Annotated in this window: 48 protein-coding genes and 1 pseudogene (2 of these 49 only partly in view); 33 read left to right on the top strand and 16 right to left on the bottom strand. The window is 63.3% G+C overall.

The genetic code is table 11. The features are described 5' to 3' along the window. Window positions 1–509: the 3' portion of an ATP-dependent Clp protease proteolytic subunit gene (locus tag ACSW29_RS28520; RefSeq protein ID WP_296555113.1), read on the top strand. The gene continues 154 nt to the left of window position 1, outside the view; only the last 509 of its 663 coding nucleotides appear in the window; the start codon falls outside the window, past its left edge; the stop codon is at window positions 507–509. Window positions 510–853: 344 nt separating this feature from the next. Then, entirely contained in the window at window positions 854–2,134 is a 1,281-nt protein-coding gene (gene clpX / locus ACSW29_RS28515) for an ATP-dependent Clp protease ATP-binding subunit ClpX (RefSeq protein ID WP_003944582.1), read from the top strand. A gap of 100 nt (window positions 2,135–2,234) precedes the next feature. On the opposite strand, the gene ACSW29_RS28510 is transcribed toward clpX, so the two are convergent. The 3 genes from ACSW29_RS28510 to ACSW29_RS28500 all read right to left on the bottom strand — a co-directional run bounded on the left by ACSW29_RS28510 (window position 2,235) and on the right by ACSW29_RS28500 (window position 6,731). Beyond that, window positions 2,235–3,572, bottom strand: a complete 1,338-nt coding sequence (locus ACSW29_RS28510; RefSeq protein ID WP_230814005.1) for an MFS transporter — start codon at window positions 3,570–3,572, stop codon at window positions 2,235–2,237. 190 nt (window positions 3,573–3,762) lie between these two features. After that, a complete protein-coding gene (locus ACSW29_RS28505; protein ID WP_448278897.1) occupies window positions 3,763–5,985 on the bottom strand; it encodes a glycoside hydrolase family 3 C-terminal domain-containing protein in 2,223 nt (740 codons plus the stop codon). Between the two features lie 71 nt (window positions 5,986–6,056). Beyond that, entirely contained in the window at window positions 6,057–6,731 is a 675-nt protein-coding gene (locus ACSW29_RS28500; protein WP_448278896.1) for a TetR/AcrR family transcriptional regulator, read from the bottom strand. A 126-nt stretch (window positions 6,732–6,857) separates the two neighbouring features. Between ACSW29_RS28500 and aroQ the strand changes: the two genes are divergently transcribed. Genes aroQ through ACSW29_RS28485 form a run of 3 tightly spaced genes read left to right on the top strand, consistent with a single transcriptional unit; the run spans window position 6,858 to window position 10,095 of the window. After that, a complete protein-coding gene (gene aroQ, locus ACSW29_RS28495) occupies window positions 6,858–7,307 on the top strand; it encodes a type II 3-dehydroquinate dehydratase (protein WP_230813998.1) in 450 nt (149 codons plus the stop codon). Then, the gene (locus ACSW29_RS28490; protein WP_448278895.1) at window positions 7,307–8,185 is read left to right on the top strand and encodes a shikimate dehydrogenase; all 879 of its coding nucleotides are present in this window, start codon (window positions 7,307–7,309) and stop codon (window positions 8,183–8,185) included. The genes aroQ and ACSW29_RS28490 overlap by 1 nt, the downstream gene beginning before the upstream one ends. Next, window positions 8,182–10,095, top strand: coding sequence for a TIM barrel protein (locus ACSW29_RS28485; RefSeq protein WP_448278894.1), 1,914 nt, complete (start codon window positions 8,182–8,184; stop codon window positions 10,093–10,095). Before ACSW29_RS28490 ends, ACSW29_RS28485 begins: the two co-directional genes overlap by 4 nt. On the opposite strand, the gene fdhD is transcribed toward ACSW29_RS28485, so the two are convergent. After that, window positions 10,046–10,915: a formate dehydrogenase accessory sulfurtransferase FdhD gene (fdhD, locus tag ACSW29_RS28480; protein WP_448278893.1), complete on the bottom strand. Its 870-nt coding sequence runs from the start codon at window positions 10,913–10,915 to the stop codon at window positions 10,046–10,048. The two genes, ACSW29_RS28485 and fdhD, sit on opposite strands and share 50 nt — an antisense overlap. Before the next feature lies 1 nt (window position 10,916). After that, window positions 10,917–13,226, bottom strand: a complete 2,310-nt coding sequence (locus tag ACSW29_RS28475; RefSeq protein WP_448278892.1) for an FdhF/YdeP family oxidoreductase — start codon at window positions 13,224–13,226, stop codon at window positions 10,917–10,919. A 120-nt stretch (window positions 13,227–13,346) separates the two neighbouring features. On the opposite strand from ACSW29_RS28475, the gene ACSW29_RS28470 reads away from it, so the two are divergent. The 13 genes from ACSW29_RS28470 to proB all read left to right on the top strand — a co-directional run bounded on the left by ACSW29_RS28470 (window position 13,347) and on the right by proB (window position 30,289). Further along, window positions 13,347–14,354: an iron-siderophore ABC transporter substrate-binding protein gene (locus ACSW29_RS28470; RefSeq protein ID WP_317826169.1), complete on the top strand. Its 1,008-nt coding sequence runs from the start codon at window positions 13,347–13,349 to the stop codon at window positions 14,352–14,354. Window positions 14,355–14,449: 95 nt separating this feature from the next. Further along, window positions 14,450–15,064 carry a GNAT family N-acetyltransferase gene (locus ACSW29_RS28465; protein ID WP_317826170.1) on the top strand — a complete coding sequence of 205 codons (615 nt, stop codon included), beginning with the start codon at window positions 14,450–14,452 and terminating at the stop codon, window positions 15,062–15,064. A gap of 12 nt (window positions 15,065–15,076) precedes the next feature. Then, window positions 15,077–17,110: a S9 family peptidase gene (locus ACSW29_RS28460; protein ID WP_317826171.1), complete on the top strand. Its 2,034-nt coding sequence runs from the start codon at window positions 15,077–15,079 to the stop codon at window positions 17,108–17,110. Window positions 17,111–17,470: 360 nt separating this feature from the next. Further along, the gene (locus ACSW29_RS28455) at window positions 17,471–17,737 is read left to right on the top strand and encodes a hypothetical protein (RefSeq protein ID WP_448278891.1); all 267 of its coding nucleotides are present in this window, start codon (window positions 17,471–17,473) and stop codon (window positions 17,735–17,737) included. Window positions 17,738–17,826: 89 nt separating this feature from the next. Then, window positions 17,827–20,508: a valine--tRNA ligase gene (locus ACSW29_RS28450; RefSeq protein ID WP_448278890.1), complete on the top strand. Its 2,682-nt coding sequence runs from the start codon at window positions 17,827–17,829 to the stop codon at window positions 20,506–20,508. Next, window positions 20,505–21,944, top strand: a complete 1,440-nt coding sequence (gene folC / locus ACSW29_RS28445) for a bifunctional tetrahydrofolate synthase/dihydrofolate synthase (protein WP_347874102.1) — start codon at window positions 20,505–20,507, stop codon at window positions 21,942–21,944. The genes ACSW29_RS28450 and folC overlap by 4 nt, the downstream gene beginning before the upstream one ends. Continuing rightward, window positions 21,941–22,366, top strand: a complete 426-nt coding sequence (locus ACSW29_RS28440; protein WP_230813980.1) for a DUF4233 domain-containing protein — start codon at window positions 21,941–21,943, stop codon at window positions 22,364–22,366. Before folC ends, ACSW29_RS28440 begins: the two co-directional genes overlap by 4 nt. 18 nt (window positions 22,367–22,384) lie before the next feature. Next, complete coding sequence (ndk, locus tag ACSW29_RS28435; protein ID WP_019749070.1) at window positions 22,385–22,804, top strand: nucleoside-diphosphate kinase; 420 nt, start codon at window positions 22,385–22,387, stop codon at window positions 22,802–22,804. A 428-nt stretch (window positions 22,805–23,232) separates the two neighbouring features. Next, window positions 23,233–26,517: a translation initiation factor IF-2 N-terminal domain-containing protein gene (locus tag ACSW29_RS28430; RefSeq protein WP_448278889.1), complete on the top strand. Its 3,285-nt coding sequence runs from the start codon at window positions 23,233–23,235 to the stop codon at window positions 26,515–26,517. Window positions 26,518–26,835: 318 nt separating this feature from the next. After that, window positions 26,836–27,147, top strand: coding sequence for a 50S ribosomal protein L21 (rplU, locus tag ACSW29_RS28425; protein WP_230813976.1), 312 nt, complete (start codon window positions 26,836–26,838; stop codon window positions 27,145–27,147). Window positions 27,148–27,189: 42 nt separating this feature from the next. Next, the gene (rpmA, locus tag ACSW29_RS28420; protein WP_003944532.1) at window positions 27,190–27,459 is read left to right on the top strand and encodes a 50S ribosomal protein L27; all 270 of its coding nucleotides are present in this window, start codon (window positions 27,190–27,192) and stop codon (window positions 27,457–27,459) included. A 230-nt stretch (window positions 27,460–27,689) separates the two neighbouring features. Then, window positions 27,690–29,141, top strand: a complete 1,452-nt coding sequence (obgE, locus tag ACSW29_RS28415) for a GTPase ObgE (protein WP_019749068.1) — start codon at window positions 27,690–27,692, stop codon at window positions 29,139–29,141. Between the two features lie 44 nt (window positions 29,142–29,185). Continuing rightward, window positions 29,186–30,289: a glutamate 5-kinase gene (gene proB, locus ACSW29_RS28410; RefSeq protein ID WP_317826176.1), complete on the top strand. Its 1,104-nt coding sequence runs from the start codon at window positions 29,186–29,188 to the stop codon at window positions 30,287–30,289. Here proB and ACSW29_RS28405 read toward each other — a convergent pair. After that, entirely contained in the window at window positions 30,262–31,119 is an 858-nt protein-coding gene (locus tag ACSW29_RS28405) for an NAD-dependent protein deacetylase (protein WP_378447861.1), read from the bottom strand. The two genes, proB and ACSW29_RS28405, sit on opposite strands and share 28 nt — an antisense overlap. A gap of 50 nt (window positions 31,120–31,169) precedes the next feature. On the opposite strand from ACSW29_RS28405, the gene ACSW29_RS28400 reads away from it, so the two are divergent. After that, window positions 31,170–31,691 (top strand): VOC family protein, encoded by a 522-nt coding sequence (locus tag ACSW29_RS28400; RefSeq protein ID WP_448278888.1) that lies wholly within the window; start codon window positions 31,170–31,172, stop codon window positions 31,689–31,691. 44 nt (window positions 31,692–31,735) lie between these two features. On the opposite strand, the pseudogene ACSW29_RS28395 reads toward ACSW29_RS28400, so the two are convergent. The 9 genes and pseudogenes from ACSW29_RS28395 to ACSW29_RS28355 all read right to left on the bottom strand — a co-directional run bounded on the left by ACSW29_RS28395 (window position 31,736) and on the right by ACSW29_RS28355 (window position 41,862). Further along, a pseudogene (locus ACSW29_RS28395) lies at window positions 31,736–32,669 on the bottom strand (D-isomer specific 2-hydroxyacid dehydrogenase family protein). Between the two features lie 9 nt (window positions 32,670–32,678). After that, entirely contained in the window at window positions 32,679–33,077 is a 399-nt protein-coding gene (locus ACSW29_RS28390; protein WP_003944463.1) for an ectoine synthase, read from the bottom strand. 15 nt (window positions 33,078–33,092) lie between these two features. Further along, window positions 33,093–34,355: a diaminobutyrate--2-oxoglutarate transaminase gene (gene ectB, locus ACSW29_RS28385; protein WP_230813966.1), complete on the bottom strand. Its 1,263-nt coding sequence runs from the start codon at window positions 34,353–34,355 to the stop codon at window positions 33,093–33,095. A 48-nt stretch (window positions 34,356–34,403) separates the two neighbouring features. Next, window positions 34,404–34,919, bottom strand: a complete 516-nt coding sequence (gene ectA, locus ACSW29_RS28380; protein WP_230813965.1) for a diaminobutyrate acetyltransferase — start codon at window positions 34,917–34,919, stop codon at window positions 34,404–34,406. A 160-nt stretch (window positions 34,920–35,079) separates the two neighbouring features. Beyond that, the gene (locus ACSW29_RS28375; RefSeq protein ID WP_317826180.1) at window positions 35,080–37,179 is read right to left on the bottom strand and encodes a RecQ family ATP-dependent DNA helicase; all 2,100 of its coding nucleotides are present in this window, start codon (window positions 37,177–37,179) and stop codon (window positions 35,080–35,082) included. Window positions 37,180–37,218: 39 nt separating this feature from the next. Then, window positions 37,219–38,040, bottom strand: a complete 822-nt coding sequence (locus ACSW29_RS28370) for a MerR family transcriptional regulator (protein WP_230813961.1) — start codon at window positions 38,038–38,040, stop codon at window positions 37,219–37,221. A gap of 169 nt (window positions 38,041–38,209) precedes the next feature. After that, window positions 38,210–39,076: a ribokinase gene (locus ACSW29_RS28365; RefSeq protein WP_448278887.1), complete on the bottom strand. Its 867-nt coding sequence runs from the start codon at window positions 39,074–39,076 to the stop codon at window positions 38,210–38,212. Further along, window positions 39,073–40,515: an MFS transporter gene (locus ACSW29_RS28360; RefSeq protein WP_317826183.1), complete on the bottom strand. Its 1,443-nt coding sequence runs from the start codon at window positions 40,513–40,515 to the stop codon at window positions 39,073–39,075. The genes ACSW29_RS28365 and ACSW29_RS28360 overlap by 4 nt, the downstream gene beginning before the upstream one ends. A gap of 243 nt (window positions 40,516–40,758) precedes the next feature. Next, window positions 40,759–41,862, bottom strand: a complete 1,104-nt coding sequence (locus tag ACSW29_RS28355; protein WP_347874097.1) for an NADH:flavin oxidoreductase/NADH oxidase — start codon at window positions 41,860–41,862, stop codon at window positions 40,759–40,761. 195 nt (window positions 41,863–42,057) lie between these two features. Here ACSW29_RS28355 and ACSW29_RS28350 point away from each other — a divergent pair, with 195 nt between their 5' ends. The 11 genes from ACSW29_RS28350 to holA all read left to right on the top strand — a co-directional run bounded on the left by ACSW29_RS28350 (window position 42,058) and on the right by holA (window position 53,595). Continuing rightward, the gene (locus tag ACSW29_RS28350; protein ID WP_448278886.1) at window positions 42,058–43,344 is read left to right on the top strand and encodes a glutamate-5-semialdehyde dehydrogenase; all 1,287 of its coding nucleotides are present in this window, start codon (window positions 42,058–42,060) and stop codon (window positions 43,342–43,344) included. A gap of 39 nt (window positions 43,345–43,383) precedes the next feature. Further along, window positions 43,384–44,265 carry an AAA family ATPase gene (locus tag ACSW29_RS28345; RefSeq protein ID WP_230813952.1) on the top strand — a complete coding sequence of 294 codons (882 nt, stop codon included), beginning with the start codon at window positions 43,384–43,386 and terminating at the stop codon, window positions 44,263–44,265. An 8-nt stretch (window positions 44,266–44,273) separates the two neighbouring features. Beyond that, on the top strand, window positions 44,274–45,737 hold the full coding sequence (locus tag ACSW29_RS28340) for a vWA domain-containing protein (protein WP_317826187.1): 1,464 nt from the start codon (window positions 44,274–44,276) through the stop codon (window positions 45,735–45,737). A gap of 18 nt (window positions 45,738–45,755) precedes the next feature. Further along, complete coding sequence (nadD, locus tag ACSW29_RS28335; protein ID WP_269590744.1) at window positions 45,756–46,475, top strand: nicotinate-nucleotide adenylyltransferase; 720 nt, start codon at window positions 45,756–45,758, stop codon at window positions 46,473–46,475. Between the two features lie 74 nt (window positions 46,476–46,549). Continuing rightward, complete coding sequence (gene rsfS, locus ACSW29_RS28330) at window positions 46,550–46,996, top strand: ribosome silencing factor (RefSeq protein ID WP_003944502.1); 447 nt, start codon at window positions 46,550–46,552, stop codon at window positions 46,994–46,996. Then, window positions 46,993–47,667, top strand: coding sequence for a histidine phosphatase family protein (locus ACSW29_RS28325; protein WP_269590745.1), 675 nt, complete (start codon window positions 46,993–46,995; stop codon window positions 47,665–47,667). The genes rsfS and ACSW29_RS28325 overlap by 4 nt, the downstream gene beginning before the upstream one ends. Then, the gene (gene octT / locus ACSW29_RS28320) at window positions 47,654–48,436 is read left to right on the top strand and encodes a diglucosylglycerate octanoyltransferase (protein ID WP_019749052.1); all 783 of its coding nucleotides are present in this window, start codon (window positions 47,654–47,656) and stop codon (window positions 48,434–48,436) included. The genes ACSW29_RS28325 and octT overlap by 14 nt, the downstream gene beginning before the upstream one ends. Before the next feature lie 4 nt (window positions 48,437–48,440). Continuing rightward, a complete protein-coding gene (locus ACSW29_RS28315) occupies window positions 48,441–49,295 on the top strand; it encodes a DegV family protein (RefSeq protein ID WP_230814123.1) in 855 nt (284 codons plus the stop codon). A gap of 81 nt (window positions 49,296–49,376) precedes the next feature. Next, on the top strand, window positions 49,377–50,264 hold the full coding sequence (locus ACSW29_RS28310) for a ComEA family DNA-binding protein (RefSeq protein WP_347874095.1): 888 nt from the start codon (window positions 49,377–49,379) through the stop codon (window positions 50,262–50,264). Continuing rightward, window positions 50,261–52,621, top strand: a complete 2,361-nt coding sequence (locus tag ACSW29_RS28305) for a ComEC/Rec2 family competence protein (protein ID WP_448278885.1) — start codon at window positions 50,261–50,263, stop codon at window positions 52,619–52,621. Before ACSW29_RS28310 ends, ACSW29_RS28305 begins: the two co-directional genes overlap by 4 nt. Then, window positions 52,618–53,595, top strand: coding sequence for a DNA polymerase III subunit delta (holA, locus tag ACSW29_RS28300; RefSeq protein ID WP_230813940.1), 978 nt, complete (start codon window positions 52,618–52,620; stop codon window positions 53,593–53,595). Before ACSW29_RS28305 ends, holA begins: the two co-directional genes overlap by 4 nt. Window positions 53,596–54,253: 658 nt before the next feature. Here holA and rpsT read toward each other — a convergent pair. Further along, window positions 54,254–54,514, bottom strand: a complete 261-nt coding sequence (rpsT, locus tag ACSW29_RS28295; protein ID WP_003944567.1) for a 30S ribosomal protein S20 — start codon at window positions 54,512–54,514, stop codon at window positions 54,254–54,256. A gap of 197 nt (window positions 54,515–54,711) precedes the next feature. Between rpsT and ACSW29_RS28290 the strand changes: the two genes are divergently transcribed. The 3 genes in view from ACSW29_RS28290 to ACSW29_RS28280 are tightly spaced (at most 56 nt apart) and all read left to right on the top strand, a layout consistent with a single transcriptional unit that may run on beyond the window. Then, the gene (locus tag ACSW29_RS28290) at window positions 54,712–56,334 is read left to right on the top strand and encodes a circularly permuted type 2 ATP-grasp protein (protein ID WP_230813938.1); all 1,623 of its coding nucleotides are present in this window, start codon (window positions 54,712–54,714) and stop codon (window positions 56,332–56,334) included. Window positions 56,335–56,390: 56 nt separating this feature from the next. Further along, a complete protein-coding gene (locus tag ACSW29_RS28285; RefSeq protein WP_019749046.1) occupies window positions 56,391–57,362 on the top strand; it encodes an alpha-E domain-containing protein in 972 nt (323 codons plus the stop codon). A gap of 8 nt (window positions 57,363–57,370) precedes the next feature. Next, window positions 57,371–57,671: the start of a transglutaminase family protein gene (locus ACSW29_RS28280; RefSeq protein ID WP_095969749.1), read on the top strand. It continues 530 nt past the right edge of the window; only the first 301 of its 831 coding nucleotides appear in the window; the start codon lies at window positions 57,371–57,373; the stop codon falls past the right edge of the window.

The following is a 57,671-nucleotide window of genomic DNA, read 5'->3' as shown; positions in this document are numbered from 1 at the left end:
TCGGCTCGCAGGTCGACGACGTCTCCGCCAATGACCTCATGGCGCAGTTGTTGGTTCTCGAATCGCAGGATCCGGACCGCGACATCACCATGTACATCAACTCGCCCGGTGGTTCGTTCACCGCGCTGATGGCGATCTACGACACGATGCAGTACGTCCGTGCCGACATTTCCACCGTTTGCCTCGGTCAGGCTGCTTCGGCAGCTGCCGTGCTTCTCGCCGGTGGTACGCCGGGCAAGCGCTTCGCGCTCCCCAACTCGCGCATTCTGATCCACCAGCCGGCCACGGGCGGCATCCAGGGTCAGGTTTCCGATCTGGAGATCCAGGCTGCGGAGATCGAGCGTATGCGTCGGCTCATGGAGAGCACGCTGTCGCTGCACACGGGCAAGGATCCGGAGACCATCCGAGTCGACACCGATCGCGACAAGATCCTCACGGCCGAGCAGGCCAAGGAGTACGGCATCATCGACGACGTGCTCGCTTACCGGAAGCTCAGCGCACAGAAGTAGTCGATTTCCGCCTCGTGTCGAGGATCTGTATCCCGATTCCCGACACGAGGCGGACACGTCGAGAAGTGCCTGGTGGAGCGCTCGCCAGGCTGAAATCTCGGCTCTTTTCCTTTTTATCCGCAGGCGAAACGCCGAGAACAGGTCGACCCCGTTCGGGATCTGCGGGTACCGTCACTTCACGGGCTGGTTCTCGACCGGCGTTCTGCGATTGTTCGACCAGATTTGTTCGATCAGTTTGTTGATCAGTTTGTCTGATCTGACAACTACCGACGTACTGCGGAGCGTCTCGACCGATCGAGTGGCGGCGAGTGCACGTACATGATGGAAAGTAGGGACCTCACGAGATGGCACGCATCGGCGACGGCGGGGATCTGCTCAAGTGCTCTTTCTGCGGTAAGAGTCAGAAGCAGGTCAAAAAGCTCATTGCAGGACCCGGGGTGTACATCTGCGACGAGTGCATCGACCTCTGCAATGAGATCATCGAAGAGGAATTGGCCGAATCGAGCGAGGTCAAGCTCGACGAGCTTCCCAAGCCTGCGGAGATCCGAGAATTCCTCGAGAACTACGTCATCGGTCAGGACTCCGCGAAGCGGACGTTGGCCGTGGCCGTCTACAACCACTACAAGCGCATTCAGGCCGGCGACAAGGGCCGTGATGCGCGGGGTGAGACGGTTGAGCTCGCAAAATCCAACATCTTGATGCTCGGCCCCACCGGCTGTGGCAAGACGTATCTCGCCCAGACACTCGCGAAGATGCTCAACGTCCCGTTCGCCATCGCCGATGCGACGGCGTTGACCGAGGCCGGCTACGTCGGTGAGGACGTCGAGAACATTCTGCTCAAGCTGATTCAGGCTGCCGACTACGACGTCAAGCGCGCCGAGACCGGAATCATCTACATCGACGAGGTCGACAAGATCGCGCGTAAGAGCGAGAATCCGTCGATCACGCGTGACGTGTCCGGCGAAGGCGTTCAGCAGGCGTTGCTGAAGATCCTCGAAGGCACGCAGGCGAGTGTCCCGCCGCAGGGTGGCCGCAAGCATCCACACCAGGAATTCATCCAGATCGACACCACGAACGTGCTGTTCATCGTCGCGGGCGCGTTCGCAGGTCTCGAGCGGATCGTCTCCGATCGTGTCGGCAAGCGCGGTATCGGTTTCGGTGCCGAGGTTCGGTCGAAGGCCGAACTGGATACGGTCGATCGTTTCGCCGAGGTCATGCCGGAGGATTTGATCAAGTTCGGTCTGATTCCGGAGTTCATCGGCCGACTGCCGATGATCGCGTCGGTGACCAACCTCGACAAGGAATCGCTCGTTCAGATCTTGTCGGAGCCCAAGAACGCTCTCGTCAAGCAGTATCGTCGTCTGTTCGACATGGACGGCGTCGAACTCGAGTTCACCGAAGAAGCGCTCGACGCTATTGCCGATCAGGCGATCTTGCGTGGAACCGGTGCGCGTGGCCTGCGCGCCATCATGGAAGAAGTTCTTCTTCCCGTGATGTACGACATCCCCAGCCGTGACGACGTCGAAAAGGTGGTCGTCACCGCGGAGACCGTCAACGACAACGTACTTCCGACCATCGTTCCGCGTAAGCCGGAACGCGGCGAGCGTCGCGACAAGACGGCGTAGAACTTCAAAACGACTGTGGCCCGGCATCTCTCGCGAGATGCCGGGCCACAGTCGTTCGCGCAACACAGTCGTTCGTGCAGGGTGTCTGTGGGGTGGTCGGCTAGATCGGGTTGCCGAGCTCCTTGAGGGGAGTGCGGAACGTCTCCTTGGCGGTGAACGCCGAGATCGCGCAGATGACGCAGGCCACCGAAGTCAGAATGGCAACGGGCATCCAGTGTGTCTTGTCGCCGCCCATGAGGGCGTTGCCGATGGCGGGGGCAAAGCCTGCGAGGGCGAAGCCGACCTGGGTGCCGATCGCAATGCCCGAGTAGCGGACCTTGGTGTTGAACATCTCGGAGTAGAACGACGGCCAGATGGCATTCGGGGCAGCGTAGAAGACGGACATCAATCCGATTGCGGCGAGGAAGATCAGGGGAACGTTGCCGCTGGCGATTGCGCCGAAGTACACGTAGATGAACACCGCGCTACCGAGGGCGCCACCGATGAACAGCGGCCTGCGACCGATCCGGTCGGAGAGCATCGCCCAGGCAGGCTGACTGAGCAGGGCTACGGCGTTGGCTGCGATGGCAACCCAGAGCATGGTCGACTTCGGAATCCCCACTTCTTCGGTGGTGGCGAAAGCGAGACCGAAGACGGAGAAGATGGTCGAGACGACGGCGATGAAAGCGCAGCAGATCACGCGAATCAGATTTGCGCTGTGGGTGCGAAGAAGATCGGCAACAGGCAATTTGGCGACGGTCTTGGATTCCTGCTGCTCGGTGAACTCTTCGGGTTCTTCGAGCTTGAGACGCATGATGTATGCCGCGACCAGAACGATCAGGCTGCCCCAGAACGGGATTCGCCAGCCCCACGTGTAAAGGATGTCGTCGGGGAGTGCGGCAATGGGCAGGAATACGAGGCTGGCGAGGATGAAGCCGGCCTGGGTGCCGTTGAGGGTCCAACTGCAGAAGAACGCGCGTCGGCCTTCGGGGGCGTGTTCGAGCGTCAGTGAGCTGGCACCGCTCTGTTCACCGGCGGCGGAGATGCCCTGGGCGATTCTCATCAGGACAAGAAGTATCGGTGCAAAAACTCCGATCGAATCGGCGCTGGGAATACATCCGATGAGGAAGGTGGCTGCGCCCATCAGAATGAGCGTGAGCAGCATGATCTTCTTGCGGCCGACGCGGTCACCGAAATGGCCGAGGACTACAGCGCCGAGGGGGCGCGCGACGTACGCGACACCGAAAGTGGCCAGCGAAAGCAGAGCCGCATGTCCGCTGTCCGGGAAGAACACGGTGGGGAAGATGAGCGCAGCGGCAGAGGCGTAGATGTAGAAGTCGTAGTACTCGAGCATGCTGCCGAGAAACGACGACGTTGCGGCGCGCTTGACCTTGGTCGTGTCCGGCCTGGCCAAGGATCCCGCCTCGGGGCCGGACGGTGTAACCGTACTAGCTGACATGCTCATCTCCTGGGTGGAAGCGTCGTGGAGGCTCTACATCCGCTGATTGTGTTCGTATTGAGAACGTCTGTGCGGAGAGCGATACAAGGAATGTAACCGACGCCACAGCAACTACACAAGATTATTAACCAAATAGTTCATAAAAATCTACTGGCGGTCACACCACTCGTCGAAACCGCAGTTCAGTGAGCTAGTAGGCCGGCTGTGCTGCGGCCGCCACCAACTGCTCCACCTGTTCCTCGGTGATGCCGAGGCCGAAGGTGGCGAGTTTTCCGAGCGGCATAGAACCGGCGAGCGCCATCATCTCGGGACTGACCGACTGCGCACCTTCGCCTGCTGCGGCGGACATGGCGGCGCCGAGAACGGCACTACCGACGGGATGGGCGAGCCATTCGCCGATGGTCGACATTGCGTCGAGTGTGCCGACGCCGACGTTCCCGGCCAGGGTGATCGTGTCGGTTCTCGCGATGTCCCGAGACGAGAAACCGACGCGGATCTCGTAGTCGCCAGGTTCGATCGCCCAGTCCTGCGCCGCGACGGACCAATAGGCAAATGCCCTGGTGTCGAGCGTGATGTTCACGGTCGCAGATTCGTCGGGGTGGAGGTGGACCTTGGCAAAGCCCTTCAATTCCTGCACGGGACGGTCGATGCTTTCCGAGGCGTCGTGGACGTAGACCTGAACGACGGTGCTGCCCGATCGGTCGCCGCTGTTGCGCACGGTGACGGTCACTTCGGCGGAATTCTCACCGGCCTCGACAGACGTATCGGTGATGTCGAAGGTGGTGTAGCTCAGCCCGAACCCGAACGGGTACGCCACTTCGCGCAGCACGGAGTCGTAGTAGCGGTATCCCACGTACAGGCCTTCGCCGTAGCGGACGTGCTGCTGGGCTCCCGGGAAATGCAGATACGACGGATTGTCTTGGAGGCGAAGCGGAATGGTCTCCGTCAGACGCCCGGACGGATTCGTGATGCCGAACAGAAGGTCGGCAATCGCCGAGCCGCCGGCCTGGCCGAGTAGCCAACCCTCGAGGATTGCGGCGGCATGATCCTTCCAAGGCTCGATCGAAATCACGCCACCGTTGGAGAGCACGACCACGGTGTTCGGGTTCGCACCGTGCACCGCTTCCAGCAGGGCAATCTGATCGGCGGGCAGATCGATGTGGGTTCGGTCGAACCCTTCGGATTCGGTGGCGGACGGTAGTCCGAGGAAGAGCACAGCGACGTCAGCGCGGCGCGCGGCGTCGACAGCCTCGGTGATCATGTCGTCGTCCGGAGTGCTGTCGAAGGTGAAGCCCGGTGCGAAGGTGACGCGGTCGGCGCCTTCGAGGTCGAGGATCGCGTCCAAGGCATTGTCGAGCTTGGTTGGAACCACCTGTGAACTGCCGGCCCCCTGGTACCGCGGGCTGCACGCGAATTCTCCGATCACCGCGACAGTTTGCCCGCCGGGGGTCAGTGGCAGTAGTTCTCCGTCGTTGGCCAGCAATACAGCGGACTCCGTCGCCGCGATCCGTGCCAGTTCGTGGTGACGCTCGACGTCGTACGTGTGGCCTTCGGTGCGCGCGGCGGCGGTGCGTTTCACCAGCGTCGACAGTCGTTCGGCTGCAGTGTTGAGTACGGATTCGTCAAGGTCTCCGCCGCGCACGGCGTCGACGATCTGGGTGTCGGTTCCGGTCGACGGCATTTCCAGATCGAGGCCGGCGGCGAGTGCCGCCACGCGATCGTTGACCGCTCCCCAGTCCGAAACAACGAGGCCGTCGAAGCCCCACTGCTCGCGGAGTACCTCGGTGAGCAGCCAATGGTTCTGGCTCGAGTAGACACCGTTGATCTTGTTGTACGAGCACATGACCGTCGTCGGGGCCGCGGTCTTGACGGCGTACTCGAATCCGGCCAGATAGATCTCGCGCAGCGTCCGCTCGTCGACGTCGGCGCTGACTCTCATCCGGTCGTGCTCTTGGTTGTTGGCAGCGAAGTGCTTGAGCGAGGTTCCGACGCCGCGAGACTGGATGCCGGTGATCAGTGCTGCCGCGACGCGGCCGGAGAGGAATGGGTCCTCGGAGACGTATTCGAAATTCCGGCCGCACAACGGGGATCGTTTGATGTTGATACCGGGACCGAGGAGAACCGAGACCTGTTCGGCTTTGGCTTCGTCGCCCAGAGCCTCACCGACCTGGCGGATGAGGTCGAGGTTCCACGACGAGCCCAACCCGACTGCCGGCGGAAAACACGTCGCGGGAATGCTGTGGCCGAGTCCGAGTGCGTCGCCACCCTCGGGTTGTTTCCGGACTCCGTGCGGACCGTCGGTCAGCAATATCGATTCGATTCCGGCAACGGACTGGCTGTGCCAGAAATCCGAGCCGGACGTCAACGACGCTTTCTCCTCGAGTGAAAGCCCGTCTACGTAATTCTCGGTCACGTCATTCCTCCCGGTGGCAGCTGTGAGTTCCACTCACCACCGTAGGGGGATTTTTCGGACTTCGGGGTGGGTCAGGACGGCGTCGGTGAGGTCAGGAACGCAACAACCATGTCGCCGAGAATCGTTCGTAGATGTTCGCGATGAGTCGAGTCGGTCAGATCACGGTCGAAGAGCGCTTTGAACGTGTACCGGTTGGCGATGCGGAAGACGCAGTAACTGCTGATCAACATGTGAATATCGAGGGCATCGACGTCGGAGCGGAATACCCCCGCCTGTTGCCCGTCGTGGAGGATCTGCGAGACCAGGTCGGCGGCGGGTGCGCCGAGGCCGCTGAGTAGTTCGGATTTCTCGATGTGCTCGCCGCGGAGCATGTTCTCGTTTGCCACCAGCCGAATGAAGTTCGGGTGCTGTTCGTGGTGGTCGAAGGTCAGTTCGGCCAAGGCGCGCACTGCTGCGGTGGGGTTCAATCCCTCGAGGTCGAGTTCGCGCTCCTGCGCACGAATCACGCTGTACGCGTGTTCGAGGACTGATTTGTACAGCCCTTCCTTGTCGGTGAAGTAGTAGTAGATCATCCGTTTGGTGGTGTGCGTCTTGGTTGCGATCTCGTCCACCCGGGCGCCGGCGAAGCCCTTGTCGGCAAACTCTTCGGTGGCCACGGCGATGATGTTCACCCTGGTCAGGTCACTGTTTCGGCGTCGCTTCTCCGGCTTCGACGCCACAGAGTTCACTGACTGCTCGGAAACCATGTGCTCACTCTATCTGTCAGCAGTTTGTCGACTTTGCTTGTCGAGTTCGCGTCGGGGGAGTAACGTCCAGTGAATTAACTCACTAGTTCGTACATTAACTTCGAACGTCGACACCGAGGTGCCCTGATGACTCCATCTCTACCGGTTCTGGTTCTCAACGGGCCCAACTTGAATTTGTTGGGCCAGCGCCAACCGGAGTTCTACGGGAGAGGCACCCTGGACGACGTCGTTTCCCGCTGCGAAGTTGCGGCCGAGAAGTTCGGAGCGGTGGTCGAAGCAAAGCAGTCGAACCACGAGGGTCAACTGATCGATTGGATCCACGAGGCCAGGGGAAGAGTCGCGGGCATCGTCATCAATCCCGGTGGGTATTCGCATACCTCCGTTGCCTTGCGAGACGCACTGGTCACACTCGACGCCCCCGTGGTGGAGGTGCACATCAGCAACATCCACGGCCGCGAAGAATTCCGTCACCACTCCTACGTGTCCGGGATCGCCGACGCGGTCATCTGCGGGTTAGGGATCGACGGTTACAGCGCCGCAGTCGAATTCGTCTGCATTCGAGAAGGGAAGAACTGATGAGTGATTCGATCCTCTGCGGTCTGATCGGCACCGGCATCGGAGCCTCCTTGACTCCGATCATGCACGAGGAAGAAGGCCGCAGACAGGGCCTGCCGTACGTTTACCGCATCCTCGATCTCGACGCGATGGGGATGGCGCCGTCGGACATCGGTGAACTTCTGACGTATGCACGACGTTTCGGGTTCCGCGGCCTCAACATCACTCACCCGTGCAAGCAGTTGGTGATCGAGCACCTCGACGAGCTCTCGCCCGATGCGAGCCGGCTCGGCGCGGTGAACACGGTCCTCTTCGACTCCGGCAAGGCGATCGGACACAACACCGATTGGTCGGGCTTCGGCCGGAATTTCGACGAGGGGCTACCCGGTGCGCAGCTCGCTCGCGTCGTGCAGCTCGGTGCGGGCGGAGCAGGTGCGGCGGTTGCCTATGCCGCGCTCACCCGCGGCGTCGGGACGCTGACGTTGGTCGATTCGAGCCTGGCTCGCGCGGAAGAACTCGCGCATGCCTTCTCGCGGCAGTTTCCCGCGCAGGTAGTCGAGGCGCGGCACACGAGCGACCTCGCAGAAGCGCTCGGCAACGCGAACGGATTGATCCACGCGACACCGATGGGAATGGCGGCCCATCCCGGAATGGCCTTCTCCCCGGATCTGCTCCGCCCCGATCTGTGGGTGGCGGAAATCGTCTACCGCCCGCTCGAAACGGAACTGTTGCGTCAGGCCAGGTTGATCGGCGCGCCGACGCTCAGCGGAGGCGGAATGACTGTCTTCCAGGCCGTCGACGCGTTCCGGATCTTCACGGGCATCGAGCCCGACAGTAAGCGCATGCTCGCGCACATGACGGAACTTGTACACGGCGAACAGACTGCGGCAGCGCTGTGAGTGCCCCGGTCCGGACGTCGATCGCGACGGTATCGCTGAGCGGCACTCTCGAGGAGAAGCTCGACGCCATCGCTGCTGCCGGCTTCGACGGCTTCGAGGTGTTCGAGCCGGATTTTGTTGCTTCGCCGTGGTCCCCGAAGGAATTACGAACGAGGGCTGCGGATCTGGGCTTGACCCTCGATCTGTATCAGCCGTTCCGTGACTTCGACACGGTGGACGAGGCCCAATTTGCTCGGAATCTTGTTCGAGTGCAACGCAAATTCGAGCTCATGGATCAACTGGGATGCGAGACGCTCCTGGTGTGCTCCTCGCCCCTGCCGACCGCAAGTCACGATGACGGTCAGTTGACGGAGCAGTTCGGAGCTCTCGCCGAACTGGCGTCCGAGCACGGCAAGAAGGTTGCCTATGAGGCGCTCGCGTGGGGTGCCCACGTCAACACGTACGGCCATGCGTGGCAGATCGTCGAGGGCGTCGACCATCCTTCGCTCGGTACCTGTCTGGACAGCTTTCACATCCTCTCGCGCGGTGACGATCCCGCCGGAATTCGCGAGATTCCTGGCGAGAAGATCTTCTTCCTCCAGTTGGCGGACGCTCCGTTCTTGGCGATGGACATCCTCCAGTGGAGCCGGCATCACCGAAACTTCCCGGGGCAGGGCAGCTTCGATCTCAGTGCGTTCGCTCAGCATGTCTACGCCACCGGTTACGACGGACCGTGGTCGCTCGAGATCTTCAACGACGTATTCCGCCGCGCGGACACCCAGCGGACGGCAATCGACGCTCATCGGTCGCTCCTCCATCTGGAAGAACAGGTCGCTGCCGCGAACCCTGCCGCCGGTGGACCCACGCTGTTCACCGCCCCGGAGCGCACCCCGCTCGAAGGGATCGTGTCTCTGCGAATCGCTGCGGGTCCGGCTAAACAGGACCAGGTGCACTCGATGCTCTCTCGCGTCGGTTTTCATCTTCTCGGACGGCACCACGATCACGATTTGCAGTTGTGGCGGCACGGACCGCTCACCGTTGCCGTGGATGCGACTGCGGGCACGGTGTGGACGGCGCCCGGGCTGCCTGCGGATCTACCGGTTCTCACTCAGATCGGCATCAGGGCAACCGAACCCGAGGTGTGGGGAGAGCGCGCTCTGGCTCTCGAAGTGCCGGCGACGCGCGTGCAGTTGCCGGGATCGAGCGACGAGAACTCCGAGGTACCGGACGTCGTACGTCTGAAGGTCACCGACGCGACGTCGATCGATCTGCGGGGCCCCGGCAGTGCTGCGGCCTGGGAATCGGCTTTCGAGATCTATCCGCTACCCGCCGAGCGCAATCGTGAACAGGGCGTAGTGTTCACCGGGATCGACCATGTGGCGCTTGCAGTTCCGGCCGAGAGCTGGGACGGCATCATGCTGCTCCTGCGGTCGGTGTTCGAGATGCAACCGCACGAGGGGCAGGACGTCACCGATTCCGTCGGCCTCATGCGGAGCCAGGCGCTCACGCTCGTTCAAGACGGCGACGGACATGCCCTGCGCATCTCGCTGAACATGGTGGAGGGCAGTCGAAGCGGGCTGCCGACGGTTCGCCGCGGCGGCGTCAGTCACGTCGCCTTCGCGTGTGAGAACATCTTCGGTGCTGCGGCGTCTATGCAGGACTGGGGCTTTGTGCCGCTACCCATTTCCCCGAACTACTACGACGATCTCGACGCGCGTTTCGGACTGAATGCCGAACTGCTCGACCGTATGCGTGGCGCCGGAATCCTTTACGACGCGGATGCTCACGGTGAGTTCTTCCACCTGTTCACCCCGACCGTCGGGGGAGACCTGTTCTTCGAGGTCGTGCAGCGAGTGGGTGGGTACGAGGGTTACGGGGAGGTCAACTCCGCTGTGCGACTGTCGGCTCAGCTGCGTGCGAGTTCGACGTGACCTCGACTCGGTGCGGGTGCGAGTAGACGTTCATTGAATCGCCGCGGATGAAACCGGCGAGAGTCAGCCCGGACTCCTGCGCTAGTTCCACGGACAGGGAGGACGGCGCGGAGACGGCTCCGAGGATCGGAATGCCGGCCATGACGGCCTTCTGGACGAGTTCGAACGATGCCCGTCCACTGACGATCAAGATCGTGTCGTAGAGGGGCACTCGGCCGTCGGTGATTGCCCACCCGATCACCTTGTCGACGGCGTTGTGACGGCCGACGTCCTCGCGCAGTGCCAAGAGTTCGCCGGTGGCAGTGAACAATCCGGCCGCGTGCAGGCCGCCGGTGCGCTCGAAGATCCGTTGGCTCTCCCGCAGTGTGATCGGCATGGCCGCCAGGACGGTTGACGTGACGGAAGTGGTGTCACCGACCAACGGATGACGCGTCGTGGTCCGGACGGCGTCGAGTGAGGTCTTGCCGCACACTCCGCACGCGGAACTGACCACGGTGTTGCGGTCGGTAGTGTGATCGGGCACCGGCACTCCGGGAGCGAGAGCGATGTCGAGGACGTTGTACGTGTTCGCGCCGGTGTCGTCGACGCCGTCGCAGTAGCGGACGACGCTCACGTCGTCGCGGGTGGCGATGACGCCTTCGCTGAGAAGGAATCCGTGTGCGAGGTCAACGTCGTTGCCGGGTGTTCGCATCGTCACGGCCAGCACCTGGCCGCCGACCCTCATTTCGAGTGGTTCCTCGACGGCCAGCGTGTCGGGGCGTGTGACGACCCGATCACCCGAGATTCGAACGACCGGTGTTCGTGCGGTGACTCGTCCCATCTCAGGCGCCTGATGCTTCGAGTCGAACGGTGACCGCCTTCGAGACCGGTGTGTTCGACTTGGCTGCAACGTGTTCGAGGGGAACGAGGGGATTTGTCTCGGGGTAGTAAGCCGCCGCATTACCGCGGGGGGTGTCGTAGGAGACGATGCGGAACTCCGTGACCCGACGCTCTTCGAGAGTGCCGTCTGGGGTTGTCCACTCGGACACGATGTCGACCAGATCGCCGTCGCGGAATCCGAGTGCGGTGATGTCTTCGGCATTGACGAGGATGACTTTGCGTCCACCCTTGATGCCGCGGTATCTGTCGTCGAGGCCGTAGATCGTGGTGTTGTACTGGTCGTGGCTTCGCATGGTCTGCAGAATCAGACGGCCACGGGGAGTGGGTATCCAGTGCAGTTCGTTCACGCCGAAGTTGGCTTTGCCGGTGTGCGTGCGGAACTCACGCGAGTCACGCGGCGGGTGTGGGAGCTGGAATCCATCCGGCTGGCGAACCCGGGTGTTGTAGTTTTCGCATCCGGGCACCACTCGTGAGATGGAGTCGCGAATCAGGTCGTAGTTGCCCTCGAAGGCCGACCAGCGGACGGTGTGATCGCTGCCGAGTAGTTCGCGGGCGAGTTGGCAGATGATGGCGACTTCGCTACGCAGGTAGGGGCTGACCGGCGTGAGGCGTCCGCGCGACAGGTGCACCATGGACATCGAATCCTCCACGGAGACAAGCTGCTTTCCGCCGGCCTGGACGTCGAGGTCGGTGCGTCCGAGGGTGGGGAGGATGATTGCAGTCTGCCCGTGAACGACGTGGCTTCGGTTCAGTTTGGTGGAAACCTGAACGGTGAGTTCGCATTGGCGCAGCGCGGTTTCGGTGGCTGCGGTGTCCGGGCTGGCCTGGATGAAGTTGCCTCCCATCGCCATGAAGAAGCTTGCCTTGCCGGCGTTCATGGCGCGGATCGCGTCGACGGTGTCCCATCCGTGCTTGCGGGGACTCGAGATCGAGAACTCGGTGTCGAGCGCGGCCAGGAACTCTTCCGGCATCTTCTCCCAGATGCCCATCGTGCGGTCACCCTGGACATTGGAGTGTCCTCGCACCGGACAGACCCCGGCACCGGGTTTGCCCATCATTCCACGCATGAGCAGCAGGTTGACCGCTTCTTCGATGGTGGCGACTCCGTGTGTGTGCTGAGTGATGCCCATGGCCCAGCAAGTGACGGTTCGCTCGGATCGGGCAAGCGCGGCAGCCGTTTCCTCGAGCTGCGCCATCGACAGGCCCGTCGCCTCGAGTACAGTGCCGAGATCGACCGCGCGGATGTGCTTCTCGTATTCGTCCCAACCGGCGCAGTACCGGTCGACGAATGCGCGATCGACGACGGTGCCGGGAGCGCGATCTTCCTGTTCGAGCAGCAGCTTCCCCAGGCCCTGGAACAGCGCCATGTCTCCGCCCAGCCGGATCTGCAGGAACTCGTCCGCGATCTCGACTCCCTGCCCGATCACGCCGGACACCTTCTGCGGATCCTTGAACCTTCGCAATCCCGCCTCGGGTAGGGGATTGATGGCAATGATCTTGGCGCCGTTGCCCTTTGCCTTCTCCAGCGTCGAGAGCATTCGAGGGTGGTTGGTGCCGGGATTCTGCCCGGCGATGAGGATGAGATCGGCGTTCTCGAGGTCGGGGACGGTCACCGAGCCTTTGCCGATGCCGATGGATTCGGTCAGTGCGCTCCCGGACGACTCGTGACACATGTTGGAACAGTCGGGCATGTTGTTGGTGCCATAGCTCCGAATCATCAACTGGTAGAGAAAAGCCGCTTCGTTGGACGTGCGACCCGAGGTGTAGAACACCGCTTCGTCCGGCGATGCGAGGCCGTTGAGATGTTCGGCGATCAGAGCGTACGCGCCGTCCCAGTCGATCGGCTGGTAATGGGTTGCTCCCGGGGTCAGGACCATCGGGTGCGTCAGTCGGCCCTGTTGGCCGAGCCAGTAATCGGTCTTGCCTTCGAGGTCGGCGATCGAGTGCTCCGCGAAGAATTCGGGTGTGACCGTGCGAAGCGTTGCTTCCTCGGCAACGGCTTTCGCTCCGTTCTCGCAGAACTCGGCGGGCTTGCGATGTCCGGGAGTCTCCGGCCACGCACACCCCGGGCAGTCGAAGCCGTGACGCTGGTTGAGCCTGGTGAGCGTTCGGGCAGTCCGCAAGGCTCCCATCTGCTCGATTCCTCGTTGCAGCGACACCAGAACGGCCGGCACTCCGGCGGCGTAGTCCTTGGGGTGCGTGACTTCGAGATCCGATTCGTCGATGTCTTTCGAGGGGCCCTGGCGCGTCATGTCTCCATAGTGGCCCGAACGAGCCGGTACTGCCATCGAACGGGCCGGTCGAAGTCGCCGGAATGCGACAATCATCGGCTAGCCTTACCTACCGAACTAGCGGACTTAAGGGGTAAGAACATGGATCGAACGGACGCAGGTCGGCTGACCCGGCGCGGATTTCTGATCGGCACGTCGGGAGCGTTGCTGGCATTCGCCGCAGCCTGCTCCAGTTCGAACGACGAGGACACACCCTCGAGCGGCGACACTGCGGGGTCGATCACCCACAAGTTCGGTACCACCGAACTGCCCAAGGATCCGCAGCGGATCGTCAGTGTCGGGTACAACGATCAGGATGCGATTCTCGCGCTCGGCGGGACCTTGGTCGGAACCTTCGACTGGTACGGCGACTACCCCTCGGGTGTGTGGCCGTGGGCGCAACCCCTGCTGAACGGGTCGACTCCGGAGATCATCGGAACCGCGGGCACCACCATTCAGATCGAGAAGGTCGCCTCCGTGACACCCGACCTCATTGTGGGGACCTACTCCGGGCTCACTCAGGCGCAGTACGACAAACTCAGTGCCATCGCGCCGACAGTGGCACAGCCGAAGGAATTCGCGGATTACGGAATCCCCTGGCAGAACCAGACGACCATCATCGGCGAGGCATTGGGGCAGCAGGGAAAGGCCACCGAACTGATCGCCGGCGTCGAGGAGAAGTTCGCCGACGTGAAGACGGCCAATCCAGCGTTTGCCGGCAAGACTGTTCTGGTCGGCGCGTTGAAGGGGCCGGGGCAGTTCGGGGTCTACGGACCGGAAGACCCCAAGGTGCGGTTCTTCACCGAACTCGGATTCGTGAATCCGCCTGTCACCGATCAGATCACGGGTAACTTCGCCGAGATCAGCACCGAGCAACTCTCTCTTGCCGACGTCGACGTACTCGTCTGGTACGCCGGTGGTGGTTACGGTGACAAGCTTCGCGCGGAATTGGACAAGACCCCGATCTACCAGGAACTCGACGTCGTGAAGGACGGCCGCGCGATCATTCTGGAAGACGCTGCTGCCGAAGCCATGACGTGGAGCACCGTACTGAGCCTGCCGTACGCGCTCGAACAGATTCCGCCGCGGATTGCGGGCTTGCTCGTCTGATCGGTTCACCGACAGGTCGGTTCACGGACAGGTGGGTTCAAGGACAGCGCTGTTCAAGGTCCAAGAATTCGGACAGTCGGCGGTACTCTCGCCTCATGGGTGTACACGTGCGGCCGGCTGTCCGATCCGATGTCCCGGCACTGTCGGCAGTGTTGGCCGAGGCGTTCGAGGACGATCCCTTGATGGCGTGGATGTTGCCGGACGAGGTCACCAGGGCTGATCGCCTGACGAAACTGTTTGCCGCAGAAGCTCGTTACCACCACCTCGCCGGTGGCGGTGTCGAGGTGGCCGCCGATGACTCCGGCGTGATCGGCGGGGCAACTCTGTGGGATCCGCCAGGGCGATGGAAGCAGTCGTGGATCTCCGGGCTCATGAGCCTGCCGGCAATGGTGCGTGTCTTCGGCAGCGGGCTGCGACATGCGGCCGAGGTCAGCTCCGTTCTCGAAGGAGCACATCCGAATTCGCCGCACTGGTATCTCGCGACGGTCGGGACCGGCAGCGCGGCTCGCGGTGGGGGATACGGCAAAGCCCTACTGAACTCCCGGTTGGATCGTTGCGATCGTGAACACGTCGACGCTTACCTCGAGAGCAGCAAGGAATCGAACATCCCGTACTACAACCGCTTCGGTTTCGAAGTGACCCGCGACATCGTCATGCCAGGCGGCGGGCCGACGATCTACGCAATGATGCGTCAACCGCGGGGCGCGTGATACCAACTAGTGGTGACCCAGATTCCCGAGCTCCACGCAGGCACACCGTTCGACGAACTCGACGACTACGTCGCTCTGGCCAGGTTGTCCGGCCTGGTGTTGTCACCCGACGGCTCGCTGCTCATCTGCGCGCGCGCAGTTCTCGACGACAAGAGCGCCGAATACGTGTCTTCGTTGTGGGAGATCGACCCGGAAGGTCGACGTCCTGCGCGTCGGTTGACCTGGGGTTCGACCAGCGAGTCCGGTGCTGCCTTCGCGTTCGACGGCGACGTGCTCTTCACCGCCACGCGAGCGGTGCCGGGCGAGAGTGATCCGCAACCCGCACTGTGGCGTCTACCTGCGGCGGGCGGAGAAGCTCAGCTGCTGATCTCACGTCCCGGTGGCGTCTCGTCGGTATCAGCGGCCAAGGCGGCGCCGACGTTCGTGGCCCAGACGTCGGTCATGGCTTCGGCGATCAGTCTCGACCAGGACGATCAGGTGCGATCGGCGCGCAAGGACAAGAAGGTCACGGCGATGCTGCACACCGGGTATCCGGTGCGGCACTGGGACCACGACCTGGGCCCCGATCATCCGCATCTGGTTGTGGCTGAGACGGATTCGAAGGAACCCGTCGAATTGCGGGACATCACGCCAACTGCAGGCGCGGCGCTGCGAGAAACGTCGACCACGATCTCCGACGACGGTCTCTTCGTAGTGACGACGTGGACTGTCGGCGATCCGAGTGCCGCCCGCCGATCGACGTTGGTTCGGATCGACACGGTGACCGGCGACCGAACCACGCTTGTCGACGAGGCTGACGCGGACGTCTACAACCCGGTGCTCTCGCCGGACGGAACCAAGCTCGCGTTCATCCGGGAGACTCTCACCACGCCGGAGTTCGCGCCGCGAATGACTCTGAAGCTCTACGACTTCGGATCCGGTGCCGTGACCGGCGTCGCCGACGGCTGGGATCGCTGGCCTACCTCCCTGGCCTGGCTACCCGACGGATCCGGGCTGGTGGTCACCGCTGACGACGGCGGCCGGGGTCCGATCTTCACGATCGACCTGTGGGGCCAACCGGTTCGCCTGACAGCCGACGACGCGGCGTACACCGACGTTCGAGTGGCGCCGGACAGCGAGTCGATTTACGCGTTGCGGGCTTCGTACGAAGCGCCCCCGCACGTGGTGCGGGTGGATCTTCGATCAGGTGAGATCACCGCACTTCGTGGACCCGACCCGTTGCCGGAGCTGCCGGGAACGCTGACCGAGATCACCGCGCGCGCCGAGGACGGTTCGACAGTGCGCAGCTGGTTGGCGCTGCCGACCGGCGCCGCGCCGCATGCACCGGTGCCATTGCTTCTCTGGGTCCACGGCGGGCCCCTCGGTTCGTGGAACACCTGGTCCTGGCGGTGGAATCCGTGGCTGCTCGTCGCCAAGGGCTATGCAGTACTGCTGCCTGATCCCGCGCTCTCGACCGGATACGGCCAGGATTTCGTTCAGCGCGGGTGGGGGCAGTGGGGCAAGGCGCCTTTCACCGATCTGATGACGATCACCGATGCTGCCGTCGCGCAGCCCGAGATCGACCCCAAGCGAACGGGCGCGATGGGTGGTTCGTTCGGCGGTTACATGGCCAACTGGATCGCCGGCCATACCAACCGTTTCGACGCGATCGTCACTCACGCAAGTCTCTGGGCACTGGACCAATTCGGCCCGACCACGGACGCTGCCTGGTACTGGCAGCGCGAGATGTCGCCCGAGATGGCCGTCGAGAACTCACCGCATCTGTACGTCGCAGACATCACGACGCCGATGCTGGTGATCCACGGCGACAAGGACTATCGGGTTCCGATCGGTGAGGGCTTGCGGCTCTGGTACGAACTGCTTGCAGAGTCAGGCCTGCCCGCCGACGACGACGGGAAAACAGACCATCGCTTCCTGTACTTCCCGGACGAAAATCACTGGGTGCTCAAGCCTCAGCACACCAAGATCTGGTACGAGGTGGTCACCGCGTTCCTCTCCGAGCACATTCTCGGGGAAGATGTCGCGCTGCCGGAAATTCTGGGCTGAACTGCGCATGCCTCGTTCGGCCGAAATGGCCGAACGAGGCACGATCTTCTTCGCGCGGATCCGGACAGGAATCGGGCGCCGGGGCAGCGAACGGTGTAAGCCCACGCTGTGGTCGGGGCCGGTAACGCGGACCAGGACGGACGAGGCCCCGCCGGCGGGCACGTTGACGACCGCTGAACCGGTTCCCTCGTTGATGTCGTCGCCGATGTATCCGGTGCTGTGGATCAATCGTCCTTCGTAGTACACCTCGATCAGGTCCGGGATGTCCTCGGTCTCGTAGGCGAGTACGAAAGACGTCGGGCCGCCGCGGCCGAGCTCGTGCTTGGTAGGTGATTCCTGCGCCGCCGGAGACCGCCGACGATGTCGCCCACGCTCCCGTTGATCGTGGCGCTGCCGCTGTCGGCGCTTCCCTGCACGCTTCCTTCGATGCCGGGTGCAGCGGACGCAGTCGCCGGAAGCACCAGGGCAACCCCCGCTCCGAACGAAGCGGCAGCCGCCAAGGTTCGAACGCCGGGACGGCGAGAACTCCAGTTGTTCAACATATTTGCTCCACCGGTCGTTAGTCGGTCGTCCTTCAGAGCGATCCTGTCAGCGGAGCGGATCGGTGAATATCGTTTGTTCGGCTGACCCCCGGACTGCGGGGACCGTCGTTCGTGGCCACCGCGACGCCTGACGGGCGAATTCGTTCACGACGGGGGAGTCATTAGGATCAAGTGGTGACCAGTGCAGCTCCAGAGAACCCCCAGACCCCCGCCGACGCCCTACCCAAGAGCTGGGACCCCAGCGCGGTAGAGGCCGATCTGTATCAAGGCTGGGTAGACGCCGGGTACTTCCAGGCCGACGCGACCAGCGACAAGCCCGGCTACTCCATCGTGCTGCCGCCCCCGAACGTAACCGGCAGCCTGCACATGGGTCATGCCCTCGATCACACACTCATGGACGTGCTCAGCCGCCGCAAGCGGATGCAGGGCTACGAGGTTCTGTGGCTGCCGGGCATGGACCACGCCGGAATCGCCACGCAGTCCGTCGTCGAGAAGCAACTTGCTGCCGACGGCAAGACCAAGGAAGATTTCGGCCGCGAGCTGTTCATCGACAAGGTCTGGGACTGGAAGCGCGAATCCGGCGGAACCATCGGTGGCCAGATGCGGCGCATCGGTGACGGCGTCGACTGGAGCCGCGATCGTTTCACGATGGACGAGGGCCTCTCGCGCGCCGTCCAGACCGTCTTCAAGCGCATGTTCGACGAAGGCCTGATCTACCGCGCCGAGCGCCTCGTGAACTGGTCGCCGGTGTTGCAGACCGCGATCTCCGACATCGAGGTGAAGTTCGAGGACGTCGAGGGTGAGCTGGTCTCCCTGCGCTACGGCTCGCTCGACGACAACGAGCCGCACGTCATCGTCGCGACCACCCGTGTCGAGACGATGCTCGGTGATACCGCAGTGGCTGTCCATCCCGGAGACGAGCGCTACAAGCACCTCATCGGCACAACTCTCGATCATCCGTTCACCGGGCGTCAGATCCCGATCATCGCGGACGACTACGTCGATCCCGAGTTCGGAACCGGCGCAGTGAAGATCACGCCGGCCCACGATCCCAACGACTTCGAAATGGGCCTGCGGCACAACCTGCCGATGCCCACCATCATGGACAAGACCGGCAAGATTGCCGATACGGGAACCGAATTCGACGGTATGGACCGCTTCGAGGCTCGCGTCAAGGTTCGCGAAGCCCTCGCCGAGCAGGGACGCGTCGTAGCCGAGAAGCGCCCGTACCTGCACAGCGTCGGACACTCCGAGCGCAGTGGTGAAGCTATCGAGCCGCGCCTGTCGCTGCAGTGGTGGGTCAAGGTCGAAACCCTGGCCAAGGCTGCAGGTGACGCGGTTCGCAACGGCGACACCGTCATTCACCCGGCAAGCCAGGAACCGCGCTGGTTCGACTGGGTCGACAACATGCACGATTGGTGCATTTCCCGTCAGCTCTGGTGGGGACACCGCATCCCGGTCTGGTACGGCCCCGAGGGCGAAGTTGCGTGTTTCGGTCCTGACGAAACGGCACCGGAAGGCTGGGTTCAGGATCCCGACGTCCTCGACACCTGGTTCTCCTCCGGACTGTGGCCCTTCTCGACGATGGGTTGGCCCGACAAGACACCCGAACTCGAAAAGTTCTATCCCACCAGCGTTCTCGTCACCGGCTACGACATCCTGTTCTTCTGGGTCGCCCGCATGATGATGTTCGGCACGTATGTGTCCGAGGACGAGTCGATCACCGCCGGTCCGGGTAAGTCCGGCGCGCAGATGCCGTTCAAGGACGTGTTCCTGCACGGACTGGTTCGCGATCAGTTCGGCAAGAAGATGTCGAAGTCTCGAGGCAACGGTATCGACCCACTCGACTGGGTGGATCGTTTCGGCGCCGACGCTCTGCGATTCACACTCGCTCGCGGGGCCAACCCGGGCAGTGACCTGTCCGTCGGCGAGGATTCGGCGCAGTCCTCACGCAACTTCGCTACCAAGTTGTTCAACGCGACCAAGTTCGCTCTGATGAACGGAGCCGCTCCGGCGCCACTGCCCGCTCGAAGCGAACTTACCGACGCCGACCGCTGGATCCTCGACCGTCTCGACACGGTTCAGGCCGAGGCGGATGCCGCTTTCGAGCGCTACGAGTTCAGCAAGGCATGCGAAGGCCTTTTCCACTTCGCGTGGGACGAGGTCTGTGACTGGTACCTCGAACTCGCCAAGGTGCAGTTCGCCGACGACGAGGCCGTCGCCGCGAACACCCGCGCAGTGCTCGGCAACGTTCTCGATGCACTGCTCCGCCTTCTGCACCCGGTCATCCCGTTCGTGACCGAAACCCTCTGGAAGGTGCTCACCGGAGGCGAATCCGTCGTCGTCGCCGACTGGCCGACGCTGTCCGGCGTTGCAGTCGACACTGCGGCCGCCACCCGGATCGAAGACACCCAGAAACTGATCACCGAGGTGCGACGTTTCCGAAACGATCAGGGGCTCAAGCCTTCCCAGAAGGTTCCGGCGCGTGCGTCCGGGCTTTCGGAGGCCGCCATGGGCGGTCAGTTCGCCTACGTGGCAGCGCTGGCCAAGCTGACCGAACCCGGAGAGGGATTCACCGCGTCGATCTCCGTCGAGGTGCGTCTGAGCCAGGGCACCGTCACGGTCGACATCGACACCTCGGGCACCATCGACCTCGGTGCCGAGAAGAAGCGGCTCGAAAAGGACCTCGCGGCAGCGCAGAAGGAACTCGTCACCGCCGACAACAAGCTTGCGAACGAGGCTTTTCTGGCGAAGGCACCCGACGCCGTCGTCGACAAGATCAAGAACCGTCGCCAGATCGCCGTCGAAGAGATCGAGCGCATCACAGGACGTCTGAAGGAGTTGGCCGACAAGTGAGTTCGTACGAGCCGTCCCAGTTCGACGCTCAGAGTTCGGTTCCGACTCCGGTCGATATCGCCGAACTGGCGCTGGTCGAGGCCGAACTCGACAAGCGTTGGCCCGAGACCAAGATCGAGCCGTCACTGACGCGTATCGAGGCGCTGATGGACGTGCTGGGCTCGCCGCAGCACAACTATCCTTCGGTTCACGTGACGGGGACCAACGGCAAGACGTCGGTGACGCGCATGATCGACTCTTTGATGAGCGCTCTGCATCGTCGTACCGGCCGAACCACCAGCCCTCATCTGCAGATCGCGACCGAGCGGATCAGCATCGACGGTCATCCGATCTCACCGCGGCTCTACGTGGACACGTTCCGCGAGATCGAGCCGTACGTGCAGATGATCGACGCACAGTCCGAAGAAGCCGGGGGACCGGCGATGAGCAAGTTCGAAGTGCTCACCGCGATGGCCTATGCGGCATTCGCGGAGGCACCGGTCGACGTCGCCGTGGTCGAGGTCGGTCTCGGCGGACGCTGGGACGCCACCAACGTGATCGACGGACAGGTCGCGGTGATCACCCCGATCAGTCTCGATCACGCCGAGTATCTGGGTACCGACCTGGCCGGGATCGCGGAGGAGAAGTCCGGAATCATCAAGAAGGGCCGTGAGGATCTGGTTCCGGTGGACACCGTCGCGATCATCGCCGAGCAGACTCCCGAAGTCATGGAGGTACTGCTGCGGCGAGCAGTCGAGGTCGAAGCTGCGGTCGCTCGCGAAGGTTCGGAGTTCAAGGTGCTTGCTCGCCAGATCGCGGTAGGAGGACAGCAGCTCGAACTTCAGGGTCTGAGCGGTGTGTACACCGACATCTTCCTTCCTCTGCACGGCGAGCATCAGGCGCGAAACGCGGCCCTCGCGCTCGCTGCTGTCGAAGCGTTCTTCGGTGCCGGTCCGGATCGACAACTCGATCAGGATGCAATCCGCAACGGGTTCGCCTCGATCGTCAATCCTGGTCGCCTCGAACGTGTTCGGAGTGCGCCGACCGTATTTCTCGACGCCGCCCACAATCCTGACGGTGCCCGCGCCCTCGCGGCCGCACTGGCCGCGGAGTTCGACTTCCGCAAGCTCGTGGGAGTGGTCAGCGTCATGGCGGACAAGGACGTCGACGCAATTTTGACCGCATTCGAATCCGTCTTCGACGAGATCGTTGTCACCCACAACGGATCACCGCGGGCGATGGACGTCGAGGAACTGGCCAACATTGCCGTCGCGAAGTTCGGCGACGAGCGCGTCGTCGTCGCGCCGGTGCTTGCCGACGCCTTGGAAGTCGCGATCGAAATCGCCGAGCAGGTCGCCGAACCCGGCGAAGCCGTATCAGGGGCAGGTGTCGTGGTGACGGGATCCGTCGTGACCGCAGGCGCCGCCCGCACGCTGTTCGGAAAGGACCCCGCGTGAGTACCCCGTCAGAATCCAATCCCGAGCCTGGCGACACTGCCGGTGAGTTCGGGCCTCCGACCAAGGACCCGTGGAAGAGTTTCCGCGGAGTGATGGCCGGAACCCTGATCCTCGAGGCGATCGTCGTGCTGCTGGCATTGCCGGTCGTTGCGGTCGTCGGCGGTGGCCTCACCGCGCTCTCGGCCGGATTCATCATCGGGTTGGCCGTACTGATGATTCTGGGAGCGGGGGTCCAGGGCAAGCCGTGGGCGATGGGGTTCAACGTCGCACTGCAGGTGATTCTTCTGTTCGGTTTCTTCGTCCACCCGTCGATCGTGGGTGTGGCCATCACCTTCGGGATCGTCTGGGGATACCTCGTCTACCTGCAGAGAGACATCAAGCGCCGGATGGACAAGGGCCTGCTTCCCGGCCAACGGGACTGACCATTTAGGCTGTCCGCTGTGACTGAGCGCACCCTCGTACTGATCAAGCCCGACGCCGTTGCCCGTGGATACGTAGGAGAAATCCTCAGCCGTATCGAGCGCAAAGGCCTGACAATTGCAGCACTCGAGCTCCGCGTAGCTTCCGAAGAGGTGGCTGGTAGCCACTACGCAGAGCACGCCGAGCGCCCGTTCTACCCGAGCTTGTTGGAGTTCATCACCTCCGGTCCACTGGTGGCCGCAGTGCTCGAAGGCCCCCGCGCCATCGCTGCTTTCCGTCAGTTGGCCGGCGGAACTGACCCGGTCGACAAGGCACTTCCGGGCACAATCCGTGGCGACTTCGGACTCGAAGCGCAGCAGAACCTCGTTCACGGCAGTGACTCCGTGGAGTCGGCAGAGCGTGAAATCGCTCTGTGGTTCCCCGCGCTGTCGTCCATCTGAATCTTCTATCCGGGCCTTCGGCCCACATCTCCACAGCGAATTCTCGGCACGTATCCCACATCGGTGCGCCCTTTGCAGTTGCAGGCGCGTTGGTGTGGGATACTGCTTTCAGTTGAACCGCAATTTGTTTTACGCACGTTCAACCGGATGACACCTAGGTTCGATGCCCTTTCATCGCTGCTCCAGGTCAACAGGAAATCCCTGGACCTCTGCACGCTGGATGATCAGGCGCTCGCGCACAGGACAACGGCCATCCAGCCAGGCACTTCATGTGTTCGCAGTGAATAACGGGCACTGCGGACCATGCGGAGCGAGACCTTACAATCTCGTACTCACTTCTGAGTGCGAGTACACACAGCACGCTCCCGCGTGGCCGCGTGACAACTCGACTTCTGGGTTGGACGCGCCCGGGGGCTGAGGAGACTTACGTGGCCGATCAATCCCCAACCGAATCAGATTCCAGCACCACCCCGGAATTTCCCGACAAGATGCGCGTACACGCGCTGGCAAAGCTGCTCGGCGTCACCAGCAAGCAGGTCCTTGCCGAAGCTGCAGCGCTCGGTACCGAATTGCGCAGTGCGCAGTCGAGTCTCCAACGTGACATCGCTCAGCGGATTCATGCCTCGCTGACTTCCGCGGCCGAGGCCATCGAGCCGGTCGTCGCCGAGCTCGACACCCTCATCGACCCGGTTGTCGAAGCGCCTGCTGCCGAGCAGCCTGTGGAAACTCCGGCCGAGCAGCCTGCTGCGGAGATTCCAGCCGAGAAGCCGGTGAGGGCTCGGCGAACCCGCAAAAAGACTGTAGTTGTCGAAGAACCGGCAGCAGAAGAAGTGGTGGATCCGGCGGTTGCCGAGATCAGCGCTGGACTCGACGCCGCTGCTGCGCTGCAGAGCAAGGAAGCCGAGCAGTCAGATCTGTTCACCTCCTTCGAGGCACCGCAGACCCATCAGCCCGAGGTCGCCCCCGCCGCGCCGCAGGTTCCGCTGTTCCTGCAGCCGGATCTCGAGGCAGCCGAGGTGGCCCCGCGTCGTCGTCGCGCTCGCCGTGAGCCTGCTGCACCGGCAGTCGTCGAAGAGAAGCAGACAACTGCGGAAACAGAAACAGTCGCACCCGAGGTCTCGCCGGTTGTAGTTCCAGCCGTCGAAGAGCCGGCTGTGACCGCCCCGCAAACCGAGGGTGAGAGCGCCGAGTCCGAGGACGAGGACGACGATCAGCCGCGTCGCCGTCGTCGTGGACGCCGTGGACGTGGTCGTGGCCGCGGCGAACAGGGTGGCGAACAGGGCGGCGAACAGGGCGGCGAGCAGGGCTCGGATGACGAGTCGGATACGACCACCGAAGCGGAGCAGGAAACCGCCCCCGAGGCAGTCGAGAAGCAAACCGAAGACGCTTCCGGGGGAGAATCCGGAAACAAGACCGAGTCCGACGCGGATGCGGAATCCGAGAACGCCGACGATTCCGACCTCGACGCTGACGGATCGAGCCGTCGCCGCCGTCGCCGTCGCCGTCGTAAGACTGGCACCGATGCGGCCACCGACGCGACTGCGACGTCCGAGGACGATCCGCCGAACACCGTCGTTCACGAGCGCGAACCGCGCAACAAGACCCGTGTCAAGGACGAGGTCCAGGGCATCAGTGGTTCGACGCGTCTGGAAGCGAAGCGTCAGCGCCGCCGCGACGGTCGTGACGCCGGCCGTCGTCGCCCGCCGATTCTGACCGAGTCGGAGTTCCTTGCCCGTCGTGAAGCCGTCGACCGCGTCATGGTTGTGCGCGATCGAGCAGACAGCGGTCAGCCGCACGCGACTACACAGGTAGCAGTCCTCGAAGACGGAGTGCTCGTCGAACACTTCGTCACCAACTCGGCGTCCGCGTCGATGGTCGGCAACGTCTACCTCGGACGCGTCCAGAACGTGCTCCCCAGCATGGAAGCTGCGTTCATCGACATCGGGCGCGGCCGCAACGGCGTGCTCTACGCCGGTGAGGTCAACTGGGAGGCAGCCGGTCTCGGTGGCAACTCGCGCAAGATCGAGCAGGCTCTCAAGCCTGGCGATCAGGTGCTCGTTCAGGTCAGCAAGGATCCGGTTGGGCACAAGGGCGCGCGACTGACCACACAGATTTCGCTTGCCGGTCGTTTCCTCGTCTACGTGCCCGGTGGTACGTCCACGGGTATCAGCCGCAAGCTCCCGGACACCGAGCGCAAGCGTCTCAAGGAAATCTTGCGTGACATCGTTCCCGCCGACGCCGGCGTGATCATTCGCACGGCGTCCGAGGGTGTCAGCGAAGAAGAGTTGGCGCGCGACGTGACTCGTCTGCAGGCGCAGTGGGCTGGCATCGAGGAGCAGGCCGCCGCTGCGGACACCGGCAAGTCCGGCAACCCGCAGGCGCTGTACGAAGAGCCGGACATGCTGGTCAAGGTCATTCGCGATCTGTTCAACGAGGACTTCTCCAAGCTGGTCATCGAGGGCGAGAAGGCGCACACGACGGTCGAGAACTACATCAACTCGGTCGCTCCCGACCTGCTTCCGCGGCTCGAGAAGTACACGCCGAACAACGGAATCGACGTATTCGCGGCTCGCCGTATCGACGAGCAGTTGGCAAAGGCACTCGATCGCAAGGTGTGGCTGCCGTCCGGCGGCACCCTGGTGATCGACCGCACCGAGGCCATGACTGTCGTCGACGTCAATACCGGCAAGTTCACCGGAGCCGGCGGAAACCTCGAGGAAACCGTCACCCGTAACAACCTCGAAGCTGCCGAGGAGATCGTTCGCCAGATGCGCCTGCGGGACATCGGCGGAATGATCGTCGTCGACTTCATCGACATGGTCCTCGAATCGAACCGGGACCTGGTCCTGCGTCGGCTCACCGAATGCCTGGGTCGCGATCGCACGCGCCATCAGGTGTCGGAGGTCACGTCACTCGGACTCGTGCAGATGACGCGCAAGAAGTTGGGCACCGGATTGGTCGAGGCCTTCTCGACTACCTGTGAGCACTGCCACGGACGCGGCATCATCGTCCACTCCGAGCCCGTCGAGGTGAAGTCCTCGGACGACGGCGGATCGCGTTCGGGCTCGCAGCGCAGTGATTCCGGTGCCTCGCGCAAGAACAAGCGTGGCCGCGGAGACAAGTCGGCTTCGACCGAGTCCAACGGACAGGAAGCTCCGACGCCGGAGGTCCCGGCCGTCGACGCGACGGTCAAACGGGCTCATCCGGTGGCATTGGCGATGGCCTCGCATCACCACGACGACGACGAAACCGTCGCGGCCGACTCGATCGAGTCGGATTCCGCCGGTACGTCTTCGGGGGATGGTGCATCCAAAAGTGCCGATCGGCAACAGGATCGGCCGATTGATACTCCTGCTGCTACTGAGCGCCCTGACGTTCCTGTTGTGGACTCTGCTGCGGAAGAAGCTCCCGCAGTGGGTAACGAGCGGGAAGCAGCTCCCGCAGTGGGTAACGAGCGGGAAGCAGCTCCCCGAGGTCGTCGGCGTAGTCGTCGGGCGTCGCGTGCGGCGTCTGCACCGGTTGCCGAAGCAGCTCCCGAGGTGGGCACGGTCTTCGTGATTCCGACTCCGGAACCCGTGGCGGAAGCGGTCGTGGAAGACGCTCCGGCTCCGGCCGCCGAAATTCCGGCTGAGGAAGAAGTTGTCGTCGTCAAGCGGCCCCGTCGCAGGCGTGCAGCAGCACGTCCCGCGGGTCCGCCGGTCGACGGAGAGTAGAACTACCGTCTTTCGGTCGGTTGGATGTCTTGGCGATGAGCTAGGACATCCAACCGTTATCCGAAGTTTCAGCTGGTAGAAGCAGTACAGAGTAGTGAGCACCACCCCTCGGCGGGGCGGTTTGACCCTGACGGTTGCTTTCCCGTAACCTTGGAGGGTCGCCACCCGGCGGTAGAGATTCCGTGTGCCTAGAGTGCGCGTGAATGTCCCGGTACGTCAGTGCCGAGCCGAGGTGACATAAACCAGACCAGTCGCGATGCATTTGAAGCCTCAGGCAGCAGCGCGAGCAAGTTCGAAGAAGCAAGGGGTAGCCCTCCGATGGCAACGTACGCGATCGTCAAGACCGGCGGAAAGCAGTACAAGGTCGCTGTTGGTGACCTCGTCAAGGTCGAGAAGATCGAGGGTGAGCCCGGCACTGCTGTCTCGCTTGCTCCCGTTCTCGTGGTCGACGGATCTGACCTGACCACCGACTCGGCCAAGCTGGCCAAGGTCGCAGTCACCAGTGAGATCGTCGAGCACACCAAGGGCCCGAAGATCCGCATCCACAAGTTCAAGAACAAGACCGGTTACCACAAGCGTCAGGGCCACAGGCAGCCGATCACGGTGCTCAAGGTCACGGGCATCAAGTAACCAGTTCTTTCTAGCTAATTTCACCCGAGGAGGGTCAATAGCATGGCACATAAGAAGGGTGCATCCAGCTCCCGTAACGGTCGCGATTCAAACGCCCAGCGCCTCGGCGTGAAGCGCTTCGGCGGCCAGTCGGTCAGCGCAGGCGAAATCCTGGTTCGCCAGCGCGGCACGCACTTCCACCCCGGCGTCAACGTCGGCCGTGGCGGCGACGACACCCTGTTCGCTCTCGCTGCCGGTGCAGTCGAGTTCGGCCAGAAGCGTGGACGCAAGACCGTGAACATCGTTCCGGCCGTCGTTGCGGCTGAGGTCTAGTCTTTCTCGCTAGTTGTGCGTCATCGGTTCTACTTCGGTAAGCCGGTTCTGCTTTCGGTAAGAGAGTGACGCGTTCCAAGCTCCCGATAGGGGCGGACCAGGGTTGAAATAACCCGGTCCGCCCCTATCGTTTGTTTAAGCAGTACCTGGTTATCCCGAGCAACCCTGCTCACCAGAAGTTCAGCTCATCGCGTGAGACCCGCAATTGACTGAGGAAGGATCCGGCAGTCATGTCCCGATTCATTGACCGTGTTGTGCTGCACGTCAGCGCTGGAAAAGGCGGCAATGGTTGCGCCTCCGTACACCGCGAGAAGTTCAAACCGCTCGGCGGTCCGGACGGTGCCAACGGAGGTCGCGGTGGCGACGTCATCCTCGTAGTCGACGAGAACATCCACACCCTCCTCGACTTTCACTTCCATCCCAACGCGAAGGCGACCAACGGCAAGCAGGGCGCCGGCAGCAACCGCGAGGGAGCAAACGGTGAAGACCTCATCCTCAAGGTCCCCGATGGCACTGTCGTTCTCGATACCGACGGCAACGTGCTGGCCGACCTCGTGGGAGTCGGTTCGCGCTACGACGCCGCTCAGGGCGGCCGCGGCGGACTCGGTAACGCAGCGCTGGCGTCGAAGGCCCGCAAAGCTCCCGGTTTCGCACTCCTCGGTGAGGACGGTGTCGAGCGTGACCTGGTTCTCGAGCTCAAGTCGGTAGCCGACGTCGGTCTGCTCGGATTCCCCTCTGCCGGTAAGTCTTCGCTGGTGTCCGTTCTGTCGGCGGCCAAGCCGAAGATCGCCGACTACCCCTTCACAACTCTGGTCCCCAACCTCGGTGTTGTCTCGAGCGGTGACACCACCTTCACCGTCGCCGACGTGCCCGGGCTGATCCCCGGCGCCAGCGAAGGCCGCGGTTTGGGCCTGGACTTCCTGCGCCACATCGAACGCTGCGCCGTGTTGGCGCACGTGATCGACTGCGCCACTCTCGATCCGGGACGCGACCCGATCTCTGACATCGACGCCTTGGAAGCAGAGCTGGCTGCATACACGCCCGCGCTCTCCGGCGACTCGGGACTCGGTGACCTCGACAAGCGTCCGCGGGTCGTCATCCTCAACAAGACCGACGTTCCCGAGGCAGCCGAGTTGGCCGAAATGGTCACGCCTGAGATCGAAGCCCGCGGATGGCCGGTCTTCACTATCTCCGCAGTGAGCCGAGAAGGCCTGCGACCGTTGACCTTCGCGCTGGCGAAGATGGTCCGTGACTACCGCGAAGCCCATCCGAAGCCCGAGCCGAAGCGCCAGGTCATTCGCCCGGTCAAGGTCAAGGATTCCAGCTTCACGATCGAGAAGGATCCCGATATTCCCGGCGGATTTGTCGTCCGCGGCACTCGCCCGGAGCGGTGGATTCGGCAGACCGCCTTCGACAACGACGAAGCCGTGGGCTACCTCGCAGACCGTCTTGCTCGATTGGGTGTCGAGGACGCATTGGTCAAGAAGGGCGCTCAGCCAGGTGCTTCCGTCACCATCGGTGACGTGAGCTTCGAGTGGGAGCCGATGACGCCGGCCGGTATCGATCTGACCCGAACGGGCCGTGGAACCGATCCGCGTCTCGATCAGGTGGAGCGCATCGGCGCCGACGAGCGCAAGCATGCTCGTCGCGTCCGCCGCGGTCTGCTTGACGAAGACGCCTGACACACGCGATTTCAGGACGAAAACCGAAGAGAGGGAACGGGACTGTGCTCGGGTCCACCAGGGAGTCGATAGCGTCGGCTCACAGTATCGTCGTGAAGATCGGGTCGTCTGCGCTCACCAGTCTGGTCGCGGGACTCGATACTCACCGACTCGATCTGTTGGCCGATGCCATCGAGGCCCGCATGCGTGCGGGTTCCGATGTTGTCGTCGTCTCGTCCGGTGCCGTCGGAGCTGGATTGGCACCGCTGGGACTGACTAAGCGACCGCGGGATCTCGCGACCAAGCAGGCCGCGGCCAGCGTCGGACAGTTGGCGCTGGCTCACGCCTGGGGTACGTCGTTCGCCCGTTACGGGCGCACCGTCGGGCAGGTCCTTCTCACTGCGGATGACATCGCTCGACGGACGCAGCACCGGAACGCTCAACGGACGCTCGATCGTCTGCGGGCGTTGCACGCGGTGGCAATCGTGAACGAGAACGACACTGTCGCCACCACCGAACTTCGGTTCGGTGACAACGATCGGCTGGCTGCTCTGGTTGCGCATCTGGTCGGTGCCGACGCGTTGATCCTGTTGTCGGATGTCGACGGTCTCTACGACGGCGATCCCCGAAAGGGCGATGCCACACTGATTCCCGAGGTCAACAGTCCCGAGGATCTCGACGGTGTGGTTGCCGGTTCGGGTGGCGCTCTCGGTACCGGAGGCATGGCGTCAAAGCTCTCAGCAGCACGCCTGGCCGCTGATTCCGGAGTGCCGGTTCTGCTGGCCGCAGCCTCGGACGCCGCGCAAGCACTCAGTGGTGCCGATGTCGGAACCGCTTTTGCGCCGCGGCCGACGCGATTGTCGGCTCGCCGATTCTGGGTCCGTCACGCCGCCGACACACAGGGCGACCTCCACCTCGACGACGGCGCCGTTCGCGCGGTCGTGTCCAAGCGTCGAAGCCTGCTGTCTGCGGGCATTGTCGGTGTATCCGGTGACTTCCACGCCGGCGACGTAGTGTCCCTGATGGGGCCGGGGGAGAAGCCCGTCGCCCGGGGTGTCGTCGCATTCGACGCTACGGAGATCGAGGAGATCCTGGGGCGCTCCACCACCGATCTACCGGCCGACATGCAGCGTCCCGTGGTTCACGCGGACGACTTGGTGGCGCTGTAACTGTCGTGCTCGACCAGGGCGGAAAGTGCTTCAGCACAACCGACTTCGAGCTTGAGGTCGGCGAATTCGTCGCCGCGAGTCGTGCCACGATTGACGATGGCGATCGGCTTCCCGGTTTTGGCGGCATGCCGGACGAAACGTAGGCCGGACATCACCGTCAACGACGACCCTGCTACCAACAGTGCGTCGGCTTGGTCGACGAGGCTGTATGCACGGGCCACACGTTCCTTGGGGACGGATTCACCGAAGTAGACGATGTCCGGCTTGAGTAGCCCACCGCACACGGCGCAATCCACGACGCGAAAGTGTGCGGTGGATTCGATCACGGCATCTGCATCGGGCGCGATCTCGACTCCCGTTGCAGCAGCGACTGTTTCGGCGAATCCTGGGTTGGCTTCTTCCAGTCTCTCCGCGAGAGTGGTGCGGGAGATCAGCCGCTGGCAGCTCAGGCATCGAACCTGCGCGTAGGTGCCGTGGAGGTCGATGACGTTTCGCGCGCCGGCCTTGGTGTGCAGGAGGTCGACGTTCTGGGTGATTACTCCGACGGCTCGCCCTGTTCGCTCGAGTGCCGCGACGGCTCGGTGGCCCTGGTTGGGTCGAGAGCTGTCCATGTATCGCCAGCCGATGTGGTTCCGCGCCCAGTAGTGCCGTCGAAACGCCGGATCCCCGATGAACTGCTGGAACGTCATCGGATTGCGCGGGGGTGAATCGGGGCCACGGTAGTCCGGGATTCCGGAGTCGGTGGAGATGCCTGCACCCGTCAGAACTGCCAGGCGACGGCCGGCCAGGAGCTCGGGAAGGGCGTCGAGGCGGCTGTTGTCGGTAGGCACCGTTCCAGGATAGGCGCGTGTGCGAGACGGAGGCGCGGAGGAAGTCCGAAATGTTCAATAGAACACGTGTGCGATCGTCAACACTCGTAGACATGAACACAGTGAACCCAATCCCTGCTGGTTACCGCACGATCACTCCCTACCTTGCGGTTCCGGACGGTCATGCCGCACTCGACTACTACAAACGAGCACTTGGAGCCGAGATAGTCGATGCGATGAACGCACCTGACGGCACCCTCATGCATGCGGAGATCCGGATCGGCGATTCGATGCTGCAACTCTCGCAGGAGATGCCGGACTTCGGTCTCAAATCACCGCAGGACGGCTGGGTGCATTCGTCGATCGTCGTCTACACCGAGGACACGGACGAGTTTGTCGCTCGGGCCGTCGCCGAGGGAGGCACGCTGGTCACGGCCGTGGCCGATACATTCTCGGGCGACCGGCATGGGGTGTTTCTCGATCCTTTCGGCCACAGGTGGGCAGTATGCACGAAGGTCGAGGATGTACCTGCCGAGGAAGTCGCTCGCCGGGCGCGGGCGCTCTTCTTCCCGGATACGGAGTCGCCACAGTAACTTTCGGCAGCTTTCGGCGGATCATTCAGGCTTCGGCGGCGTGCTCAGTATCCGGCGACGGGGTCCACGAGGGCAGCCAGCGCCTCACCCTTCGCGAAGCGGGTCACGTTCTTGGAGACGTGATCCGCGAACGCGGCGGGGCGAACGCCTGGCGGATTGGAATCGTGGGGTGTGATGATCGCATTCGTCAGATCCCACAGAGGGTGACCGTCCGGGAGGGGTTCGGGATCGGTGACGTCGAGACCGGCGCCGCCGATCTGTTCCGACTCGATTGCCTCGACCAGCGCGTCGGTGTCGACCAGTGATCCGCGCGCGACATTGATCACCCAGGAATGGGGTTGCATCGCCGCCAACTGCGCACGGCCCACGAGGTGACGGGTGGCCGGGGTGGCCGGGGCGGCAATCACGAAGTGATCTGCGCGAGAATAGATTTCATCCATCCTGGATGCGGGGTACGTGGAGATCGCCCCGGGAACCGGGCTACCGGAACGATTGACTGCGATGCTGTCCGCCCCCCTGCGCGGCCAGCATCGGAATCAGCGCGCGGCCGATACCGCCTGCGCCGATGATCGCAACCGTCGAACCACGAAGGGTGCCGATCTTGGGAAAGAACTCGAACTGACGCCACGTTCGAGCTTCGATGTGCGCGGGCAGGTGACGAACTCCGGCCAACAGCAGCATGAGCGCGTGCTCGGCCACCGAAGCCGAAAACGCGCCGGCCGCCGAGGTCCACGTGATATCCGTGTCCTTCGGAATCACACCGGAGTCGAACCAATCCTCGATTCCCGCCGACGGCAGCTGCACCCACCTGACCGACGCCGGTAACTCAGACGGAAATGTTTCGGGTGAGCCCGCCCAGATCAGGGCGTCGGCAGTGTCGATCGGACTGATCAGACCACCGCCCCGAAGCACCGCGCTGTCGAGCAGTGCATCGGGGACGGGGCCGATCGCTACGCGTGGAGAGGTGTCAGTCGCCATGACTAGACGCTACGCGGGGACCTCCACCAGTGGGTAGACACCGTTCTCGTCGTGTACCTCGCGCCCGGTGACCGGCGGATTGAAGACGCACAGCATGCGCATCTGCGTGTCGGGCTCGACCCGATGACGCTCGTGGCCGTTGAGCAGGTACATCGACCCCGGTGCGAGGTCGTATTCCTTGTTGTTGTCGAGGTCGATCAGCTTGCCGGTGCCCTCGACGAGCCAGACGGCCTCGACGTGGTTGGCGTAATGGAACTCGTTGACCGAACCCGCCTTGATGGTGGTCTCGTGGAACGAGAACCCGACGCGGTCGCCGCCGAGGACGATGCGCTTGCTGCGCCAGTTGCCGTCCTCACTCGTGATGTCGCGGTCGGTGTCGGTGATCTCGGTGGTGGTGCGAACGATCATGGGACAGTCCTTCCTCTAGCTGCAGACCTTGAGTGTCGCCTCGGCCAGGATGGAGAGGCCGTGCTCGAGCTCTTCGTCGGTAATCGTCAGTGCCGGAAGCAGTTTCACAACCTGGTCGGAGGGTCCGGAGGTCTCGGCGAGCAGTCCCTCGTCGAATGCCAGCTGGCAGACCTTTCCGGCGCGCTCCGGCTGGTCGAAGACCAGGCCCTGGACCAGGCCGCGTCCGCGGTGAGAGACCTCGCCGGGGAACTGATCGGAGAGATTGGCGAAGCATTCGCTGATGCGTGCGCCCTTCTTCAGCGTTGTCTTGGTCAGTGCGTCGTCGGACCAGTAGTGGTCGAGTGCCACCTTGGAGGTGACGAACGCCGGGTTGTTGCCACGGAAGGTGCCGTTGTGCTCGCCCGGTCCCCAGACGTCGAGTTCACGCTTGAACAGCGTGAGCGCCATGGGCATTCCGTAGCCGCTGATCGACTTGGACAATGTGACGATGTCGGGAACGATTCCGGCCTCTTCGAAGGAGAAGAACGGGCCGGTGCGGCCGCAACCCATCTGGACGTCGTCGACGATCAGCAGGATTCCGCGATCCGAGCACAGTGTTGCCAGCGCCCGAAGCCATTCGGGGCGAGCGACATTGACGCCACCTTCACCCTGCACGGTTTCGACGATCACTGCCGCGGGGCGGTTGATTCCACTGCCGGAATCATCGAGAACGCGGGAGAACCACTGGAAGTCCTCGGTGACGCCGTCGAAGTAGTTGTCGAAGGGCATCGGTGTCGTGTGCACGAGGGGGACACCGGCGCCCGCGCGCTTCATCGAGTTGCCGGTCACCGAGAGTGCACCAAGTGTCATTCCGTGAAATGCGTTGGTGAAGTTGATGACTGCCGAACGTCCGGTGACCTTGCGGGCCAGCTTCAGTGCAGCCTCGACGGTGTTCGAGCCGGTCGGGCCGGGGAACTGGACCTTGTAGTCCAGGCCGCGCGGCTCGAGGATGTTGCGCTGAAAGGTCTCGAGGAACTCGCGTTTGGCGACGGTGGACATGTCGAGGCCGTGCGTGATGCCGTCGTTCATGATGTAGTCGACCAGTGCCGATTTGAGCACCGGGTTGTTGTGGCCGTAGTTGAGTGCGCCGGCGCCGGCGAAGAAATCGAGGTAGTCGCGTCCGTTCTCGTCACGAATCCAGGATCCGGATGCGCTGGTGAACACTGCGGGCCAGTCACGGCAGTAGCTGCGAACCTCGGACTCGAGGGTTTCGAAAATGCTTGCTTCGTTGATATTCATATCTTCTTTGTTCCTCCGGGGCATGCTGTATGCCGAGCGCGAAGTGCGCTAGGCGCCGATCGTGTAAAGATTTTCGGCTTCGTGTCCATCGGGAAAATCGTTGGGCGAGAACAAGGTCTGCCTGGTTATCGGTACTTCGCGTCGACGTGCGAGCGCAGTGAAGAGTGCGATCGAAGCCTCGTTGTCGGGGCTGATCGTCGTCTCCAGGTGTGTAACACCCAGCGGGGCAGTGCGATCCATCAAGTCGGACAGCATGCGGGCAGCAATTGCCTTGCCGCGCTGGTCTTCGTCGACCGCAACTTGCCACACGAACAGGGTTTCCTGCGCGCTGGGACGGGTATAACCGGAAACGAATCCGACTACGCGGCCGTCTACCTCTGCGACGATGGACGTCGCGCTGAAATCCCTGCACCACAACAGGTATGCATAACTCGAATTGAGGTCGAGTACCTTCGAATCACGTGCGATCTCCCAGAGCCGGACTCCGTCATCGATCTGTGGGCTTCTGAACAACACCGCGTCCGGCGCGGTGGTCGGGATAGCTCTCGTATCAACAGGCTTCATCGGTCATCTGAACGTAACAATCATTGCTGTCGAAGTCATGCAGATGTCCGTTTCGGGCCGTGGGGAACCCGTTGCGCCCCAGGTGAGGACATGAATGTGATGGTGCTCACATTATGTAACTTTTGCCGTTGTCGGAGCGACTATTTCGGGCAAAAACTCGCTATTTCGGGCTCGCGAGCGCCAACGGAAGTACAGAGTGAGCACCAGCCTGTCGAAGTGCGCGTGCGGCCATCGTGAAAGTCCAACCGGTATCGGCGATTGCATCGACAAGAAGTATTGGTCCCTGGTGGATACTCATGTCCGGGACTTCCCAAACATCGACCAGTCCGGACACGCGATAGGCGGAGTTCGCTGCCGACACCGGAGGGTGGTCGGGTCGCAAGCGAAGGGTGCCCAGGTCGGTCAATCGCCCGACCTCGGCCAGCTTGGCAGCCAGGCTCGACACCAGCAACGGATGCGTCGTGGATTCGAGTGCCATGACACCGGTGGGGCGCTCGGCCCAATTCCAGGCCGCCAGAACGCTGATACACGCGCTGACCACCGCATCGGGTACCTCGGCGTCGGGACCGTCGAAAAGCGCGCGGAGACGTTGGCCCCAGCCCAGGTCCGACATCCGTCCGAGAATGCGTCCGGTTTCCGGTCCCTCGGTGATCTTCCCGGACAGCTTGACGCCCAGCTTGCTCAGGCCGGTCGGCCACATCTTGCGCGGCTCCAGGTCGAATCCGGGGCGCTGCAAGCGCGCCCGAGTCTCGTCGAGGGCGGCTGTGTCGACAGTGGTGTCGTAGCGATCGCCGGTGCAGTTGTCGCAGCGACCGCACTGTGAGTTCTCCGAGGTCAGGCCCGGATCGTCGAGTTGTTCACGCAGGAAGGTCATTCGACACGTCGTGATGCTCTGGTACTTGACCATTGCGGCCTGCTCGGCCTGGCGAGCGTCGTCGAGTCGGCCGTAGCGCTCGGCGTCGTACACCCAAGGTTCGCCGGTGCTGATCCAGCCGCCCTTGACACGTTTGACCGCGCCGTCGACGTCGAGGACTTTGAGGACCATCTCGAGACGCGTTCGATTGAGCTCCACCAGAGGTTCGAGTGCCGGTGTCGACGTGGCCTTTTCGGTGTCGAGGTGCTCGATGACGCTGCGGACGAGATGCTCGCGGGGGAAGGCGACCGAGGCGAAGTAGCTCCAGATCTGCTTGTCCTCGGCGCCCGGCAGCAGGATCACGTCGGCCCTGTCGGTGGAACGACCGGCGCGGCCCACCTGCTGGTAGTACGAGATCGGCGACGACGGTGCGCCGAGGTGGACGACGAACCCGAGATCAGGCTTGTCGAAGCCCATCCCGAGGGCCGAGGTGGCCACCAGGGCCTTGACACGATTGCCCAACAAGTCCTGCTCGAGGGATTCACGTTCGGTGGGATCGGTCTGGCCCGTGTAGGCAGCGACGGTATGCCCGCGTTCGGAGAGCAGGCTTGCGAGGTCTCGTGCGGCCGAGACCGTCAGTGTGTAGATGATGCCCGATCCCGGCAGCGTCTCGAGCATGTCGGCGAGCCAGGCAGCGCGCGCCGTCGCCTCGGGAATGTGAACCACGGAAAGGTGAAGCGACTCGCGTTCGAGCCCGCCGCGAAGCACGAGCGTTTCCTCGCCGCCGACGCCGAGTTGGGCGGACACGTCCTCGACGACTCGGTTGTTGGCCGTAGCCGTGGTCGCGAGGACGGGAATGCCCTCGCCGAGTTCGGCGATCAATGTTCTGATGCGCCGATAGTCGGGACGGAAGTCGTGTCCCCAGTCGGAAACACAGTGGGCCTCGTCGACCACTACCAAGCCGGCATCAGCTGCCAGGGACGGAAGCACCTGATCGCGGAAGTCGGGGTTGTTGAGGCGCTCGGGGCTGACCAGCAGTACGTCGAGATCGTTGGCTGCAACGCGGGCGTGGATGTCGTCCCACTCGGTGACGTTGCCCGAGTTGATGGTCGCGGCTCGCACCCCGGCACGCTCGGCAGAACTGACCTGGTTTCGCATCAGGGCCAACAACGGAGAGACGATGACCGTGGGGCCGTGGCCTGTTGCCCGGAGCAGCTTCGCCGAGATGAAGTAGACCGCCGACTTGCCCCAGCCGGTCCGCTGTACGACGAGCGCGCGTTTGCGCTGCACCACCAGCGCCTCGATGGCCGTCCACTGGTCCTCGCGTAGGCGGGCATCCGGCCCCGCGAGTTCGCGGAGCAGCCGCTCGGCTTCGTCGCGCATGGCTGGGGCAGTGGCGGTGGTCATGGACCCCATGGTGCACGACCCTGCCGACACGTGCGGGCTTCAGGCCTTGGCAACAGGTTCCTGCAGCTCGGTGACCCAGCCGTCGACATCCTCCGGGCACGCCAGCGTCACCTCACGGCTGGGGCCGGCATTGCGGTATCCCGCTGCGTCGATCCATTGAGCCAACGCCTGATAAGCGGGCAGGCAGTTGTCCATCGAACCCTTGTGCAGCAGCGAGGCCACTTGCTCTTCGGCCCGCAGGTCCACCACAGCGAACTCGTAGTCGCCCTCAGGATCCGCGTTGACCGGTAGTGCCGCATGGACGACGACGTTCTCGTCGTCACCGGCATCCTCGTAGTACGCGACAGCGGGTCCGATCGGGACGACGCCGGCGCGATCCAAGCCGGTACAAAGCCGCTCGTACAGCCCGCGAACCACCGGACCGATCGACGACGGATCCATCGTCTTGGCGGTACCGGTCAACTCCGCGACCCGCAGCGCCGGAACGGACTTGATCACAACCTCGTATGCGGACATCTGTCCCTCACTTTCGATGATGCGGAGGCGCGCCTGTACATGCGCCAGTCGCGCGGTGTCTTCCTGGATTCGGGTTTCGAGCTCTGCTCGGCGAAGCGTGAGCATCCCGCGGATCTCGTCGACGGTGACCGCCGACTCCACCACCTGCTGGACCTGGGCCAAGGTCAGGCCCAACTCCTTGAGCGCGACGATGCGGTTGAGCAGCGCCAACTGGCCCGCGGTGTACGAGCGATAGCCGGTGGATGCGTCGACCCTCGCGGGTGTGAGCAGGCCGATGGCGTCGTAGTGGCGGAGCATGCGCACCGACACACGACCTGCTCTCGCGAAGTCTCCGATGCTCAACATGGTTGCTCGCCCCGTTTCTCCCTCACGAACCCGACACCTACAGGTTTACGACCTCACACGGTGTCAGGGTCAAGCCGAGCTTTCCGTGTCAAGGTCAAGCCGAGCTTTCCGTGTCAAGGTCAAGCCGAGCTTTCCGTGTCAAGGTCAAGCCGAGCTTTCCGTGTCAGAGTCAAGCCTGACGCCTCAGCACTTTCTCGATCGCAGCGCGAATGGGTGACGACACAGAAGCGCCGCGAACCGTCGTCGCCAGGCTTCCCGCCGTGGCACCGAACTGCAGGGCGCGTTCCTGGTCCTGCGCCCACTCCACGGCGAAGGCCCCGGTGAAGGCATCGCCTGCGCCGGTGGTGTCCACGGGGGTCACGGCCGGGGAGTCGGCGTGAATTGTCTTCTCGCCCGACCTGAGATCCGCGCCGCCTGCCCCGAGCGTCGTGACGAGGTATCGGACGTGACCGGTGACCGCGGCCAACTGCTCCGACTCCGTCTGGTTGACGATCAGGATGTCGACAGACTCGATCAGGGCGCCCGGAAGGTCTTGTACCGGCGAAGGATTGAGGATGACGGTTGTTCCGTTGGCACGCGCGTGCTGGGCCGCTGCGGTGACCGTGTCGAGGGGTATTTCGAGTTGGCACAGGAGAACGTCGGCGTGTGCGATCGCGTCGAGGTCTGCATCGCACAACGAGGTGACCGAGGAATTGGCGCCTGAGACGACGATGATGTTGTTCTCCGCGTCCTCGCTCACGGTGATGGCGGCAACGCCACTCGGGCCGTCGACACTACGTAGCAATGCGGTGTCGACGCCGGCGCCTTCTAGCGTGTCTCGCAACTGGGTGCCGAAACCGTCGTCGCCGACCGCTCCGATGAACGACACGTCGCCTCCTGCCTTCGCGGCGGCGATGGCCTGATTACTGCCTTTGCCTCCCGCCGTGGTGGCAAAGGCAGTGCCGAGCAGCGTTTCTCCCGGAGCGGGAAATCTGGCTACTGAGGTGGTCAGGTCCATGTTGATACTGCCGACGACGACGATTCGAGGCGTACTCATACCTCGAGGCTATCGGCCTTCATTCTCTTTCGACGAACCTTGCGGATGATCCGACGTGCTTCCTCGTCGGTGGCGACGGAGGGCGGCGAACCGTCGAGTGGCTTGCGGGCCGTCTCGGGGATGAGCAGTACCGCGATACCGCCGATCACTGCGGCGATCATCATGTACATCGGCGCGACCAGGTTGCTGCCCGTTGCACTTTCGAGGGCAGTCAGCACCAGGGGAGTGGTTCCGCCGAAGATGGAGACCGCGAGGTTGTATCCGATTGCCAAGCCGCCGTACCTGATTCCGGTCGGGAACAGTGCGGGCAGCACCGACGGGAACACTCCGACGAACAGCAGGAGCAATCCGCCGAGAATTGCGAGTCCCAGGAAGACTGTCACGTAATTGCCGACGCCGATCAGCAGGTATGCGGGCAGGGAAAGGACGAAGAATCCGATGAAGCCGCTGAGCAGCAATGGTTTACGCCCGACTCGGTCCGAGAACTTTCCGACGTAGCTGATTCCCATCATCATCACGATCATGACGATGATCATCAGGATGAGTCCGTGGGATTCGTCGTAGCCCAACGTGTTTGTCAGGTACGTCGGCATGTAGCTGAGCAGGCCGTAGTGAGCGATGTTGTACGTGGCCACGAGAACGATGCACAGGACGAGCGGTCGCCAGTTGTCGACGAGAGTCTCGCGCAGTTTCTTGCCGGTGGATTCGTCTGCGAGGGAGCGCTCTTCGGCCTGCTCCATCATCTGGAACGCGGGGGTTTCTTCCAAGCGCAGACGGAGATACAGGCCGATGAGACCCAGCGGTCCGGCAATGAGGAAGGGGATGCGCCAGCCCCACTGGAGGAGGTCCTCGGCGCTGACGACGGTCTGGATGATCGTAACGATGCCCGCTGCCGCCACATATCCTGCCAGGGTGCCGAATTCGAGGAAGCTCGCGAAGAAGCCGCGCCGCTTGTCCGGCGCGTATTCGGCGACGAACGTACTGGCCCCGCCGTATTCACCGCCGGTGGAAAAGCCCTGCAGTAGGCGTAGGAGTACCAGCAGGATCGGGGCGGCGATACCGATGGATTCGTAGCTCGGGATGAGGCCGATGGCGAAGGTACTGCCCGCCATCAGAATGATGGTGGTGGCCAGGACTTTCTTGCGTCCGATGCGGTCACCGAGCGGACCGAAGAACAATCCGCCGAGTGGGCGGACGATGAAGGCTGCCGCAAAAATTGCAAAGGTGGAGAGGAGTTGAGCGCTGCCGCTCGCGTCCGGGAAGAACACTTTTCCGATAGTGGTAGCTAGATATGCGTAAACGCCGAAATCGAACCACTCCATGGCATTTCCGAGCATCGTCGCCTTCACAGCGCGCTTGACGGACGCATTGTCGGTGACGCAGACATCGGGTGATTCGGCCACTTCGAGAGCGCTGATCGAGTTCTCTGGTGTAGTCATGACATGCGCTCCCCAGCGCAATCATCGAACCGAGCGGGGCACGTACCTGATGCACGCATCTTTTCGTTGCCCACTCGCCGATGAGCCGGTCGGGAAATCGAGCGTCCGCGTGCCCTGTGGCTCGTTGCGACCCCCGTCGCACGGCTCTGGCCCGCGGCAGTGTCCGGAGCCCACAGGGCTCCGGACTACCGGCAAGTAAGACGCTTACGCTATCAAAGTTGTGCGCGGGCGCCGATTTTCGGGCTAGAAGGCGCGGGCGTACTGCGACGGGATATGTGGTCCTACCTCGGCGTTCAGTTCCCGGGCCGCCCGGCGCGCCCAGTAGGGATCACGCAGCAGCTCGCGGCCGAGGAGCACCGCCACTGCGCTTCCGTCCTCGACGATCTTCTCGGCCTGTTCGGGTTCGGTGATGAGGCCGACGGCGGCGGCCGGTAGCAGGGTCTCGTTCTGTAGCCGACGGGCGAACGGAACCTGGTATCCCGGTTCCACCGGAATCTGCGCCGCCGGTGAATTACCGCCGGTGGAGACGTCGACGAGGTCGACTCCGTAGTCGGAGAGGATGTTGGCGAGGGCAACGGTCTGATCGGCGGTCCAGCTGTCGACTTCCAGTCCGCGCTCTTCCGTCAGCCAATCCGTCGCCGAGACCCGGACGAAGAGCGGCAACTCGGCCGGCCACACCTCGCGGACGGCACTCAGGATTTCCAGGAGCAACCGAATGCGGTTCTCGAAGCTTCCGCCGTAGCGGTCAGTTCGCTTGTTGCTCTCGGGGGAGAGGAACTGATGGATCAGGTATCCGTGAGCCGCGTGAATTTCCACGACCTTGAATTCGGCCTTCAGTGCGCGGGTTGCCGCCGCTGCGAAGTTCGCGACGACCTTTTCGATGCCCTCGGTGGTGAGCTCGACCGGATCGGCGAGATGGCCGAACGGAACCGCGCTGGGAGCCACTGTCTGCCAGGACAGACGGTCATCGGCTGGCAGGCTCTTGCCTCCGCGCCACGGAACCTGCGTCGACGCTTTGCGTCCGGCGTGTGCCAGCTGGATCCCAGGCACTGCGCCGAAGTACGCGAGTTGTGCGTTGATCTCGGCGAAGGCTTGCGCCTGCGTGTCGTTCCAAATTCCCAGATCAGCTGCCGATATCCGGCCTTCGGGACTGACGGCCGTCGCCTCGGTGAGAATCAGGCCGGTGCCGCCGATCGCGCGGCTCACCAAGTGCGTGCGATGCCACTCGTTGGGCACTCCGACCTGGTCGCCGATGACGTCAGCCGAGTACTGGCACATCGGTGCCATCCAGACGCGGTTCGGGATGGTGACGCCGCGCAGGGTCAATGGCTCGAACAACACACTCACGGATGGCTCCTGACTCGAAGAAGAAGGTCGGAGGGTGCAACAGTGCCTCGCGCCGGAATTGTTCCCCGGCGGTCCGCCGAATTGTTCTCGGGCGGTCCGCCGAATTGTTCTCGGGCGGTCCGCCGAATTGTTCTCGGGTGGTCACAGCCTTGTTCCGCCGAGCAGGCCGCCACGGTGGGTGGTTAATGTGTATTCATGACCGCTGTGACATCCACCGCAGAAACCGTCGACTCGAATGCGTCCGACACCAAGGCCGTCGTGCACGACGCCGCCCGCCGAGCCCGTAAGGCCTCGCGCGTCCTGGCTCTGCTGACCACCGCGCAGAAGGACGCTGCGCTCCACAGCGCAGCCGACGCGGTACTCGCGGCCAGTGATCGGATTCTCGCGGCCAACGCTCTCGATATCGACGCCGCGAAGGCCGGCGGCACCGAGGAATCACTGCTCGACCGTCTTCGGCTGACCGCTGACCGGATCGAGGGCATCGCGTCGGGTTTGCGTCAGGTTGCCGGGCTACCCGATCCGATCGGTGAGGTGCTTCGTGGATCCACTCTGCCGAACGGCTTGGAACTACGCCAGCAGCGCGTTCCGCTCGGTGTCGTCGGCATGGTCTACGAGGCTCGCCCCAATGTTACCGTCGACGCTTTCGGGCTGACTCTCAAGTCGGGAAATGCTGCGCTGCTTCGTGGTTCGTCCTCGGCAGTCAAGTCCAACGAATCGTTGGTGGAGGCGCTGCGCGCGTCGTTGGTTGCTCAGGGCCTCCCCGAGGACTCCGTTCAACTTCTGCCGAGTGCGGATCGGTCGACGGTCACACACCTCATCCAGGCCCGCGGCCTCGTCGATGTGGTCATCCCGCGCGGCGGCGCCGGCTTGATCAGCGCAGTCGTGCGTGATGCCACCGTGCCCACCATCGAGACCGGTGTCGGCAACTGCCACGTCTACGTTCACTCGGCCGCCGATCTCCTGATGGCCGAGAAGATTCTTCTCAACTCCAAGACCCGTCGGCCCAGTGTCTGCAATACAGCCGAAACCGTGCTGGTCGACGCTGCGATCGCCGAGACCGCCGTGCCGAAGCTGCTTGAAGCGCTCCAGATGCACGACGTTGTAGTGCACGGTGATCTGCCGGGACTGGTCCCCGCCACCGAGGACGACTGGTCGAAGGAATACCTCACCCTCGACGTCGCTCTCAAGGTCGTCAAGGACTTGGACGCTGCCGTCGAGCACATCGACCAGTACGGAACGGGCCACACCGAAGCCATCGTGACGTCCGATCTCTCGGCTGCCCGCGAGTTCACCGCTCGCGTCGACGCCGCGGCAGTGATGGTCAACGCGTCGACTGCATTCACCGACGGTGAACAGTTCGGATTCGGCGCCGAGATCGGCATCTCCACCCAGAAACTGCACGCGCGCGGCCCCATGGGGCTGCCGGAACTGACGTCCACGAAGTGGATCGTCTGGGGCGACGGGCACACCCGACCCGCCTGATCTTTCACCAGACTTGCCCCACCTCTCAAGGAGTTAACCGTGGACCGAGCACTTCCCGACACGACGCCGTTCTTCTCGACCGTCGACGACGTGATCGAACGTCTGGCCGAAACCGGCTACCTGTCCGACAAGGCCACGGCCACCTCGGTGTTCCTGGCCGACCGCCTGGGCAAGCCGCTGCTCATCGAGGGCCCGGCCGGTGTCGGAAAGACAGAACTCGCCCGCGCGGTCGCGCAGACCACGGGTGCCGAACTGGTGCGTTTGCAGTGCTACGAGGGTGTCGACGAGGCTCGTGCGCTGTACGAGTGGAACCACGCGAAGCAGATCCTGCGCATCCAGTCCGGCTCCGACCACAGCTGGGATTCGACGAAGGCGGATGTGTTCTCGGAGGAGTTCCTGCTCGCACGTCCACTACTCAAGGCCATTCGCCGCGAGGACCCGACGGTGCTGTTGATCGACGAGACGGACAAGGCAGACGTCGAGATCGAGGGACTGCTCCTCGAAGTCCTCAGCGACTTCGCGGTCACCATCCCCGAGCTCGGAACCATCACCGCCACCCGCAAGCCCTTCACTGTGTTGACCTCGAATGCCACTCGCGAACTCTCCGAGGCACTCAAGCGTCGTTGCCTCTTCCTGCATCTCGACTTCCCGGACGCCGACCTCGAGCGCCGCATCCTCGCCAGTCGGGTGCCGGAACTGCCCGAAGCGATTGCCGAGCAGCTGGTCAACACCATTCGTGTTCTTCGCGGAATGCAGCTCAAGAAGGTCCCTTCGGTGTCGGAGACCATCGACTGGGGCCGCACACTCCTGGCTCTGGGCATGGACACTCTCGACGACGATGCCGTTCGCGCCACGCTCGGCGTGATACTCAAGCACCAGTCGGACCAGGTGCGTGCCGCCGCTGAACTTCGGCTGAACTGAGGTCTGACATGGCTCCCGCAGGATCGACGTCGCCGCTTTCGCCTGGCGGCCTGGCAGCGCCGCACGGGATTCCCGGTCACCTCGTCGATTTTGTCGAGGCGCTGCGACGACGCGGAATCATGGTCGGACCGTCCGAGACCGTCGACGCCGGTCAGGTCATGTCGGTTCTCGATCTGCTCGATCGTGAGGCTCTTCGTGAAGGGCTGGCGTGCTCGCTCCTGCGGAGGCCGACCCACCGGGCCACGTTCGATGCCGTCTTCGATCTGTGGTTCCCCAAAGCGATCGGTGACCGGGCGGTCGGAGACGTCGACGTGTCACTGCCGCGTAAGCCCGACGGTTCGATCGATCTGCAGGCCTTGCGTGAGCTGATCGCCGAATTGCTGACAGACGGCAGCGACGAGGCGATGGAGTTGACCGAACTTCTCACCGCGGCAATGGTCGAGGAACTCGGGCAGTACCAGTCGAGCAACGGCCCGTCGTTCTCCGCTTACCAGGCACTGCGCGACGTCGCGCCGGAGACTTTGCTCAACAAGATCCTGCAGGGTCTTCTCGGCAATCAAGAGGGTTCCGGGTCCGAAGGCAAGGACAACTCCGACTATCAATCCGAGGTCGCCAAGCGCACGGCAGCGCAGCGCATCGCGGACTTCCGCAAGATGGTCGAGAAGGAAACGCGTCGACGCACCGCTGAGAATCTGGGCAAGGAACGGGTCGCCACGTACGGCGTTCCGAAACTCGCCGAGGAAGTCGACTTCCTGCGGGCCTCCGACGCCGAACTCACCACGCTGAAGAAGAACGTCGCCCCCCTGGCTCGTCTGCTGGCCAGCCGTCTCGCTGTGCGTCGTAGCCGCTCCCGCGCGGGTTCGATCGACCTGCGTCGCACCTTGCGCAAGTCCATGTCGACGGGTGGAGTGCCTATCGATCTGGTGCAGCGCAAGCCGAAGCGAGCGCGGCCCGAACTTGTGGTGATGTGCGACGTATCCGGCTCGGTGGCAGGGTTCAGCCATTTCACCCTGCTGCTCGTCAACGCGTTGCGCGAGCAGTTCTCGCGCGTGCGGGTGTTCGCGTTCATCGACACGACCGACGAGGTCACGCGGTTCTTCGACTCGAACGCAGACCTCGGGTCCGCGATGTCACGGATGGTGCGTGAAGCCGAACTGATCACCTATGACGGCCACTCCGACTACGGACACGCTTTCGGTGTGTTCCAGGAGAAGTTCGCGCAGAGCATCACCAGTCGCACGTCGCTGTTGGTCCTGGGCGACGGTCGCAACAACTACCGCGACCCCAACCTCCAGTCGCTGTCGCAGATGGTGGCAGTAGCCAAGCACGCGCACTGGCTCAACCCTGAGCCGAAGGGGCAATGGGGGACGGGCGACTCCGCTGCAAAGGTCTACAACGAGGTCATCAGCATGCATGAGTGCCGCTCGGCCCAGCAGCTCGCTGAAGTCGTGTCCCGACTGCTGCCGGTCTGACCCGTAAGCTCGACACTCGTGCAGAAGGGACTATCGGTGGAACGTGCTCGACGCCTCGGAGTGATGGGTGGCACTTTCGACCCCATTCACCATGGGCACCTCGTTGCGGCCAGTGAGGTCGCCGACAGGTTCGGACTCGACGAAGTGATCTTCGTCCCCACCGGACGGCCCTGGCAGAAGCAGGGGAAGGGCGTTAGTCCTGCCGAGGACCGTTACCTCATGACGGTCATCGCCACCGCCTCCAACCCGCGGTTTTCCGTCTCTCGGGTCGACGTCGATCGTGAGAAAGTCACGTACACCGTGGACACACTGCGAGACCTCCGGGCCTACCACCCCGACGCCGAGCTCTTCTTCATCACCGGTGCCGATGCGCTGGCCAGCATCCTTTCCTGGCAAGATTGGGAAGAGTTGTTCGCATTGGCGAAGTTCGTCGGGGTATCGCGACCGGGTTTCGATCTCAATGCCGAACACCTGGCCGGTCACCTCGACACCATGCCCGCCGACGCGGTCACGTTGATAGAGATTCCGGCACTTGCCATTTCGTCGACCGAATGTCGGCGTCGGGCAAGTGAAGACCGCCCCGTCTGGTACCTGGTGCCGGACGGAGTGGTGCAGTACATCTCGAAGCGGAACCTGTATCGACCTGTCGACGCGGAGCGCCGCGACGGAGCTACAACGATGTCGGAGCCCGCGCCGGGGAAGTCGGAAGCAGTCCCGGGCGCAACCGACTCGAGCTAGCCGAGAACTAAAAACACGTTCTCGCTTGCCGAGAACAATATGTATTTTCTGAAGACGAAACTGGAGAACATCGAGTGAGCGCAAACACCGAAGCCATCGACATGGCACGCATCGCGGCCCTGGCAGCCGACGAGAAGCTGGCCACCGAAGTGGTGGTGCTCGATGTGTCCGAACAGCTTGTCATCACGGACTGCTTCGTGATCGCGTCCGCGACCAACGAGCGTCAGGTCAACTCGATCGTCGAGAACATCGAGGATCGCCTCCGCGAAGCCGGACACAAGCCTGTCCGTCGTGAAGGTACCCGCGAGGGCCGCTGGGCACTGCTCGACTACGCCGACATCGTCGTCCACGTCCAGCACGACGAGGAGCGCAACTTCTACGCTCTCGATCGCCTGTGGAAGGACTGCCCGACGGTCGAGGTCGAAGGTCTCGGACAGAACCGTCCCGGCCCCGCCGACGCCAACACGGTGTTCGAGACCGACACGGTTTCCGAGCCGGACGCGCAGGATCCCTCGCTGTGACTTCATCGGCGCCCAGTGCGGCGTCGAACCCTGTCCGCCGACTCATCCTGCTACGTCACGGACAGACCGAATACAACGCCGACTCTCGGATGCAGGGGCAACTCGACACCGATCTGTCGGAGTTGGGGCGTACCCAGGCCAAGAGTGCAGGTCCGGTGATCGCCGATCGCAAGCCGTTGACGATCGTGTCCTCGGATCTGCGTCGGGCGTACTTCACGGCCGTCGCTGTCGGTGATGCCGCCGGACTTCCGGTCCTCACCGACACGCGTCTGCGTGAGACACACCTGGGCGAATGGCAGGGCCTGACCCATCACGACGTCGACGAGCGCACTCCCGGTGTGCGATCTGCCTGGCGGGCAGATGCCACGTTGGCGCCGCCCGGCGGTGAAAGCCGAATCGACGTCGCTAATCGCAGCCTTCCCGTAGTTCACGAACTACTCCAGACGCACCCGGACTGGGCCGAGAGGCCCGTGGTTCTGGTGGCGCACGGAGGTTTGATCGCGGCACTGACAGCGGCATTGCTCGACCTGCCCATCGATCGCTGGGCCGTCCTCGGCGGATTGGGAAACACCAGTTGGGTGCAACTCAGCGGACATGGTGACGTCAAGTCGATCGAGTGGCGACTCGACGTATGGAATGCTTCTGCGAGTGTCGCAAATGACGTCCTCTGAAAGTGCCGACGGGCAGCGCCCCGTCCTCCTCGTGCTCGCGGATTCGCTGTCGTATTTCGGCCCCAAAGGCGGCCTCGCGGCAGATCATCCACGTATCTGGCCCAACATCGTGGCCGACGAACTCGGCTGGGATGTCGAGTTGGTCGCGCGTATCGGCTGGACGTGCCGCGACGCGTGGTGGGCACTGACTCAGGATCCTCGTGTGTGGGCGGCGGTGCCGCGGGCCGGCGCCGTCGTGTTCGCGGTCGGCGGTATGGACTCGCTGCCGTCCCCATTGCCTACCGCGCTCCGCGAGACCATCCGCTACGTTCGGCCTCCGGCGCTTCGACGCGTGGTGCGCGAGGGCTATCAGTGGCTGCAGCCGCGGCTTGCACCTCTGGGCCGCCCGGTCGCCCTTCCTCCCAAGCTGAGCGTCGAGTATTTGGAAAGCTCGCGAAACGCGTTGGAGTACATGCGGCCGGAACTGCCGATGATCGCGACCCTGCCGTCGGTGCACCGCAGCGATGCCTACGCGAGCGTGCACGCCGGCCGGCCGGCCGCGGTGTCCGCGATCACCGAGTGGGCAACGGAGAAAGACGTTCCCGTGGTCGACCTCGCGGATGCAGTGCGAGACAACGTCTTTTCCGAGAACGGCAATCCCGACGGTATCCACTGGGGTTGGGACGGTCACGTCGGCGTAGCCCGCGCGATGATCGCTGCGATTCGCGGGGTGGAGTCGAAGAAAGTGGTTTCGCCGCAACTCGTATCACCGCCGAGCGAAGTCGGGTAGCAGAATGCCGGTCGTCGTCGTCACGGATTCCTCCGCCTGCATCCCGCAGGAGTCGGCCGACGCATGTGGCATTCAGGTGGTTCCCCTCCATGTGCTCCGTGACGGCTGCGACTTGCGTGAGGGTGTCGACGCAATGCCGAACGATCTGTCGGGAGTGACAACGGCCGGAGCGTCGCCCGCCGAGTTGTCCGAAGCGTACGCACGCGCCCTGGAGATGAGCGACGGTGACGGTGTCCTCGCCATTCATATTTCACGTCAGCTCTCGGGAACGTGGGAAGCCGGACGAGTCGCTGCCCAGGAGTTCGGTGGCGCGGTCCGGATCGTCGATTCACAGTCCGCCGGAATGGGTTTGGGATATCCCGCTCTCGAAGCTGCACGCTTGGCCGAGAAGGGTGCCTCACTCGAAGAGGCGTACGGCCGGGCGGTCGACGTCGCAAGCCGTGGGCGCTGCTACATCGTCGTCGACAAACTTGATCAGTTGCGCCGGGGCGGACGAATCGGAACCGCGGCTGCGTTGCTGGGTACTGCATTGGCGATGAAGCCGATCCTGCATCTGGTGGACGGCAAGCTCGTGCTCGGCGAGAAAACACGCACCACCACCAAAGCGCTTGCACGCTTGGTGGATTCGGCAGTCGAACGCGCCGGTCTCGGTCGTGTGGCGATAGCCGTGCATCACATGCGAGCACGAGAGCGCGCGGACGGGATAGCCGAACAGTTGGCCGAGCGCATTCCCGATGTAGCGGAATCCGTGGTCACCGACTTCAGTGCGGTTATCGGAGCGCACGTCGGAGTCGGCGCGATCGGTGTTGTGGTGTGTCCGCTACCGGACATCGACATGACGATCGACGCGAGCGCCTGATCGTTTCTCCACAACCCTGGAGTTCTCCACAGATTGAAATTGTTCGTCGTTGGTGGCGAGGTCTCTCGTTATCGTCCAGTCATGAGGATCAGCGAGGAGCGCGAGCGGGCGCGTGATCGCCTCGCGGCGATGGACGGCAACTACAGGCGGCGACATGAGGACGTCGACGAATTCGAGGATTCAGCGTCTTTCGAGAGATCCCCGGAGTGGCTTCAGGACTACGACGCGGACGAATGCGAAGCTCAACCCGACGCCTCTAGGTTCGATCGGCTGCCCGAGCGTTGGCGCGGAACACGTTGGCGCCCGAGCCGATCGGCGACCGGGGTGTTGGCGATCGTTGCAGTTCTGGCCACGGCGATCGGCTTGTTCGCCGTGTGGTGGGATTCTCCGAGTATGCAGGCGGTCCCACCGTTGCCCTCGCCCCAGAATGTCACGGCGCAGAATGTCGCTGCTGACGATGGTGAATCAGTCGGTCCCGTACCTACCGGCGTCGTACCAGAGCAGCCGCCTCAGGCTCTGGTGGTCAGTGTCGTCGGACTCGTGCGCACGCCGGGGCTTGTCAACCTACCTCCGGGCTCGCGCATTGCCGACGCGCTCGCCGCGGCAGGCGGCCTGCTCGACGGCGCGGAGACGGTGGGCCTGAACCTTGCTCAGAAGCTTGCCGATGGTGATCAGATCGTGGTGGGTGCGGCCGATCAGTCCGGTGGTGTTTCAGCGAGTTCGAGTACCACTGCAGGAGGGGCCCGCCCCGCCGCTGCGGGGGAGTCCGGCGGGACTGGGCTGGTGAACCTCAATACCGCCACCGAGGCCGAACTGGACGATCTTCCCGGGGTAGGGCCGGTAACGGCTGCGGCGATCATCTCCTGGCGCACTTCCAACGGAAAATTCACGGACATAGAACAATTGGGGGAAGTCGACGGGATCGGCCCGGCAAGGTTGGCGAAGCTTCGAGTGCTGGTGTCGGTGTGAACGAACCGGAAGCCTCGCCGGTCCTTGACGCTCGACTGCTTCTGTCGGCCGTCGCAGTGTGGGGGAGCAGCGCGGTGGGGATCTTGTACGGTGCGACCACTGCGTGGGTACTGGCAGTGGCATGTGCGGTTCCAGCGGCAATCCTCAGCTGCGTGGTTGTGCGCCGGACATCTGCAGGGTGGTCACGAATCATGTTGGCGGCATTACTATTCGGTACCGGATGCAGTGTCGTCAGCGGATGGCGGGCGTTCGAGGCGGAGAGTCACCCACTGACCCGAGCTGCCCTCGAAGGAGCCTGGGTGAGTGTCGAAGTGGAACCCACTGAGGATCCGCACGTGGTCGCCGGCGCGGCGGGCCAAGGGCAGGTCTTCTTCAGGGCAACCGTCAATTCTGTGGCTTCACATAACCACAGGTACTCCGGTGGCGGCTTGGTCACCATCCGGGCACCCGGTTCGTCGTGGCTCGAAGTTGTTCCAGGGCAGAGCCTCACGGTTCGCGGCCGGGCGAGTCGGCCTTGGCGTAGCGATTCCACGCTCGCCGTGATCACATCCGAAGGGCCTCCAGTCGCGGTGGGAGACGTGCCCTGGTACCAGCGATGGGCGAGCGTGGTGCGCACTCGTTTCGCCGCTGCGTGCTCGGCTGCGCTCCCGCCGGATCAGGCAGGTCTGCTGCCTGGCCTCGTCGTCGGAGACACGTCGGCGTTGTCTCCGGTGGTGAAGGACAACTTCACCGTTGCCGGGCTTTCCCATCTCACCGCGGTATCCGGCGCCAACATCAGCATTCTGCTCGGGGCCGTTCTGCTGTTGGTCAGAGCAGCGGCGCTGAGTCCGCGGGTCGGGGCCGTCTTGGCACTGATGGCCCTCGTTGCATTTGCTGTCGTCGCGAGGCCGTCGCCGAGTGTTCTGCGTGCGTCGGTGATGGGCCTGATCGCCCTGCTCAGCTTGGTCGTCGGTCGTCGTAAACAGGCGCTGCCTGCTCTTGCCGCCGCCGTCATCGTTCTGGTTGTCGTGATGCCCGAGCTTGCCGTCGACTGGGGATTTGCGCTGTCGACCACGGCCACGGGTGCACTGGTGATCATTGCCCCCGTGTGGGTGGATGTCCTCCATCGACGAGGTTGGCCTCGATGGCTCGCGGAGATGACAGCCGTCTCCAGTGCCGCGTTTGTCGTGACTGCACCGTTGGTGGGCGCCATGGCGGGAACATTCAGTGTCGTCACGATTGCCGCGAACATGGCAGTAGCTCCCGTGATCGGAATTATCACGGTGTTCGGTGCGGTGATTGCCCTGTGCGCGCTTATCAGTCCATCGATTGCCGTGTTCATTGCTCCGCTCGTCCGGCCTCCGATGGGGTGGCTGCTGTACGTGTCCGAGTGGACCGCGTCACTTCCGGGAGCGTCGGTGGCGGTACCGGCAGGAATGATCGGTGCTCTTGTCATCGCGGGCGTCTTACTGGCCGTAGCGCTGGCGCTGTGGAATCGGATTTCGCGGCTGGTGGTCGGCGTTCTCGTGCTGGGTGTCGTTCTGGCCCTGATCTTTCAACACGTGTTCGGGGGTGGTCGTATTGCTCCGGGGTGGGTAGTGGTCATGTGCGACGTCGGTCAAGGGGACGGTCTCGTGCTCGCGACCGGCGACGACAGAGCAGTTGTCATCGATGTCGGTCCTGATCCCACTTCGATGGATCGTTGTCTGAACATGTTGGGTGTCAGCGACATCGCGTTGCTCGTGATCAGTCACTTTCACGCCGATCACATCGGAGGATTGGAAGCAGTTCTGGGTGGGCGTTCGGTCACCGCGATAGGGGTGGGTTCGATGTTGTTGCCGGAGTCGGGTTTTCGATCGGTCAAGAGTGCTGCCGATTCTCACGACATTCCGGTCGTCTCGTTGCGGGCGGGTGCAGAGCTGACATTGGGATCGGTGAACATGGAGGTTCTCGGACCGTTGGTTCCAGAGCCCCGCGATTCCGTCGACGCCGCGGATGCTGCCAACGATCAGTCGCTGGTGGTGATGGCGCACACGGAGGCGGGTCGAATTCTGTTGACGGGTGACGCCGAAGTTGCGGGGGAGGAGGCTATTCCCCGATCGGGAACGGACGTGAAGGCGGAAGTGTTGAAGCTGCCCCATCACGGTTCCCGGACCACGTCGTCGGCATTTCTGGAAGCGGTGCGTCCGAGGTTGACGATGATCAGCGTCGGCGCCGGCAACAGTTTCGGACACCCGATTGCTGAGGTTCTCGACGAACTGGATTCGTTGGGCGGGGCGGTGGTTCGGACGGACGTCGACGGCACTGTCGCGGTGTACGGCGGGGGCGGCGGGTCTGTGTCGATCGTGTCGGTTCCTCGTGGGACCATCTTCGGGTGAGTAATCCGTCTGGAGTCGATCCGCTGCATCTTGTTCTGGGGGACGACGAGTTCCTCATCGACCGCACGGTGTCGCAGCTCATCAGAGCCGTCCGCGGTGATCGCGGCCAGGGTATTTCGGATCTCCCGGTGACGAAGATGCGTGCGGGCGACACCAATGCTCCTGAGTTGGCTGAGCTGCTGAGCCCCTCTCTTTTTGCCGAAGATCGTGTGATCGTCTTGGAATCGGCTGCAGAAGCAGGCAAGGATGCCGTAGCTCTTGTTCTCGAGGCTGCGCGTGAGCCTGCGGAAGGTGTCGTTCTGATCGTCGTGCACTCGGGCGGTGGTCGCGCGAAGGCGTTGGCGCCGGCGCTCGAGAAGCTTGGCGCGACGGTGCACAGCTGCGGAAAACTGAACAAGAGCCAGCTTGTCGACTTCGTTCGCGGTGAGTTCCGGACCGCAGACGTCAGGGTTGCGCCAGATGCGATCGCCGCGATGATCGAAAGTGTCGGCTCCAACCTCCGTGAACTTGCATCGGCCTGCTCACAATTGGCGGCGGATACCGGCGGCAAGATCGACGTCGAAGCGGTCCACAAGTACTACTCGGGCAAGGCCGAGGTCTCCGGCTTCGACGTGGCCGACAAGGTCATCGTCGGTGATACCCGGGGTGCACTCGAGGCACTCCGGTGGGCCGATCAGATCGGAACTGCCCATGTTCTGCTCGCGGATGCCCTCGCCGACGCAGTCCACACGATCGCGAAGGTCGGCCCGTTTGCCCGGGGCGGTGACCCGTTCCGGTTGGCGTCGGATCTCGGGATGCCGCCGTGGAAGGTCAAGAAGGCGATCAAGGAGGTCGGCGGCTGGGATCCCACGTCGATCGGCGCTGCGATGCAGATCGTCGCCGCCCTCAACGCCGACGTGAAGGGCGCCGCAGTCGACTCGTCCTTCGCCCTGGAGATGGCAGTGCGGAAAGTGTGTGCGTTGCGGAAGAACTGAGAACAACGTGGCCTACTGCGCGGCCGGCCAGAAGGAGTCCGATGACAGTGGCGGCCGCGGCCTCACCCGTCCGGTAGTCGAGGCGTTTCACGCAGGCTTGCTCCAACTGAGTGTGCGGAATGGCCTGAGGCCGTGTCGTTGGTTCACCTGTTCTGATGTCGGTCACTCGTAGTGAGTCGTGCGGCACCGGATTCACCACACTGCCGCAGACAATTGTTTCTTGGCCGACGCTGTCCACCGGCACCTTCACGGTGGTGAGAAGCGCTCGTCCAACGGCGAGAAACGCCAGAACCGCAACGAGTGAACACATCACGCCGAAGAAGATCCGGAATTCGCTACGTGGCCTGCGCCTCCACCATCCGTAGCTTGCGGCACCTCCGACGACTGCAACCGTCGATGATTCCCACCAACGAGGGATTCCCAGGGCGGCCAATACGCCGAAAGCGACGACCGCCCAGAAGGCAGTCGTGAACAACCAGCTGCGAGGGCGTCTCCCGTGCCCGTTGACCGCCATCATCAGATGGTTGCAGCCCGGTCCACATATTCGGTGCAAGACATGGATGTGATCCGATTGAAGACGCAAAATAGCCGCCTGGTCTTTCGACCTGGCGGCTATCGAGACGAACCAGTATGACGGCGAACCGTCACAGTGAAAACGTCAGAGCTTGTTGGCAGCCTGCGAGAGTGCAGACTTCTTGTTGGCAGCCTGGTTGGCGTGAATGACGCCCTTGCTGGCTGCCTTGTCGAGCTTGCGGCTGGTGGAGACGAGGAGCTCGTTGGCCTTGTCCTTGTCACCGGCTGCCGCAGCCTCGCGGAATGAACGGATCGCGGTACGCAGCGAGGACTTCACCGACTGGTTACGGAGTCGGGCCGCCTCGTTGGTACGGATTCGCTTCACCTGGGACTTGATGTTGGCCACGCGTAAAATCCTTGTCGTCTTTAGCTGGTTACGGTCGAGAAAGCTGTGGGCGCAGTGATGCACCGACTGGCAAGATTACCAGCCGAGGGCCCAAGAACCCAAACCGTCGCACGTTGCGTCTGTCGAGAAGGGTACACCGAGCGCCCGAACTCTCGCCGCGCTGCCGAATAGCCGCACTTGTAGCAGCATGTTGCCCTATGACGCCGCCGCCTTCGAAAAGTTCGAGTAAAACAGGTTCGACCACCACCCGAGCGCGTCCCGCCGCAGTGTTCGACGGATATTCAGACATCGGTCGCTACGAGTTGGCTTTCGACGAGATGTTCGAGCCCGACGGCTCGGTGCGTGCTCCGTACAAGGGCGTCTTCAAAGCCCTGGCGCCGACGAGCAGTGCCGACCTCGCCGCGCGTGCCGACGCGCTCGGACGCGCATTCATCGACCAGGGCGTGACATTCTCGCTGTCCGGGCAGGAACGGCCGTTTCCATTGGATCTGGTGCCGCGGGTCATTGCCGCGCAGGAGTGGTCGCGGCTGGAAAAGGGCATCAAGCAGCGTGTGAAGGCGCTCGAGTTGTTTCTCGCGGACATTTACGGCGAGCAGCGAATCCTGCGTGATCACGTGCTGCCGCGCCGTCTGGTCACCTCGTGTGAGCACTTCCACCGCGAAGCGGCCGGCATCGTGCCGCCTAATGGTGTGCGAATCCACGTCGCCGGTATCGACCTGGTTCGTGACGAGGCCGGGGAGTTCCGAGTTCTCGAGGACAACCTGCGATCTCCGTCCGGCGTCTCCTATGTGATGGAAAACCGTCGCACCATGACTCGGGTGTTCCCGGATCTGTTCATGTCCCACAAGGTGAGGGCGGTCGGTGATTACGCAACACACCTGCTGAGAGCGCTGCGCGCGGGTGCTGCACTCAACGAAGCGGACCCAACAGTGGTTGTTCTCACACCAGGTATTGCCAACTCGGCTTATTTCGAGCACTCGCTGCTCGCTCGTCAGATGGGCGTGGAACTCGTCGAAGGTCGCGACCTGTTCTGCCGCGACAACATGGTCTACATGCGCACGACGGAAGGTGAGCGCCAGGTTGACGTCATCTATCGCCGCATCGACGACGAGTACCTCGACCCGATGCACTTCCGCCCGGATTCGATTCTCGGCGTCGCCGGCCTACTGAATGCGGCGCGAGCGGGCAACGTGGTGATCTCGAGTGCCGTCGGCAACGGAGTCGGTGACGACAAGCTGGTCTACACCTACGTTCCGCAGATCATCGACTACTACCTCGGTGAGAAGCCGCTCTTGCAGAACGTAGACACGTTCCGTTGTTGGTTGGACGAGGAGTGCGAGCAAGTCCTCGACCGGGTCGCGGAACTGGTCATCAAGCCGGTGGAAGGGTCCGGCGGCTACGGAATCGTCTTCGGGCCCGACGCGAGCCCCAAGGAACTGGCCGCGATCACCCGCAAGATCAAGGCGGACCCACGCGGGTGGATCGCGCAGCCTCTCGTGCAGTTGTCCACGGTGCCGACCAAGATCGACGACGTTCTCTCCCCGCGCCATGTGGACTTGCGGCCCTTTGCCGTCAACGACGGCGAAGACGTGTGGGTGTTGCCCGGCGGCCTGACCCGGGTGGCGCTTCCGGAAGGTTCGCTGGTGGTCAACTCCAGCCAGGGCGGCGGAAGCAAGGACACATGGGTGCTTGCGAGCCGCACCTCACACGAGGACCCGGAGCTGTCCGGCGAGGAGTTGGTGTCCGAGCCTCCGGAATCCGCGGAACCGGTGCAGGGGCCGGAGCTGAGTACCTCACAACAACAGCAGCAGCAACAGTGAATTCCTCTGAACTGCCCAGCTACCAAGAACTATCAGCGAACGGAGCGTGGTGACTGATGCTTGCTCGCAACGCAGAGTCCCTCTACTGGATCGGCCGCTATGTCGAGCGAGCGGACGACACCGCTCGGATCCTCGACGTCGCCGTCCACCAACTTCTCGACGACGCCACCGTCGACCCGGACCGCACGTCGCGTCTGCTCTTGCGTGTCCTCGGCATCGAAGCGCCGGAGGAGAAGCTCGACGTACGCTCGCTCACCGATCTGGTTGCGTTCAGTCGCAATCAGGTTGGTTCGATCGTGGATTCGCTGGCGAGTGCTCGTGAGAATGCTCGCGGAGCGCGTGAGGTCACGTCTAGTGAGATGTGGGAGTGCTTGAACACCACGTACAACGGATTGGCCGAGCGTGAACGTGCATCACGCAGGTTGGGGCCGCACGAGTTCTTCCGCTACGTGGAGGAACGCGCGGCGATGTTCGCGGGCCTGGCGGATTCCACGCTCAGCCGCGATGACGGCTATCGGTTCCTTCTGCTGGGGCGCTCGATCGAACGTGTCGACATGATCGTGCGAATGCTGCTGGCGCGCGCCGGTGACCGCCCGTCGTCGCCGGCGTGGGTCAGTGTGCTTCGCTCGGCGGGTGCGCATGACACGTATCTGCGTACGTATCGCGGAGCGCTCGACGCCAATCGGGTGGTCGAGTTCATCTTGTTGGACAGGCTCTTTCCGCGTTCGGTGTTCCACTCGATCAGGCAGGCCGAGAAGTGTCTGCAGGAACTCGACCCGCAGCCGGGCAGCCGTGTTGGAATTCGGGCGGAGGCGCCGCGGCTTCTCGGCCGCGCACGCAGCGAACTGGAATTTCTGCCGCAGGGCGTGTTGCTCGAAGATCTGCAAGGTCGGTTGCTCGGTTGGCAGGAGACCTGCCGCGAACTGGGTGAAGCGATTGCGCTTCAGTACTTCCACGCTGCGCCGTGGGTCGCATGGACGGATGCCGGCGCCGCGTATGCGGAGTCGACGGTGGAGGGAGAGCTGTGAGCTGGCGAATGAGGGTCGTGCACACCACGGGATATGCGTACGACGCTCCGGTGACGTCGTCCTACAACGAAGCGCGATTGACACCTCGCGGCGATACCAGGCAGACGGTGATCCTCACGCGCGTCGAAACGCAACCGGCAACGCGTTCCTACCGATACACCGATTACTGGGGCACCGCGGTGACCGCGTTCGACTTGCACGCCCCGCACACCGAACTCGAAGTGACCGGACTGTCGGTGGTGGAAACAGAACCGTTCGTTCAGCCCGAGGAAACCGTCGACTGGGATGAATTGTCGGGTGAAGCGATTA

The sequence above is a fragment of the Rhodococcus sp. GB-02 genome (genome assembly GCF_053470465.1).
The sequence above is the reverse complement of the archived record's forward strand: the minus strand, read 5'-3'. Positions and strand labels throughout refer to the sequence as shown.

Bases quoted from the DNA above. Each gene is read 5' to 3' on its own strand.
- fdhD (WP_448278893.1), bottom strand. From the start codon at position 10,915: ATGGGACGAGTCACCGCACGAACACCGGTCGTTCGAATCTCGGGTGAT.
- ACSW29_RS28315 (WP_230814123.1), top strand. From the start codon at position 48,441: ATGCCGGTCGTCGTCGTCACGGATTCCTCCGCCTGCATCCCGCAGGAG.
- rpmA (WP_003944532.1), top strand. From the start codon at position 27,190: ATGGCACATAAGAAGGGTGCATCCAGCTCCCGTAACGGTCGCGATTCA.
- rplU (WP_230813976.1), top strand. From the start codon at position 26,836: ATGGCAACGTACGCGATCGTCAAGACCGGCGGAAAGCAGTACAAGGTC.
- ACSW29_RS28360 (WP_317826183.1), bottom strand. From the start codon at position 40,515: ATGACTACACCAGAGAACTCGATCAGCGCTCTCGAAGTGGCCGAATCA.
- ACSW29_RS28370 (WP_230813961.1), bottom strand. From the start codon at position 38,040: ATGTTGAGCATCGGAGACTTCGCGAGAGCAGGTCGTGTGTCGGTGCGC.
- ACSW29_RS28455 (WP_448278891.1), top strand. From the start codon at position 17,471: ATGTCGCCCACGCTCCCGTTGATCGTGGCGCTGCCGCTGTCGGCGCTT.
- octT (WP_019749052.1), top strand. From the start codon at position 47,654: ATGACGTCCTCTGAAAGTGCCGACGGGCAGCGCCCCGTCCTCCTCGTG.
- aroQ (WP_230813998.1), top strand. From the start codon at position 6,858: ATGACTCCATCTCTACCGGTTCTGGTTCTCAACGGGCCCAACTTGAAT.
- ectA (WP_230813965.1), bottom strand. From the start codon at position 34,919: ATGAAGCCTGTTGATACGAGAGCTATCCCGACCACCGCGCCGGACGCG.
- ACSW29_RS28285 (WP_019749046.1), top strand. From the start codon at position 56,391: ATGCTTGCTCGCAACGCAGAGTCCCTCTACTGGATCGGCCGCTATGTC.
- ACSW29_RS28470 (WP_317826169.1), top strand. From the start codon at position 13,347: ATGGATCGAACGGACGCAGGTCGGCTGACCCGGCGCGGATTTCTGATC.
- ACSW29_RS28340 (WP_317826187.1), top strand. From the start codon at position 44,274: ATGGCTCCCGCAGGATCGACGTCGCCGCTTTCGCCTGGCGGCCTGGCA.
- ACSW29_RS28510 (WP_230814005.1), bottom strand. From the start codon at position 3,572: ATGTCAGCTAGTACGGTTACACCGTCCGGCCCCGAGGCGGGATCCTTG.
- ACSW29_RS28390 (WP_003944463.1), bottom strand. From the start codon at position 33,077: ATGATCGTTCGCACCACCACCGAGATCACCGACACCGACCGCGACATC.
- ACSW29_RS28475 (WP_448278892.1), bottom strand. From the start codon at position 13,226: ATGACGCGCCAGGGCCCCTCGAAAGACATCGACGAATCGGATCTCGAA.
- ACSW29_RS28350 (WP_448278886.1), top strand. From the start codon at position 42,058: ATGACCGCTGTGACATCCACCGCAGAAACCGTCGACTCGAATGCGTCC.
- ACSW29_RS28375 (WP_317826180.1), bottom strand. From the start codon at position 37,179: ATGACCACCGCCACTGCCCCAGCCATGCGCGACGAAGCCGAGCGGCTG.
- obgE (WP_019749068.1), top strand. From the start codon at position 27,690: ATGTCCCGATTCATTGACCGTGTTGTGCTGCACGTCAGCGCTGGAAAA.
- clpX (WP_003944582.1), top strand. From the start codon at position 854: ATGGCACGCATCGGCGACGGCGGGGATCTGCTCAAGTGCTCTTTCTGC.
- ectB (WP_230813966.1), bottom strand. From the start codon at position 34,355: ATGAATATCAACGAAGCAAGCATTTTCGAAACCCTCGAGTCCGAGGTT.
- ACSW29_RS28310 (WP_347874095.1), top strand. From the start codon at position 49,377: ATGAGGATCAGCGAGGAGCGCGAGCGGGCGCGTGATCGCCTCGCGGCG.
- ACSW29_RS28400 (WP_448278888.1), top strand. From the start codon at position 31,170: ATGTTCAATAGAACACGTGTGCGATCGTCAACACTCGTAGACATGAAC.
- ACSW29_RS28465 (WP_317826170.1), top strand. From the start codon at position 14,450: ATGGGTGTACACGTGCGGCCGGCTGTCCGATCCGATGTCCCGGCACTG.
- ACSW29_RS28290 (WP_230813938.1), top strand. From the start codon at position 54,712: ATGACGCCGCCGCCTTCGAAAAGTTCGAGTAAAACAGGTTCGACCACC.
- ACSW29_RS28500 (WP_448278896.1), bottom strand. From the start codon at position 6,731: ATGGTTTCCGAGCAGTCAGTGAACTCTGTGGCGTCGAAGCCGGAGAAG.
- ACSW29_RS28490 (WP_448278895.1), top strand. From the start codon at position 7,307: ATGAGTGATTCGATCCTCTGCGGTCTGATCGGCACCGGCATCGGAGCC.
- ACSW29_RS28365 (WP_448278887.1), bottom strand. From the start codon at position 39,076: ATGAGTACGCCTCGAATCGTCGTCGTCGGCAGTATCAACATGGACCTG.